Below are 57,671 nucleotides of genomic sequence, written 5' to 3'. Positions count from 1 at the left end.
ATGGGGTTCACCGAGGCAATGGGAGTTTTTTTCGTTGGTGATGTAAACTCGGCCACCCGGTTTGCAAATCCGAAACAACTCGCGCAGAAGGATGTCCGGCCGGTCAAAGATCTGCAGAGAGTGGCGGCAGGTGACAAAATCAAACTGATTGTCGGCCAACAACATCTGAGCGGCATCTCCATAGGTGTATTCAATTGAGGTCAGACCGAATTCTGCGGCGACACGCCTGGCGTAGTCGAGGCTTCTTTTCGAGTGATCCAGCGCAACCAGACGTGCCGGTTCGAATTGACGTTTGATCAAGGTCGCGAAGTCACCGATACCGCAGCATATGTCGGCGATGCTCAGCCCATTTCGCATACCATGCCGCGGCAGAATTTCGCGTTCGTGTCGCCAGGTCATTTTGGTCTGTGTTCGGAGAATAGGAATGAAACTCTCATCCTCGACGAAGGTTTGCCCGGGATAAAAGGCTGAATCGTAAATCTCGACCGACAGGTTAGGTTGGCTGGAGGCAAGCGTTTGGAAAAGCGGTGCGGACCACGCAATGACACTCGATGCAACAACGATGATTTTGCGCTGGATATTTGTCTTGCAGGCCTCTGTTAGTATCTGCTCAAGACAACGAAAAGCGGTCATGTTCAGATGTGTGACCCGTTTTATGTTGAGATAGATGACATTGCCGCTGCTATCGAGACTGCGCCTGATCACGTCAACGACGCCAGCCATCTCACCAGGGGACGAAGGACGTATCCTGCCGCTCAGCACGATTTCCTGATTGATATCGTCGAATTCAGCGGAAAATGATGGCGAGAACTGGCTCATTATGCGCCCTCCTGCAGCATGAAATCTGCAGTCAGGATTACGCGATCGTCGGCGTCTGTCTCAGCTTGTACATTGACCTTGATGGCATCAGCAAGAACCAGCAGATCGTGGTCGGAATGATATTCCTCTCCCCGTGCCGATCGATCAGGGTTTTGCCAGTGTAGCAGGGCCTTTCTGTCCGGGATAAAGCCCACACGGACGCGGACACATGCGTCACCCCTCAGAAGATTAAAATCAATATTGCCGACAGGTTTCGCAGAACGAAAAGCCAATTCCACAATCTCGTTGATAAGCAGCGAACTGAAGTTGGCGTAGCGGGACGGGTCCTCGTGCGACTGGGCAACAATGTCGGCGAGATATTCGGAGATTGTGTCACATAGGCGAAACTCCGACGTGAAAAGGCTGACGTCTAGCACCAATGCTGCCATGTCCTGAAACGTTTCCGGGTTGGGGCTGGCATATGGTCCGGTCATGATCACCTCCAAACACTTCACGTAAGATGTCGAGATATTGCTTACAGACGGGTATATTTGTCAGGAGTAATCGATCGTCGGGGGACTGTTTCCGGCAGTGACACTGAACCGGCCATAAAACTATTTATTGCCGATGGTGGCATCGGCTTGCTGATGGCATAACCCTGCAGACGGTCACATCCAAGACCACGCAGCCAGGTAACCTGTTCGGTGGTTTCAACGCCTTCCGCCGCAACCTCCATGCCCAGATCGTGGGCGAGCACTATCACAGATCGAACAATGGCTTGGCTTTTGGCATTTGTTTCCAGGTCGGACACAAAATACTTGTCGATTTTCAGGGTGTCGAAGGGAAAATTCTTCAGGTAGCTCAACGACGAGTACTGTGTTCCGAAATCGTCCAACGCAATTCGGATCCCGAGCACACTCAGAGTATTGAGCGTGTCGAGATTGTTGACGGTGCGTTCCAGCAGCACACCCTCGGTAATCTCCAGTTCAAGACGGTCGGAAGCAAGGCCCACGGTATCGAGTATCTGTGAAATCCGGTCGGTCAACCCGCTGACCAGAAACTCCGCTGGCGAAAGGTTCACGGCAACGATGTAGTCCTCAGGCCAATTCAAGGCTTCGCGGCAAGCGTTCTCCAGAACCCATTGTCCTATTTCACTCATCAGGCCGTCTGTTTCTGCCATCGGAATGAAAACGGCAGGGGGAATCTCGCCCAGCAGCGGGTGTTGCCACCGCAGCAAAGCTTCAAAGCCGAATATCCTGTTGCCTTCGGCAATCGGCTGATACTCAATGGAAAACTGGTCTTTTTCCAAGGCTATGCGAAGGCTTCTCCGCAGCAGTTCGCGCTGTTCGATGATTTGCAGCATCGCGACATCAAAGGCGCTAGCGCGGCCACGACCTTCCTTTTTGGCTGCATAAAGCGCGATATCGGAGGCTTTCATCAGGGTCTCGGGATCGCTGCCATCACCAGGCGCAATCGAAATGCCAACGCTAAGGCCGACGAATACCGAAATTCCATCGATTGTGAAGGATCGCTTGAAGGCGTGAACCAGGGCATCCCCCAATTCACTGGTACGCTGGCGCTGGTCCCGGCCGGAGGTGATGACGGCAAACTCATCCCCTGCCAAACGGTAGGCGGATTCCTTGCCGACAAGACATTCCTTGATCCTGTCTGCAGCCAGTTGCAGCAGCTTGTCGCCAGCGGGATGCCCCAGTGTGTCGTTGACAGGTTTAAAGTCATCAAGGTCAAGCTGCATCAGTGAAACACTGTTGCCATCAGACGAAATGGCGGTAAGTGCCGCCGATAAATCTCTCGCGAACTGGCGGCGGTTTGGCAGTCCGGTCAGCGGGTCATGGGTTGCCTGATAGAGCAGGGCCATGCGTTCAGTTTCATCTGCCGTTCGATGGGTCTGGACGACGCCGTAAAAATCACCGATCGCGTGAATTGCAAGTTCGCGAAATGCGCCAGCACCGAGGTCACGGCTGAGACGGAGTGGTTGATCCGGTGTCGCACCAAAGTGGTTCAAGACACTCGCCCTGTCCAACTCTGGATAGATCTCCCAAAGGGACACATCGCTTTCACGCGAAACGGATGCTTGCGCAGTTGCCGTGACATCAACGAGTTTGAACTGACGATCGAAGATCGTCAACTTGTCAGCACAATCACTGGTGCCGCCGGAAGACCGTTGCCAACTCGATTGCGCTTTGCTCATCTCTGAGAGATTCTCCCTCATCACAGGCTGCTAGAAGGTCTTTTCTTGGCTCAATATTAAGGCATATTAGCGTCGACTACTTAAAAGTCGATCAATAAAGTTGGTCGCATCAGAGATTTGCTTTTCCAAGCCATTCGGCCAAAGTGTCTGCATATCCATCTGATAGTGCTTGCAATTTGAAATTTAGACGACGCAATTCTTGGTCTCGTCAATCAACATGTCAGGCGCAGGACGACAAAGGTTGTTTGCGCAATCAAACGTCACCGGCTCCTGCAAGTTGCTTTTGCAGTTGCAACAGAACGCGCCACGCTCTAACGCCTTGTACCACAACATCGGGCGGATAGCGTCACGATTAAGAGCATTGAGATAATGACCACAGCTCCCGACAGCAGAACTCTTCTTGGAATTGCCCTTGCATCTGGCGGCTACGCCTGTTTTGCCTTACAGGACGCCCTGGTCAAATGGCTGGTGGATACCTATGAAGTGCCGCAAATCCTGTTCATGCGAAGTCTGGTCATCGTATTGATCACCGGCACGCTTGCAGCGCATTTTCGCCACCCGTCGATTTTCAAGAGTAAATATCGTGGGACGCTGGTGCTTCGCGCGGCTTTGATGTTGTTTGCCTGGTTGCTTTTTTATAATTCCGCCAAGGTCATGGGGCTGGCGGAGCTGACGACGCTCTATTTTTCCGCGCCGATCATGGTTGTGTTCCTGTCGATCCCGATCTTGAAGGAAAAGGTAGGCATTGGTCGCTGGATTGCCTGTTTTGGCGGGTTTGCCGGCATGGTGATCGCGGCAAATCCAACCCATTCACCCCACGTCATTCCGGCGCTGATGTGTATCCTTGCCGGTTTTTTCTGGGCTTGCAGCACCATTCTCATTCGCCTTGTCAGCAAGACGGAAACGACGCTCACCCAGATGTGGGCGACAAGCCTGCTGTTCGGTCTTGCTTGCGCCGTGACATTTCCGTGGATCTGGAAAACACCTGACATGCTCGGTTGGTCCTTGATGATCGGCCTCGGTCTTGTCGCGACAATAGGTCAGTACCTGCTTTACGAAGGGTTCCGCCATGCGCCGGCGTCTGCCTTGGCGCCGGTGGAGTATACAGGTCTCATCTGGGCTTTCGTGTACGGCTATCTGATCTGGGCCGAAATCCCCGCGACCAATGTTTTTGTCGGTGCCTTTGTAATCGTTGCCTCAAGCCTTGTTCTTGTCGCATGGGAACGGCGGTCCATTCGTTTGGCGGAAGGCCGCGCTGCGGTTTAATGGCAGGGCCTGTGTGTCCGCTGACCTCTGCATCCGGATATGAAAAAGGCGGGAATGATCTCCATTCCCGCCTTTGCTTGTTCAACGTTTTAGGCGTTCAGATCAGAACTCTTCCCAGCTGTCGGTCGCTGCCGCCGTTGCTGCACCAGAACGACCGCTGAAAGCCTGAGCGATCTTGCCAACCATACCACGTGCAGGCGAGGGGGTAGGGGCTGAACGCGGCGAGGCAGCCATCACGCCTGCCGTCTTGCGGAGTGCCGCGGTCTGGTTGCTCGTGCCGCCAACGCCACCATGTCCAAGCTGGAACTGGCTGATCAATTCGCGCAGACGACCGGCTTCGGTGGCAAGCGTAGCGCCGGCGGCATTGGCTTCTTCCACCATTGCCGCGTTCTGCTGTGTTACCTGGTCCATTTGGTTGACGGCCGTGTTGACTTCCGCCAATCCAACAGACTGTTCGCGCGACGATGTCGCAATCGAATCCATATGCTGATTGATGGTGACGATGTAGGATTCGATCGTGCGAAGGGCTTCTCCGGTTTCACTGACCAGTTTGACACCGCTGCCAACCTCGACAGACGACTTGCTGATCAGTTCCTTGATTTCCTTGGCAGCCTGCGCTGAGCGCTGCGCCAGTTCCCGCACTTCCTGTGCAACGACCGCAAAGCCCTTGCCAGCCTCGCCTGCTCTGGCGGCTTCAACGCCGGCATTAAGGGCGAGAAGGTTGGTCTGGAAGGCAATTTCATCGATGACACCGATGATACTGGAAATCTGGCCAGAGGACTCCTCGATTCGTCCCATCGCCAGTACGGCGTTGGCAACCACGGCCCCGGAAAGGCGTGCGCTCTCGTTTGCCTGGATTGCGACCGTACGAGCCTCGTCGGCGCGTTTGGAGGAGTTGGTGACATTGACCGTGATCTGGTCGAGAGCCGCTGCGGTCTCTTCCAGTGATGCCGCCTGCTGTTCAGTTCGCTTCGACAGGTCGTCGGCACTCTGGCTGATTTCGCGCGAGCCGCTATCGATAGAGCTGGTCGAGTGCGCAACAGATTGAAGCGTGTTGCGTAGCTGTTCGGCCGTTGCGTTGAAGTCTGCACGCAGGTTTTCGAAGTCTGCCGCAAACGGACGATCAAGCTGATAGGTCAGGTCGCCGGATGACAGATGTTTAAGGCCAGCAGCAAGGCCGTTGGTGGCTTCAGCCATCGCCTCGGCGCGTTGACGCTCTTCCTCGGCATTTTTGCGACGCTGCTCTTCGGTCAGATTGCGCTGCTCGTCGGCCTGACGTTCAAGTTCCTGTGTCTTGAGGGCATTGTCCTTGAAGACCTGAACGGCGCGCGCCATGGCACCGGTCTCGTCAGAGCGGCCTTCGCCTTCGATGGTAACCGAGAGTTCGCCAGCCGCAAGACGTGACATAGTCCCGGTCAGGCGACCGATTGCATCACCAAGTGATTTTGCAAACATAAAGAACGCCGCAAGTGCAAGCAGCGACGTCAAAATGGTCACGCCGATCATGGTCCACAATGCGGTGCGGGCCTGCGCCAGCATATCCGTTGCATCGGTGCCAATTTCAAAGACGCCGATCTTTTCCCCAGAGAAGGAATTGAAAGGTACTGCCTTGACCAGTATGTCGCGACCGTCGAGCACCAACGGTTCGAAGATGGCTTTACCATCAAATGCAGCCTGCACCGTTTCCATAGGCAGGAGTGTCTTGCCGTCTTCGGTCGATGACTGGTTGACCAGCTTTCCTTCGGACATGACGTTGACGGCGATCTCTGCGCCAAGTCTTTGGGCAAGCGGTGTGAAATAGGCGTTGGAAAGTTCGGTTCCGATATCAACGACACCGACAACCTTGCCGTCGACAAGAACAGGTGCGACGGCATAAATGCCAATGCCGGTTCGACCGGGTTCGATACCGGCGGAAACCTTGCCGGTGGAAATCGTCGACGCGACTGTCTTGCGGCGGTTCAGATAGTTGTCACCGAATTTTTCAGGCGCATGGGCGCGCGCAATGACGTTACCCTTGGCGTCGGCAACGGTAAAGTTCTGCAACCCGCCGACCTGTGCGATTTCTTTGATGTTCTTGGAAAATTTGTCCAGAAGTTGCTGGCGGTCATTTGCCTGCACCAGGCCTGCAATATCAGGTTCACCCGCAAAGGCCAAAGCCATCGCCGAAGCAGAGCGTTGAATGGCTGCCATATCGGTCTGGATAATTTGAAGGTCACTCGCTGCCTTGCTGGCAAGCGCCTTGTCATTCATATCCGCCTGACGATACCAAGCCAGTCCACCGATTGCAGCACTAGCAAAAAGCACGGCGGCAAAGCCGTAGCCCGTGATTTTGATCCAAAGTGGTTTTGTTACGGCTTTCGCATTCATTTCGGTCCCCCTCCGCGAAATATCTCTTCTCGGGACCATGTGCCTAAAGGTTCAATTTTTAATAAAAATCATGATGATTTATTATTATTTTTTTTGATACCGCTTGGCATTTCGGGGGAGGTGTGGGGTGTTTTGCTTCGTCAGCTAAGTTTCGATTTCAGACGCGTATGCCTGCACTTTCGCGGTTACTTTCCTTTTGGCCGAAACTCGACCAGCAGTGACTTGAGCTCTACTTCACGGACACGGCGCGCGGCTTCGTCGGGAGAAAACCATGCGACCTCGCGCTGGCCTCGTTCCTTGAAGTCGGCGACTGCATCGGTGGCCTCGACTTGAAAAACCTCAACCACGCAGGGTGCGACATCCCCGTCATCCAGCCATTTGAGGTATGTGTATCGACCAACTGGTTTCTTTCTGGCACGGCCACGAATGCCCGCTTCTTCCCAGGCCTCGATTTCTGCAGCCTGATAGGGCTTTTTCTTTTTCATCGGCCAGCCCTTGGGAATGACCCATCGCCCCGTGCCTCTCGTTGTGACCAGCAGGATCTGAATGTCATCTTGCTCGGCTAACCGCCGAAAACATAACGCGCCATATTGCGTTCGAAACCCGCCAGTGAACAGCTTGTCCGGCATCGATGCTAATTGTTGCAGCAAACTGCTTGATTTGGGAGGCGACCTCTTACGGTCCGGTTTTGGGGCTTTCATCCAAAGATAAATCGCTGATTTTTAGCCAAGCTTCAATCGTCCAGTTGCATTTATGACAGTTTTATGACAGCGCAACAGCGATCAGCCTGAAGGCAAGGAATAGAAGTCATGATGAGTATCTTCCGGAAAATGATGCCGCGCGAAGACAAGTTCTTCGATATGTTCAATGAACATGCGCGAACGGTCGTGGAGGCTGCAGAAGCCTTGCGGAATCTTCTGAATGGCATAGACCTCGAAGCTAATTGCGAACGTATCGTTGAGCTTGAAGATCGCGCCGACAATATCACCCGTGACGTTCTCCTTGCGGTTCGTCGCAGCTTCATCACACCCTTTGACCGTGGTGACATCAAGGATCTCATCCAGTCGATGGATGATGCGATCGACATGATGCACAAAACGGTAAAGACCATCCGCCTGTTTGAGCAGAGAAGCTTCGATCCGCTGATGCGCCAGATGGGTGAAGAGATTGTGCGGGCTGCACATCTTGTCGCAGCGGCCATTCCACTTCTCGACAAGGTTGGCGCCAATGCCCAGCGACTCAGCGCAATTGCAGAGGACGTTACGCGTGTCGAAGGTCGTTCGGATGACCTGCACGATCAGGGTCTGAAAGACCTGTTCCTGCGCCACGGCGCGACTGGCAACGCGATGGCCTACATGATTGGCAGCGAGATCTATGGCGAACTGGAAAAGGTTGTCGACAGGTTCGAAGATGTCGCTAATGAAGTCAGCGGCATTGTGATTGAGAACGTCTGATGGACGCGACACTCGCTTTTCCGCTTTTGGCGGCCCTGATCGGCATCGCGCTGTTTTTTGACTTTCTCAACGGGCTGCATGACGCGGCCAATTCGATCGCAACGATCGTCTCGACGCGCGTTTTGCGCCCGCAATATGCGGTAGCCTGGGCTGCATTTTTCAACTTCATTGCCTTTCTGTTCTTTGGCCTGCATGTGGCTGAAACACTTGGAACCGGTATCATCGACCCCGGTATCGTGTCGCCTGCGGTGATCTTCGCCGCATTGATCGGGGCGATCGTCTGGAACATCATTACCTGGATTTTTGGCATTCCATCCAGCTCGTCGCACGCTCTGGTCGGTGGCTTGATCGGTGCTGGCATTGCTAAGGTCGGCGTTTCCTCAATCGTCTGGAGCGGCTTCCTGAAAACCGCTGGCGCGATTTTTATGTCGCCGGCAATCGGCTTCTTTCTGGCGCTGGTTCTGGTGCTGGCGGTGTCCTGGATCTTCGTGCGCCAAACGCCGTTTGCGGTCGACCGTACGTTCCGTATCATGCAGTTCATTTCGGCATCGCTTTATTCACTCGGTCACGGTGGTAACGATGCTCAAAAGACCATGGGTATCATCGCTGTCCTTCTGTTCAGCCAGGGCTATCTCGGCTCTGAGTTTTACGTTCCATTTTGGGTCGTGATTACCTGCCAGTCCGCGATGGCGCTTGGCACATTGTTTGGTGGCTGGCGCATCGTTCACACGATGGGATCGAAGATCACTCGTCTTAACCCAATGCAGGGTTTCTGCGCGGAAACCGGAGGCGCATTGACGCTGTTTGCCGCGACGTGGCTTGGCATTCCAGTTTCGACCACCCACACGATCACTGGCGCTATCATCGGTGTTGGTGCAGCCCGTCGTATGTCGGCGGTGCGCTGGGGATTGGCGGGCAATATCGTCATTGCTTGGATTGTTACCATGCCGGCCGCGGCGCTGATTTCCTACGCGACCTTCAAGCTGGTTTCGCTGTTTGGATAAAATAATCGCTCCGGCTTGATTGTTAGCCGGAGTTTCCTCTTATTGTTGGCTCGTCCGACCTAATGGTGTCAGATGACCTTTGTAACGATTTTGGAGCGGCGATATTCTCGCCAGACCGTGAACAGGCCGGCTCCCACTACAATCAATGCGCCAATCACCATGTTCAATGTGATGGTTTCACCAAAGAACAGGGAGGCGACTGCGACGCTGAGCACCAGCTGGAAATAGGTCAGCGGTTGCACCTCGACTGCAGTCAGCAGTGAATATGCCTTGATCAGGAAATAGTGGCTTAACGCTCCGCAGATGCAGAGAGCGGCCATCGGCAGCCAATCGCTTGGCGCGATCGGTGTCCAGTAGAATGGGCCGATAATTGAAGCTGCAATTGCTCCAACTACGCCCGCGTAAAAAACACTCGTCGTCGCGCTGTCCTCATGTCCGACAGCACGGGTCGCAACGTTATAGAAGGCGTATAATACGCTGGCGGCGAGCGGAATGAGCAGTCGAACGTCAAAATCGACATTCACAGGGTTCAGAATAACGAGAACGCCGATCAAACCGACGAGTACAGCCAAACCTCTTCTCCAGCCAACCTGCTCACCAAGCAGCGGAATGGACAGAACCGTGACGATGAGGGGAGTGGATTGCATGATCGCCTGGCTCATGGCGAGGCCTGCAGTCGTAAAGGCAATAACAACAACAACCACTTCGCCAACCAACAGCAGGCCACGAATGATCTGCAGGAAGGGTTTTTGGGTGGTGAGGGATGCTCGCAGACCGCCGGGCGCGGCTGCCGCCAGAATTGTCACAAAAACGGCGAATGCCCAGAACCGGATCATGGTCACCATGATTGGCGGGTATTTTTCTCCAAGCAGCTTCGAAAAAGCATCCTGACCGGCGAATATCGTGACGGCGAGCAATACGTAGACGTAGCCCGATGCTTTACTGTTCATTTCTGCTGCCTTGAGCCTGTTCTCGTGGTGGAAAGCATATCTTCTATACCCGAAAACAAGACATTGCTTGAAAATTATGATGGCAAATGTTGGTGCCCTGCAAGACGAGGAGTTTTGGTGTTGCCTGATACTATACCGTTGGTACGCAGGCTGATTTTGTGCAGATTTCAGGCGTCAATTCAGACACAGAAACGCCCGGACAACCAACGGCTGATCCGGGCGCTTAAAGTGGTTATTGTGGGGTGGTTTGCAGCCGTTGTTTCAAAAGCCAGTCCCATAGTTCGGGATCGTTCAAGGCAGCCAGCTCAACGCCTGAGTGATCGACACCTTCAAACACCGTCAGTTTGGCGTCCCGTTTCAAAGTCTTGAGACGTTCATACAGGATGACGGAATCCGACAATGGGATCACGTCATCACTTGTGCCGTGAAAGACCCAGAACGCCGCTTTTTCATTGGTTCTGTTGAGATAGTGGCGGTTGCCACCGCCAGCTATTGGGGCAAATGCCGCAAACGTCTCGGGATATTGTTCCGCCAATGCCCAGGCTCCGAAACCGCCCCTACTGTACCCGACAACATAGATGCGGGAAGGGTCGACGCGATGTTTTGAAACAACCTCATCCAGCGCCGATTTCACTTTTTCGATAGGATAGAGCAGTTCTTCGCTGGGGTTTTGAGGTGAAAAGACGAGAAACGGAAACTGCTTGCCATCGGCGATGAGCTTGGGAAGTCCTCTTGATCTGACCTTTTCGATATCGCTGCCGCCCTGGTCTCCTCCATGAAGCCAGACAACGAGAGGATAGGTCTCGCTAGAGGTCTCATACCCTTGCGGGGTGTAGATCAGATAGTTGAGGTCATTTTTGACAGGTGCCGATGATGTCATTGCCACCTGTTCAGCATGGGCGATCCCCAGCGCGCATGTCGCCAGTGCTGCGCCCAGAACCGCAGCCAAAAGTTTCTGCTTCATCCGTCTATCTCCTCTTTAACGGTCGTTCAGCCCGGACATGGTCATGCACTGGGACTGACAAATCAAGTTTTCTCCTTGTTGTAATGAGGTGAAAGCCGGGGGACATGGACGGTTTGGGGGAACTCAACGAGGCTTCAAACGTTTTCTTATGACACATCGGAGCGGTACGCTCAGTGACTTGGACTTCCCCGGCGTTTTGACCGGATAGCGATTGTCGGGCGTACTGCGTGATGTCTCCCTCTCCCATCCATCACATTGACCTGCGGCGTCACGATCAGCACGGTTACGGGGCGACGCGATAGCGTTGGCTGATTTCCAACGCTACGTCCGCGGTTCTTCCGGGCTTCTCCCTTTACCGATCACCCAGTCTGAAGCGAGCCACCTTACCGTTGTGGCAGCTCGTTCCAGCTCTCGAGCGCCTGGCTCAACACCGAGATGTCGTCGCCATGCAGGTTTGCCGCGGCAAACAGATGGTCAGAGAACATCGCCGGGCCGAGGTCTGTTCGCCGGTCACTGACGTGATCGAGGATCGTGCCGGTGTGCAGGTCGATGCGCATGGTATCGGAGATGACACCATCTGCTGAGTTACCATAGATGCGCAAATCGATCGATGGCAGACCTGCTGGCGGACGTCCGATAACAAGGCCCTGACGAGTCGGTTTCAGCCAGTCCGGCAATGGCTTGCCATCGGCAAGCGTCACGCCAAAATTGGCATTTTCCACGTTCCCGGCCGAGGACGGCATGATGTAGAGATAATCCTTGTAGAACATTGTATCGACCTGGAACCAGGTGCTTTCGTTACCTTCTCCTGAAAGATGGATGTTGGAACCGCCCTTGAAGAAACCGGCGGCGATTTCATCAATGATCCGGTCACTTGCCTGCCAGTCGCCGATCTGGCGGACCGCGTGCAAGATGGCGCCCTGGTCTGGCAGCGATCCGATACCGTTGAGAGAGCGGATCGAATTGACGACATTTAGGATCGGACCCTGCGCTGTCAGATCAGCAATGCCATTCAAGTCCTCCATGATGGAATCTGTCAGGGCAGAACCAGACGGGATGCTTTCCGACACAGATGGCGGCTGCCATGGGTCGGTTGGCTCTGCCGAAATTGGGGCAGGCGGATCAACTTCGAGCGGTGGACGTGGTCCTCCCGCCTCAAGGACGTTCACCGTCACGGTATAGGTTACGGTATTGACGCCATCGCTAATCGTGAAGGTAAAGCTGTCGGCGCCGTTGTAACCACTGGCCGGTGTATAGCTGTAGGTACCATCCGCGTTGATCGTAACCGTGCCGTGCTGTGGACCGGAACCAAGACCGTAGGTAATTGGCTGGCCTTCAGGATCGGTGGCCGCAGGCAGGTTGCCCGATATGACCGTTCCCTCGGTAACCGAGATGGAGGTATCAGAGGAAACCGGTGGTTCATTGGGCGTATTGACCAGGACTGTAACGGTGTATGTCCGTTCCAGCTGACCATCGCTCACCGTGTAGGTAAATGTGTCGGTGCCATTGAAGTTTTCATTTGGAGTGTAGGTGTAGGTGCCATCGGGATTGATGGTGACAAAACCGTTGTTTGCCTGGCTACCAAGGCCGTAGAATACAGTGTCGCCATCCGGATCGGTCGCGGTTGGCAGCCGGCCATTGTAGATTGCGTTTTCATTGACGGAAACGAGATCGTCACGACCGATCGGCGCATCATTTACCGCACTGACGGTGACACTGACCGTGTAGGTGTTGGTCGCATCGCCATCGGACACGGTGTAGGTGAAGCTATCCGTGCCGTTGAAGTTTGCATTTGGCGTGTAGGTATAGCTGCCATCGGCATTGATGATGACGGATCCGTGCGCTGGTCTGATATCGCCAAGGCCATAGATAACGGTTTGGCCCTCTGGATCAATGGCGCGCGGCAGCATGCCGCTGGCTGGAATATCTTCCGTGACTGCGATGCTGGTGTCCGAGCCGACCGGTGCATCATTCACTTCCGCGACATTGATGGTGATCGTGCGAACGGACGATGCCGTGCCGTCGCTTGCAATATAGGTGAAGCTATCAGTGCCGTAGAAGTTCGGGTTTGGTGTGTAGGTGTAGGTGCCGTCCCGGTTGACGATAACCGAACCGTTCAGCGCATCACGGCCGAGCGAATAGGTGACGGTGCCACCTTCGGGGTCGATTGCGATAGGCAATCTGCCTGATAGCGGCTGGTCTTCGTTGGTCGCCACTGTGGCATCGACTGCGACAGGTGGCTGGTTGGCTGCACCAACGGTCACCGTGACCGTGTAGACTGAGGAGATCGAGCCATCGCTCACCGAGTAGGTAAAGGTATCGGTGCCGCTAAAGCCCGGCGCTGGCGTGTAGCTATAGGTGCCATCCTCGTTGACGATCACCGTGGCGCCAGGCGTGAAACCATCCAGCGCATAGGTAACATCGGAACCTTCCGGATCTATCGCTGGCGGCAGACTGCCGGTTGCTGTTGCGCCATTGGCCACCAAAATCTGCAGATCGGAACCGACAGGCGCATCATTGACCGCCGTAATGGTGATCGAGATCATATAGGTGCTTGTCGCGACACCGTCACTCACTGTGTAGGTGAAGCTGTCATTGCCATTGTAGTTGCTGGCAGGGCGGTAGCTGTAGCTGCCATCGGGATTGATGGTCAGTGTACCGTGCATTGGCGGTGTGCCGACGGCATAAAGGACAGCCTGACCTTCGGGATCGATGGCTTCCGGCAACTGGCCGTTGAACACGATGTCTTCGGTGACGGTGACCGCACCGTCAGAACCGACAGGTGCATCATTGATCGGTGCGACACTGACGGTTACCGTTGCCGTTGCTGTGCCGCCATGACCATCACTCACAGTGACGACAAACACATCTGTGCCATTGAAGTTGGTGGCTGGCGTGTAGAGGTACCGGCCCATCGCATCAATCGTGACACGGCCATTCGCTGGCTGGGTTGAGATCGTATAGGTCAGCGCGTCACCGTCGACATCAGATGCGACTATTGTGCCGGCAACCGGCGTATCCTCAGGGGTCGTGACCAGCTGATCGACGGCGACAGGAGCGTCATTGACCGGGTCGATGATGATAGTTGCGGTACTGGTTGCTGTCAGCGCACCACCTGCACCGGTGTTGCCACCATCATTCGTTGTCATGGTCAGCGTGACCGATGCACTGCTGTTGGTCACAGGGCGATAAACAGGCGCGTTTGGACCGGAAAGCCAGGCATTGATGTTGTTGACCGTACCGGTGAGGGTAAGGACAGGGAAACCGTTACCGGTGACGGTAACGCCATTGGCCGAAACGCCAAGCAGTGCGCCGGAATTGACGGTCAGAGTGACGGTGATGGGAGCATTGCCCGCATCGACGTCAGTGACAGCAATGCCCGTCAAAGGCAAATTGGTGTCTTCCGTGCCTGTAAAGCTGCCGGGCAGGGTGTTGACTGGGGCATCATTGATGGCCCGCACGGTGCCGGATACCGTTCCATCACGGCTGACGGTGCCGTCAGTGACGGTGTAGCTGAAGGACGGGCTGCCATTGTAGTTTGGCGTCGCGGTGAATGTCAGCGTGCCATTGGCATTGAGCGTGACGGTGCCGCCGGTGACCGAAACCGTATTGCCTGCTGTAATCGCCTGCCCGTTAATGGCAGTGATCGTCAGCGGGTCATTGTCCGGGTCGCTGTCATTGGCAAGGACGTCAATGGTGACACTGCCATCTTCATCAATGGCAAATGTGTCGTTGTTGACGACTGGCGCATCATTGACTGCGGCAATCTGGATGGTGACGGTTGCCGTGTCAAACCCGCTATTTCCATCGGCAACACGGTAGGTGAAGCTGTCGGAACCATTAAAGAATGCATTGGGCTGATAGGTAAAGCTGCCATCGCTGTTTAGTGTCAGCGTGCCGTTGGCCGGATTGTTGACCACGGATACTGTCAGCACATCGTCGTCGGTGTCTGCACCGTTTCCATTGTTGGCCAGAACATTTCCGGTCAGCGTTTGGCCTTCATTGATGGAGAACGCATCATCCTGCGCCTGCGGAATTGGGTTGGTTACGGTCCAGATGAAGTTGCGCTGGACGGTTCCACCGTTGCCGTCATTTGCCGTGACGGTAACCGAGAAGGCACGCGTGCCGGTTGGGCCGGAAGCGGACGGTGATATCGTGCCAGTGATTACAGCCGTTGCCTGATTGTAGATCAGGCCGGTCGGCAGGCCGCCAATCGTATACGTCAAGGTGTCGCCATCGACATCGGAGAACAGGCTGCCAAGATCAAGGTTGATCACTGTGCCGTCGAGATTGGCACGCGGTGGCAGTGCTGGTGCGACTGGTGCGTCATTGACGCCCGTAACCGTTATCGTCAGCGTCGCGGTCGCTGTGCCGCCATTGCCGTCCGAGATCGTGTAGCTGATCGAGGTTGCGCGGCTTTCACCGGCTTGCAGGTCCTGGAAGGCTGCGCCCGGATCAAAACGGTACGAACCATCGGCGAGAATGACGAAACTGCCACCATTGCTGCCGGTGAGTGTCGCGCCCACACCATTGGGGCCGGTGCCAACACTGATAACCGTCAACGTGTCGCCATCGGGATCGCTGTCACTACCGATGATGACATTACCGCCAATTGGCGTGTTTTCGTCAGTTTGTGCCACATCATCGACGGCAATCGGCGAGTCATTGATTGCGTTGACCTGGCCGGTAACAGTGGCTGTCGCCGTGGTGGTGCCATCCGACACCGTATAGGTGAAGGTCAGCGGGCCGTTGAAGTTTGCGGCACCTGTAAAGGTCAGCGTGCCATTTGCATTCAGCCGGATCGTGCCGCCAGTAACGGTGACACTACCGCCCTGAACAATGGGTTTGCCGTCGATAGCGGTGATGGTCAGCGTATCGCCGTCGGCATCGCTGTCGTTGGCAAGCACATCGACTGTGACAGTGCCATCCTCATCAACGGTGAAACTGTCATTGCCAAGGGTCGGGGCATCATTGATCGCACAGACATTGACGACCACGGTATATTGCACCGTCGCGGTGCCGTCGCTCACCGTGTAGATGAAGCTGTCGCCACCCGCGAAATTCGGATTGGGCGTATAGGTGTAAGTGCCATCGATATTGACGACAAGACGGCCGTTGGTTGGCCCAGTGCCTACCGCGTAGGTCAGTGTCTGGCCTTCCGCATCGAATGCGACAGGCAGAGTGCCGTTGTAAGGCGTATCTTCGACAACACTGATCGTGTCGCCTCGACCAACCGGCGCGTCATTTGTGCCGGTCACGGTCACGGTAAAGGTGGCTGTCGACGTGCCACCCTCACCATCGGATATGGTGTAGGTCACACTTGTCGTGCGGGTTTGGCCAGCGGCCAGATTGTCGAAGTCGGTGCTTGGCGTGAAGGTATAGTTGCCATTGGCTGCAATATTGAAGCTGCCGCCGGCACTACCTGTTACACTGGTTCCAACGCCGGCAGCATTGCCGTTGACGGCTGAAACGGTAATGACATCGCCATCCGGATCACTGTCTGCGCCAAAGCCGTTGTCGGCAAAGACCGAACCGCTCGCTGGCGTATTTTCTTCCGTCGTGATCGCATCGTTACGGGCAATCGGCGCCGGGTTTGAAACAGTGATGGTGAAGTCGCGGGTGATCTCTTGCTGGCCGTCACTCACAGTGACGGTAATCACGTAGACGCCGCCATCCACTTGCGACGCATTTCGCGTAAGTATGCCGGTGATAACACCTTCAGCGCTCATTTCCAGTCCGGCGGGCAGGCCGATTTCATTGAAGCTCAGTGTGTCGCCATCCGCATCCGTGAAGAACTGCGAGATATCCAGCGTCACACGGTCGGCATCGTTGAAGGACTGGTTGGGGATTTCACCTGTCGGTGGGTCTTCCACATTGGCGACATTGACAGTCACCGTGAAGGTCACGGTCGTTTTGCCGTCATTGACGGTGTAGGTGAAGGAATCCGGGCCTGAGAAATTGGCTTTAGGAACAAAGGTGTAACGGCCATCTACCCCGATCGTTACCGTACCGTTGGCAGGCTGGGCGAGCACGGCATAGATCAGATTGTCGTCGTCGACATCAGTTACCGGCAGGAAGCCGCTCGAAGTCTGATCCTCGATGGCATTCAAGGTGAAGCTGCCGCCGGACGGTGCATCATTTTCACCCGTTACGGTGATGGTCAGTGTTGCCGTGGCAGTACCACCTGCTCCGTCGGAGATTGTGTAGCTGACACTTGTCGTGCGTGTCTGGCCTTCCTGCAGATCATCAAAGTCGGTGTTGGGATTGAAGCTATAGGTACCGTCAGCATTGATGACGAAGGTACCGCCAGCCGAACCGGTGATCGGCTGGCCTGCGTTGCCGGAGCCCACCGCGATCACGGTCAATGTTGCGCCTTCGGCATCACTGTCGTTGGCAAGCACACTTGTGCCATTGGTGATTGCGGTGTTTTCACCCGTGATGGCTGTGTCATCGACAGCGACCGGTGGGTTGTTGATGGCACCCACGCTGACCGTGACGCTGGCTGCACTGGTTTCGCCGCCGTTGTCGGTAATGGAGATCGTCAGGGTGCGGTCGCCAGCGGTCAGATTGGCGTTGCGGTTTTCATACTGCAAAGCGCGCAGCAGGGCACTTGCGGCCGCATTCGGCATGGGAACAGACGCACCGGCCGCATTTTCGAAATGCACCGAATTGGCACCATCATACTGATAGACAAATGTCGTGCCGCCAAACGCAATCATGCCGCTGGACGCCGTGCCAAAAATGATGTCGGCAGAGCCGTTCAGATGGATGATTTCAGTGCCCGAATTGAGGAAGCCGGAGAGGCTGACATCAAGCGAAACAATGCCATTTTCGACATCGGAAACAATAGCATCCGGCGAAACAAGACGGACCGGGCCATCGCCTTCGGTGAAGGTGACCGAATTGTCGCTGCCGCTGCTGCCGGGACCATTCAGGTCGATGATCGGCGTGTCATTGACTGCGGCAATATTCAGCGTCACCGAGGCATCGGAGAAGCCGCCATTGCCGTCACTGATCCGGTAGGTAAATCCAACCGTGCCATTGAAATTCAATGTTGGCGTGAAGGTAAGATTACCAAGGGCATCGTTCAGTCTGACACTACCGCCTGCAACAATAACGGTTTGGCCAACGGTGATGGATTGCCCGTTGATCTGGGTAATGGTCAGCGGGTCGCCATCGGGGTCGCTATCAATTCCATCGGCACCACTCAACGTACCGGCTCCCGTAATCGGGTTGAAATTGGCTACTGTGTCTTCCAATGTGTTGACCACATCATTGGCTGCATTCGGGGCAGGGTTGGTCACCGTCAGGGTAAAGGTGCTGCTGGCCTGCGCAATGCCGTCACTTGCCCTGACCGTGATGGTATAGGGACTGTCCTTCGACGCGTCAGCATCAAGTCTGCCGGTGATGAGACCGGTGGCAGGATCGAAGGTAAGCTCAGGCGGAAGACCAGAAACCGTGATGGTCAATACCTGGCCATCGACGTCGGTGAAATAGGGGCGCACATCCAGGCTGAAATCGGAGCTGTCGACCTGTGTCCGGTCAGGAATAGGCGTTGCCACCGGTGGGTCATTGACCGGGTTGACGGTGACGGTCACGGTTGCGGTATCGCTACCACCATTGCGGTCGCTGATTGTGTAGGTAAAGGACTCCGTTCCGTTGAAGTTGGGGTTCGGGGTAAAGCGCAGTACTTCTTTTCCGCTGGCGTTGAGAACGAGCTGGACTGAGCCATTGCTGGTCATCACGGCGGGTCCGCCAACCGTCAGGTTCACACCTTCAACGAGAATAACCGTATCGGTGTCTCCATCGGGATCGGTATCATTGGCGAGAATGTCGATCTCGACTGGTGTGTCTTCATCCGTGGTGACCTGATCGTTCTCGGCGTTCGGAGCGACATTCTTGATGGTATAGGTGAAGTCGACAGAAGCGCTGCCGCCATCCGGATCTGTGGCTGTGACCCGCACGACATAGTCGCGCAGACCTGTCGGGCCAGATGCATCGGCGTCGATAGTGCCCGAAATGATGCCTGTGGTCGCGTTGATTGAGAGGCCGGGTGGCAGACCTGTCGCAGTGTAGCTTAGTGGCTGGCCCTCTGGATCAACAAAATTACCCGAAACGTTGAAGCTGATCGCTTCACCATCGTTACGCGACATATCGGCGATTGGTGAGGCAATCGGTGGGTCATTTTCCGCGTCAACGAACACGGTAATGATGCCGGTGCTGAAGCCGCCCTGTCCGTCGGTAATACGATAAACAATCGTGTCGGAGCCGTTGTAGTTGGCGTTTGGCGTGTAGGTCAGCGTGCCGTTTGGATTGACGACAACGGTGCCGTTACCCGCAACGGGCGGGAAGGCGGGATCGATGATGATCGTATCGCCATCTGGGTCGAAATCAATGCCATCGTCACCACTGGTCGTACCGGCACCGGTGATTGGATTGAAGGTAACGGGTTGATCTTCGCCTGTGACAACGGTGTCATTTTCGGCAATCGGTGCCGGATTTGTGGCGGTAAAGGTGAAGGTCTGGCTGATAGTGCCGCCCTTACCGTCGTTGGCCGTGACAACAACGGTGTAAATACCATCACCGTTCGGACCGCCCTGGCTTGCATCACTCGACAGGATACCGGTGATCGTGCCGTCTGTTGCCATCGTCAACGTATCGGGCAAACCCGTCTGGCTGAATGTCAGCGTGTCATTGGCGTCGATGTCCTGGAAAAATGCGCCCAGATGCAAGGGATGGTCGGTCAGCGACTGGCCATCGGCACGAGTATAGTCCGGGATGATGTTTGCCGTCGGGTCGTTGTTGACACCGTTGACGGTGACCGTAATCGTTGCGGTATCGACATTCGTGCCGTCGGTCACGCGGTAGGTTATGGAGGTGAAGCGTGGTGCGTCACCTTCCGACATGTCCGCGAAGTCTGTGCCGGGGTCAAATGTATAGGTGCCATCGGCATTGATGGTGAAGGTGCCGCCATTGGAACCGGCAACTGCGACGCCGACATTGGCACTGGATCCTTCCACCTGATCGACGGTCAGGTCATCGCCGTCCGGGTCAAGATCGTTGTCCAGCACATTGCCGCCACCGGAGGTGTTTTCGTCGACGATCAGCGTGTCATGGAAGGCCTGAGGAGGCAGGTTGGTAACGATCCACGTCACGGTGCGGGTCGTTGTTCCGCCATTGCCATCTGATGCGGTGATTACCGCCTGATAGGGGCCGGTGTCAGACGCATTCGGGGCCAATCGTCCGGTAATCCGGCCAGCTGCATCCATGGTGAGGCCTGGAGGAAGATTTGTTGCCGTGAATGTCAGCGTATCACCGTCAACATCGCTGAAATAATGGCTGACATCGTAGTCGACAAACTGGCTGTCGCTATCATACTGGTCCGGGATCGGGCTGGAGGTTGGGTCATCATTGACAGCATTGACAGTAACACGAACTGTCGCTGTCGAGACGCCGCCATTGCCATCGGAAATGGTATAGGAAATGGTGTCCACACCATTAAAGTTGAGGGCTGGCACATAGGTCAGCGTGCCGTTGGGATTGATAGTGACGGTGCCAACACCGGCACGGGCAGTAACAATCGTCAGCGGGTCGCCGTCAGGGTCGCTATCATTGGCAAGCGGTTCGATGACGACCGGGGTGTCTTCATTGGTGGAAATGACATCATTATTGGCTGTTGGAGCCGGATTGGTGACGGTCAGTTCGAATGTCTGAGCCGGAATGGATGTCGTGCCATCATTGGCAATAATCGAAATGATGTACACACCATTGTTGTTTGGGCCGCCCTGGCTGGCATTCTTGTCGATGACACCTGAGATCAACCCGGTCGCCGGGTTATATTGCAGGCCTACCGGCAGGCCGGAAATTGTGAAGGACAGAGGGTCGCCATCCGGGTCGGTGAAGAAATCCGAGACGTTATAGGTGAAGCTCTGGCCGTCAGCGCGCACGCGATCGGGAATTGGTTGGGTTGGCGTCGGCGGGTCATTGACCGCAACCACAGTGACTGTGACGGTTGCCGTGGAAACACCACCATTGCCGTCGGAGATGGAGTAGCTGAAGCTTTCGCGTCCGTTATAATTGGGACTGGGCGTGAAGCGCAGGAACTGGCTGCCGTCAGGGTTTTCAATCAGTTGGACAAAGCCATTGGTGGTGGCGACTGAAGCGCCGTTTGGTTGCAGAACGACATTGTTGACGCGAATGACTTCGGTCAGGTCGCCGTCTGGATCGCTATCATTGGCCAGAACATTGATGTCGACCGACGTGTCTTCGTTGGTGGTGACGGTGTCGTCTCTGGCGATAGGTGGAATATTCAGGACCGTATAAGTGAATTCAACAACGGTTGATCCCCCATCCGGATCGCTTGCAATGACCCGAATACGATAGCTTTTTTCACCGGTTGGACCAGAGGCGTCGGATGAGATCTGGCCGCTGATGACGGAGCCACTCAACAACAGGCCGGGCGGCAGCGGGAAATCCGGATCAATCTGATAGGTCAGAACGCCGCCTTCCGGATCGGAGAAGAAAGCCGACAGATCAAGGCTATCCGTTGCACCGTCATTGCGGGTGCGATCGGCAATCGGAGTGCCAACCGGATCGTCGTTGACCGGAGTGATGGTGACTGTGACCGTTGCAGTCGCGGTCCCGCCATTACCATCCGAAATCGTGTAGGTAATGATGTCTGTGCCGTTGTAATTGGCTGATGGCAGATAGGAAATTTCACCGTCTGCAAGAATGGTCACTGTGCCATGCGCAGCGGTTGCAGAGATGACGGAAAGCGGATCGCCATCTGGGTCGCTATCATTGGCCAGCACGTTGATGATGATGGCAGTATCTTCAAGCGTCGTCGCGACATCATTGACGGCGATAGGTGCCGGGTTCGATACGGCAATCGAAAATGTCTGTTGTGCCGTGCCACCATTGCCGTCCGACACGCTGATGGTCACGGTATAGACGCCGTTATTGACGCCCTGGCTGGCATTCCGGTCGATCGTGCCGGTAATGAGGCCCGCAGCACTGATGCTGAGGCCGGATGGCAGGCCCGTCTGCGAATAGGTCAGCGTATCGCCGTCGACATCTGAGAAGAAGGTTGAGACGTCAAAATTGACCACTGCGCCGTCATTGGCCGACCGGTTTGGTATTGGTGTGCCGACCGGGTTGTCGTTGACGTCAGTAACCGTGATTGTGACGGTGTATTCGTTGCGCGCACCGCTTGGGTCGGTCACAACAAAACTGAACCGGTCGGTGCCGTTATAATTGGCCGATGGTGTGTAGATATAGGTGCCATTGGCGTTGATGGTGACAGTGCCGTGGGCCGGTGTGGTCGTGCCCAGCGAGAAGGTAACGGCGTCGCCGTCGACATCGGTTGCGACCAGCGTGCCGTTAAAAGGCGTGTCTTCCTGTGTGGAAATGCTGATGTCGGATGAGGTCGGTGCATCGTTGACCGGTGTCACTGTGCCGCTGACTGTTGCGTTTGCAAAGGCCGTTCCGTCTGACACGGTGTAGGTGAAATTGATCGGCCCGTGATAATTGGCATTCGGGGTGAAGCTCAGACGACCGTCGGCATCGAGCCGCACCGTACCCCCGGTGATTGCCACCGACTGACCGGTTGTAATGGCGGTGCCATTAATGGCTGTTACCGTCAGCGCATCGCCATCCGCATCACTGTCATTGCTGCGAACATCGAATGTAATTGCGGTGTCTTCAGGCGTTGTGAATGTATCGTTGACGGCAACAGGCGCGTCGTTGATCGGGGTTACTGTGCCATTAACAGTTGCGGTGGCTGTGCCACCATTGCCGTCCGAGATGGTGTAGGTAAAGCTTGGATTGCCGTTGTAATTGGGTGTAGGCGTAAAGGTTAGCGTGCCATTGGCATTCAGCGTGACGGTGCCGCCAGTGACCGAAACGGTTGCGCCAGTGACAATGGCCGTCCCATTGATTTGGGTGATGGTCAGTGCGTCACCATCGACGTCGCTGTCATTGCCACGAACATTGATGGTGGTTGCGGTGTCTTCAAGGGTTGTGAAAGTGTCGTCTACGGCGACAGGTGCGTCATTGACCGGAGTGATGGTGCCATTGACGGTGGCCGTCGCCGTGCCGCCCTGCCCATCGGAGATCGTGTAGGTGAAGCTGGTGCTGCCATTATAATTGGCGGTCGGATTGAAGGTCAGCGTGCCATTGGCATTGAGTGTGATGGTACCACCGGTCACTGCGACGGTTGCGCCGCTGGAAATCGCTGTGCCGTTGATTTGGATGATGGTGAGTGGGTCACCATCCGGATCGCTGTCATTGGCCAAGACCGCGATCGTCGTTGGCGTATCCTCCAGCGTGGTGAATGTATCGCCCGTCGCAATTGGTGGGTCCTGCACTGGCGTGACTGTGCCGTTGACGGTGGCTGTTGCCGTGCCGCCCTGACCATCTGATATCGTATAGGTGAAGCTTGGATTGCCGTTGTAGTTGGCCGTCGGGTTGAAGGTCAGCGTGCCATTGGTATTGAGGGTTACCGTGCCACCGGTCACGGCGACGGAACCACCCGTTACAATCGCCAGACCGTTAATCTGGGTGATGGTCAGCGGGTCGCCATCGACATCATAGTCATTGGCACGAACATTGATGGTGACGGCTGTGTCTTCAAGGGAGGTGAAGGTGTCATCGACAGCAACTGGCGGATCCTGAACGGCGTTGACCGTGCCGTTGACGGTTGCTGTGGTTGAACCGCCCTGACCATCGGATACGGTGTAGGTAAAGCTCGGCGTGCCGTTGTAGTCAGCGGTTGGTGTGAAGGTCAGTGTGCCGTTGGCATTCAGTGTAACCCTGCCACCCGTCACGTTGACAGAATTGCCAGCCGAGACAACCGTATCGTTGATGGCGGTGATGGTGAGCGTGCCGCCATCAATATCGGAATCGTTGGCAAGCACATTGATGATGACGGGCGTGTCTTCATTTGTGGTGAAGCTATCGTTTCCGGCAATCGGTGCATCGTTTTCGCCCGTTACCGTCACTGTCACGGTTGCGGTGGCCGTGCCACCCTGACCATCTGATATCGTGTAGGTGACCGACGTTACACGCGTCTGGCCTGCGGCCAGATTGTCGAAGCTCGTACCGGGGTTGAAGGCATAAGTGCCATCGGCATTGATGATGAAGGTGCCGCCATTCGAACCATTGACCGCCGCACCGACCGCGGCACTGTTGCCGCCGACTGCAGAAACACTGATCGGATCGCCGTCCGGATCGCTGTCATTGGTGAAGACCGAGCCGCTGATGGCGGCGTTTTCCGTGGTGGCGAAATTGTCATCTCCGGCAATAGGGGCCGGATTGGCAACTGCCCATGTGAAGCTGCGGGTTGCCTGCGCACCGGCGCGGTCAGTGGCGGTGATCGTCACCGAATAGGGGCCGTTGACGCTGGCACTGCGGTTGATGGTGCCCGTGATGACGCCTGCCGCACTGATCGTCAGGCCGGGAGGCAGGCCGGTCGCGGTAAAGGTCAGGCTGTCACCAGCATCCGGATCGCTGAAATTGCCCGACACATTGAGCGATATCACCTGCGTATCATTTGAGCTCTGATTGGCAATCGGGGTAGAAACCGGTGCATCATTGATGCCGGTAACGGTAACGGTGAATGTCGCCGTCGCCGTGCCGCCATTGCCATCAGAAACCTGATAGGTGACGGAGCTCGTGCGGGTCTGTCCGGCGGCGAGATCGACAAAGGCACTTCCAGGATTGAAGATTGCTGCGCCGTTGGCACCGATGGTGAAAGTGCCGCCATTGGAACCAGCAACAGCCATGCCGACATTGCCGACGACACCGTTGACCTGAGAAACAATCAATGTGTCGCCATCAACGTCGGTGTCATTGGTCAGTACGTTGGTCGAGACATTGCTGTTGGCAAGCGTCTGGGCAGTATCATTGATGGCCACCGGTGCGTCATTGACCGCGTTGACGGTGACCGTGACGGTATATTCGACCGACACCGTTCCATCACTGACGCGATATCTGAATGTGTCCGTGCCGTTGAAGTTGGCGGCGGGCGTATAGATGTAGGTACCGTTGCTGTTGATGGTGACAACACCATGGGCAGGCGCAAGCGAACCCGCTGAGTAACTCAGCGTATCGCCATCGACATCGGTCGCGACGGGCAGGGTGCCCGAAAATACCGTGTCTTCGTTGAGGCTGATGGCGGCGTCAGCACCAACCGGCGCATCATTGACGGTGGCGATGAAGATCGTTGCTGTGTCGGTATCCGACAACGGCCCACCAATGCCGGTATTGCCATTGTCGTTGGTGACCATGGTCAAGGTCACCGAGCCATTGGCATTGGCGACTGGCGTGTAAAGCGGACGCGACGTTCCTGCGAGGAAGGTATTGATGTTGGTCACGGTGCCGGTGAGCGTAATGGTTCCGGTGCCCGATCCAGTCACTGTGACGCTGCCGCCAGTGGCGGCAGACAGTGTGCCGGAACCAACCGACAAAGTGACAGTGACATTGCTATTGCCGGCATCCACATCCGATATGGCAAGTCCGGTCAGTGTAAGCGCTATATCTTCATTGGTCGCAAAACTGCCGGGCAGGGTGTTGACCGGCGCATCGTTGACCGCTGTGACGTTGAAGGTGATCGTGTTCGGTGTCGGGTCCGTATCGACGCCACCATTGGCGGTACCGCCATTATCCCGCACCTGGAAGGTGAAGGACGCAAGCGCTGCGCCATTGGCATTGGCGGTTGGGGTGAATGTCAGGCTGCCGATATTGGCCGCACTGATGACCTGACCAGCGGTAACAGGCACGCCGCCGAGGGATAGAACGCCATTGCTTGGCAGAGTGCTGATGATCACTGCTGAGAGTGTGTTGGCGGGTGAATCGTTCGGATCCGTGAAGCCAAAATCGGCAGCGGCAAAGGTGTAGCTGCCGTCTTCCAGCAAGGTGATTGTCTTGTCGCCACCGGATGGGGCATCGTTGACCGGAGTGATCGAGATCGTCGACGTGTCGATATCTGTCAGGGCAGGGCCACCAGTGTTGCCCATGTCGTTGGTTGTCATGGTCAGCGTGACGGCTGCGACCGAGTTTGCGACGGGTGTGAAGCTGGGGCGAGACGCGCCCGAGAGATTGGCGTTGATGGCCGTGATGGTGCCGGACAGCACAATCTCGCCACTGCCACTGTTTTGAACGGTAACCCCGCCAGTGTTGGATGCGGTGAGAATGCCGCTGTTGACAGAAAGCGTCACCGTTACAATGCCATTGCCGGCATCGGCATCAGCGATCGACAGACCAGTCAAGCCGAGTGCTGTGTCTTCCAGCGTGGTGTAGGTGCTCGGGATGGTATTGATGGGTGGCGTGTTGACCGACGCGACAGCAACAGTCACCGTCGCGGTTTCCGTCACGCCACCGGATGTGACAGTGTAGGTAAAGGTGGTCACGCCATTATAGTCGAGGGTTGGTGTGAAAATCAGCTGCCCGCCGGATGTCAGCTGCACCGTTCCATTGCTGACGGCGACCGTTCCTCCTGTGGTAATGGCCGTGCCATTGATCGCGGTAATCGCGCGACCGGGATTGTCGAAAGTATCATTGGCAAGAACCGCGATTGTTACCGGCATATCCTCGTCAGTTGAGACGGAATCATTGGCAATATCGGCAACTGCGGTGATCGTTACATTGATGGTATCCACATCCGACAATGAGCCGTCCGATGTGGTGAGCGTGATCTGCGCCGAACCATTATAGTCCCGGGTCGGCACATAGGTAGCCCCGGCCAGTGCCGCATTGATGGCAGCGGTGGTCCCACTGAAGGTCATCGTGGCGTCGGAGGTGCCATCACCCGCAGTGAAGGTCAGTCCGCTGATGCCGGATAGCGAGAAGGTACCGTTGGTGACGGTGAGCGTGACAGTCAGTGTGCCGTTGTCGACATCGGCAACCGAAATCGCGTTACCGCCCGCGACGGAGAAAGTGATCGTGCCATCTTCCGCAATCGTCTGGGTACCGGGGACTGTGTTTACGGGCGCATCATTGACCGCCGTGACGTTGACGGTGACTGTCGCGGTTTCAGTGACCCCGCCCGACGTCACGGTGTAGGTAAAGCTGGTCTGGCCGTTATAGTTTGCGGTTGGAGTGAAGGTGATCGTGCCGTTGGCATTCAGGCGCGCAGTACCATTGGCGACGGTAACCGTGCCGTTGACGGCAACTGCCGTACCATTGATCGCTGTGATGGTGTGCCCAGAGTTCTCGAAGGTGTCATTGGCGTTGACATCTATCGTGATTGCCGTGTCTTCATTGGTGGTCACCACGTCATTGGCGATATCGGCAACCGGCGTAACGGTAATTGCAATGCTATCCGTATCTGTCAGCGTGCCGTCAGAAGTGACGACTGTCAGCTGCGCCGCGCCATTATAGTCGGCGGTTGGCGTGTAGGAGAGGCCTGCAAGTGCAGCATTGATCTGCGCGGCTGTGCCGGCAATCGTCACCGCGCCTGTGCCGTTGTTGCTAATCGTGGAACCACCACCTGCGGTGACGGACAGCGAACCATTGGTGACACTCACAGTGGTGGTGAGCGTATCACCATCGACGTCACTGACGTTGACGCCACCGATGGCCAAAGGTGAATCTTCTGCCGTCGTCTGGGCACCCGGTACGGTGTTGACCGGAGCATCATTGACCGGCGTGACCGTGACAACAACGTTTGCAGTCTCGGTGACGCCGCCTGATGTGACGGTGTAGGTGAAGGAGGTCTGGCCGTTATAATTTGCGGTCGGAATAAAGGTCAGCGTGCCATTCGCATTGAGCCGCACGCTGCCATTTGCCACAGTCACCACGCCATTGGCGACGATCGACGTGCCATTGATGGCGGTGATCTGATGGGCGGCATTCTCGAAGTTGTCGTTGGCATTGACGTCGATCGTTGCTGCGGTGTCTTCATTGGTGGTGACCGCATCGTCAAATATATCGACGACCGGGGTGACGGTGATCGTGCGGCTGTCGGTATCCGTCAGCGAACCGTCACTGCTGGTCATGGTCAGCGTCACGGTGCCGTTAAAATCCGCAACCGGCGAGTAAACCGGCTGGCTGGCACCCGCCTGGAGATAGGCATTGATGCTCGAAAGCGTACCGGTCAGCGTAATGGTTCCGGTGCCGGAACCGGACACGGTGACACCGCCTGCACTTGTAGCGGCGATGCTGCCGGAGTTGACGCTGAGTGTCACGGTCATTGTCGATGTACCGGCATCGGGATCGAGAACCGACAGGCCACTCAGGGAAAGTGTGCCATCTTCCAGCATCGTATAGCTGCCCGGAAGGGTGTTTACCGGTGGGTCATTGACAGGAGTGACCGAGACGGTTGCAAGCGCGACATTCGAATTCACCGTGCCGTCATTGACGGAAATGTTGATGATACGCGCAGTTGAGCCGGGATCGTCTGACGTTGAGGAATAACGGATTTGCTGCAGGGCTGTCTGGTAGTCGGCCTTGGTTGCGAAACCCGTCAACGTCAGGGTCGCGGTGGCCGCGTTGTAGCTGAACGTGATACCCGACGGCAAAGTGCCAGCAATAGACAAAGTGTCGCCCGCAACAGCGTTGGTGATAATGATCGTCGCCGAAGCCATATTGGTATTGTCGACATCGACAATTAGGACGTCGGTATCAACAATCGCAATGCCCGCGCCATTTTCGGTATAGCTTGTGGTAAAGCCGGTGCCGGCACCGGAGGCGTCGAGATCCAGGATCGGTGCGTCATTGACCGGAGTGACGGTGATGATTGATGTATCGACATCGGTCAGGGCTCCGCCAGCGCCCGTATTGCCACCGTCATTGGTAGTCATGGTCAACGTGACATTGCCGTTGAAATCAGCAACTGGAGTAAAGCTTGGCCGGGAAGCGCTGGCCAGGAAGGCGTTGATATTGGCAAGAGTGCCACTTAGGATAATCGTGCCGGTGCCGGAACCCGAGACGGTAACGCCACCTGCGGCACTAGCGGTCAGGATGCCGGAATTGACGCCAAGCGTCACAGTCATCGTACCATTTCCGGCATCGACATCACTGATCTGTATATCTGTCAGGCCTAGCGGCGTGTCTTCAGGGATTGTATAGCTGGCAGGCAGCGTATTGACCGGGGCGTCGTTGACAGCATTGATGGTGATCGGCCGCGTGTCGATGTCGGTCAGCGGGCCGCCGGATCCGGTGTTGCCGCCATCATTCGTGGTCATGGTCAGCGTCACGCTGCCATTGGCGTTGGCAACCGGCACGTAGATCGGCGCGGCCGAAGAGGCGAGATAGGCGTTGATACTGGCGAGAGTACCAGTCAGCGTGATTGTGCTGCCTGAACCTGAAATGACCACGCCATTGCCCGATGTTGCCGTCAGGGTGCCTGACGTCACAGACAGCTGCACGGTTATCGCACCCGTACCAGCATCAACGTCGGCAACCGACAGGCCCGTCAGGGCAACATTTGTATCTTCATTCGTGGTCCAGCCAGAGGCGGGCAATGTGTTGACCGGCGCGTCATTGACGGCGGCCACATTGACGGTGACCGTTGCTACTTCGGTCACACCACCTGATGTGACTGTGTAGGTGAACGTGGTCTGGCCGTTGAAATTGGCGGTCGGTGTATAGGTAATCGTGCCATCGGCACTGAAGGTGACACTACCCTGGCCAGCCGGTGGTTGGGTGACCGAGGTGATTGCACGGTTGGGGTTTTCGAAGTTATCGGCAGACGCGCCGTTGGTGCCGGTTATCACGTTGAAGGTGATAGGCGTGTCTTCGTTGGTGGTCACTGTATCATCAACGATGTCTGCGACTGGCGTGACCGAGATGGCAAGCGTGTCTGTGTCGGTCAGCGAGCCATCCGATGTCACCATCGTTAGCGTATCAGAGCCGTAATAGTCGGGATTGCCTTGATAGCGCAGCGATGCGAGTACGCTGTTGACCTGCGCCTGCGTACCGGAAATGGTTACCGTGTTGGTACCAACGCCCGTCACCGTTCCTGCAATGGTCGATGGCGAAAGAATGCCATTCGTCACGGTGAGCGTCACGGTCAGATTGGTTGAATCTGCGTCTGTGACGGAAAGGCCGGTGATGGCAGTCAGCACATCTTCCTGCAGCGTAACAGGACCAGTGGGCAGCGTGTTGACCGGTGCATCGTTGACGGCGATGACATTGACGGTCGCTACGGCGGTATTGGAGTTGGCGGCACCATCATTGGTTACGACGTTGATCGTGCGGCCAATGGTGGAGGGGTTGTCCGATGTCGTGGAGTAACGGACGGCCTGCAATGCCGTCTGGTAATCGGCCTTGGTTGCCGAACCGGTCAGTGTCAGCGTGAAGGTGGCGGCGTTGTAGCTGGCTGTGATGCCAGGAATGGTGCTGCTCAAGGCCAGCAAGTCGCCCGCTTGGCCATTGGTAATCACCACCGTCAACGAACTCATATTGGTATTGTCGACATCGGTGATCAGGGCCGATGCGCCGGTAATGGCTACACTGGCGCCCTTTTCCGTGTAGGTGGTCGAATACCCAGTGCCGGTGCTGCCAGTATCAAGGTCAAGGATCGGCGGATCGTTGACGGGAATAATGGTGATCGTGCGGATATCGATATCGGTCAACGCACCACCGGTACCGGTGTTGCCGTTGTCATTGGTCGTCATCGTCAAGGTGATGGCGCCATTTGCATCCGGCACAGGCACATAGATTGGTGCGGAGGCGGATGCCAGATAGGCGTTTATATTGGTCAGCGTGCCGGACAGTGTCAGCGTTGCGGTTCCAGATCCCGACACTGTGACACTGCAGCCTGAGGTCGCGGTGATCGTGCCCGAGGATACACCAAGCGTGACGGTCATCGTGCCATTTACGGCATCAAGGTCGAGGATCGAAAGTCCGCTCAGCGCGACATTCGTATCTTCATTGGTGGTCCAGCCAGATGCTGGCAGCGTGTTGACCGGCGCATCGTTGACGGCAGTGACAGCGACCGTCGTGATGGCGGTGTTGGAGGCAAGTGCGCCGTCATTGACGGTAACGCTGATCGTGCGTCCGGTTGCCGTTCCGCCGATCGTTGGATTGTCGGAACTGGAGGAGTAAAGGATTTGCGCCAGTGCCGCCTGATAGGCCGCTTTGGTAGCAGAACCGGTCAATGTCAGTGTGAAGGTCGTGGCATTGTAGCTGGCTGTAATACCAGTCGGCAATGTGCCTGTGGCGGCCAGAATGTCGCCTGCCTGGCCATTGGTAATCACGATCGTGGCGGATGCCATATTGGCATTGTCGACGTCGATGACCGAGTTGTTATTGGCGGCAATGGCAACGCCGCTGCCGTTTTCCGTGTAACCGATAGAATAACCCGTACCGGCTGAGGAACCATCAAGATCAAGCACTGGCGCATCATTGACAGGGATGATGGTGATGGTGCGGACATCGATGTCGGTCAGAGCGCCACCAGTGCCGGTGTTGCCATTGTCGTTGGTGGTCATCGTCAAAGTGACGGCGCCATTGGCATCAGCGACTGGAACGTAAACGGGTGCTGCCGCAGACGCGAGATAGGCGTTGATATTGGCAAGAGTACCGGTCAAGGTAATCGTTGTTGTGCCGGAACCGGTAACTGTCACGCTTCCGCCTGAAATTGCAGTGATAGCACCGGTCGCTACGTTCAGTGTTACTGTCATGTTGCCTGTGCCAGCATCCACATCGGCAATGGACAGGCCAGACAGAGCGAAACTGGTATCCTCATTCGTCGTCCAGCCGGACGCTGGTAACGTGTTTACGGGGGCGTCATTAACTGCAATGACGTTAATTGTTGACACGGCAACGGCTGATGACAGGCCACCATCATTGACCGTGACATTGATGACGCGCGCAGTTGTACCAGGATTATCGCCGCTGTTGGAAAAGGTGATGGCACGGATTGCCGCGGCATAGTTTGCCTTTGTTGCAGTTCCCGTCAGATTGACGGTGATCTGGCCAGCAACCGTTGTATCGATAGACCCGGTAATGCCGGAGGGCAGGGTGCCGACACTCAGGAGATCACCCGCCTGCGCATTGGTCAGAACGATGGTGGCCGAGCGCATGGTGGTGCTGTCGAAGTCACGCACATCGGCAAGGACGCCAGCTGTGGTGGATGCAATCGAAACACCGGCGCCATTTTCAGTATAGGTCGTGGTGTAATTGACGCCAGCAACCGTATCGACGTTTCTGAACGCGCTGACATTGTCGATGAAAATGTCGTCCGTGCTTGGGGTCAGCAAACCGCCGGCGGCGGAGTAACTGAAGACCAGATCACCGGTTGCCGCGACAGTGGATGGCAGGTTGATGGTAACACCGGTGCGGGTCCAGGCTGTGGTTCCGGCGGCGGAGGCGGCAACCGTGGACGGTGAACCGCTCGCACCATTAAAGTAAGTGATGGTCGCCGTATTTGGCGTGCCATTCAATGTGCCTGTGGTTACTCGGGCGTAGAGCACGCCGCCAATGGTGACATCCAGTGTCGCTGGCGTGTTGTTGTCATTGGAAATCCCAAGAAGGAGATTGTTGCTCCAGCCAACATCAAATGTCAGCTGCGCGGCACCGGAAGGCGCCAATCCATCGCGCCAACCGGTAATGTTGGCCTGCGTCAGGGTGCCGGTACCGCCATTAAGGGTCCAGGCATAGCCGTCATTGGCAATGCCGCCGGCAGTTCCGGTCACCGTCCAGCCGGTCGTGCCGGGCGTGCCACCGTTGGTGATGATCTGCGTTGGCGTCGTGCCGGAATTGAGGTCGACAACAGGCGCCTGTGCATCATAACCGAAATCGGCAGCAAGGTTGGCGCCGCCAATCAATGTCAGTGCTGCGGATTGGGTGATTGCTTTGGTTGCAACAGCCCCGCCGAGTACACCAGCCGTATCGGTAACACGCACGACATATTGGCCGGGCAGAACCCCGGTGAACAGGTATCTTCCGTCAGCGCCCGTGGTGTCGGTGGCAAGAACACGTTCACCGGCATCCGCGACACCGTTGCCATTGACGTCATCGATCAGTTGTACGGTAACATTGGCAATGCCAACGTCACCGCTGTCGAATGTGCCGTTGAGGTTGTTGTCATCATAGACCTGATCACCAATCGTGCCGGTCGGCGGCACCCAGCGTGCACCATCGGAAATGGTGCCGATTGGCGTTGTGCCATTGGTGGTGATTGCTATGGCAGAGCCAATAGCCGCACCGGTCGTGACGTTGATTTGCTGCAGCGATGCGCCGACCAGATAGGTATTGCCATTGATGTCGCCGCCACCCTGAACCAGAGTGGTGCCACTGGGGTTGGCGTAGGAACCGACAATCGCACCGGTTGCGAGGTTGTAACGCGTGATGGTCGCTGCTGCACCATTGAGGCTGAGCAGATAATTGTTGGTCGTATCAATGGCAAAATCACCCCAGTCATTGCTGGTGGTGATCGCTGCGCCGAAGGTTGATGCCGAGGCTATGGTGCGGCCGTTGCCGCTGAAGGTGATCCGCCAGATCTGGTCGTCACCATTGGCGTTGATGTTCTCGATGCCAAGATAAAGTGAACCATTATAGAAGGTTGCAGCACCGCTACCAACACCTCGTTCACCCACCACGATGCTCAGGCCGGTGCCGTTATTGGTCAGATCATTGTCGATCAGGATGTGGGTATTGTTGATGAAGTCATAGGCGAACAAAGCGCGGTTGGCGTTTGCGGAGGCACTGTCGGTGTAATAGATGAGGCCATTGGCCTGATCGACCGCCAGCGAATTCAGCGTGTCGCTCAAGCTGACTCCGCCAATCGTGGCAGGTGCCGTCGTGATGGCTGTCGCTTTGCCGGTCACAACATCGACGCTGTAGAGTGTGCGACCGGAGACAACGAGAAGTGCACCATTACCAACACTGGCCTGCACGTTCAGCAGTTCAGCATATTCGCGCTGCGCGTCCATGGTGGGCAACACGCTCGCGGTGATTTCACCGGTGCGATATTCGAGATCCCAGTCGCCACCGAGTGCGGCATTGCCCGTCGCATCCGTCGATGCGGCAATATCGGCACCGGTCAGGTAGCCCATCATGCGGGCAGCATTCTGACCGAGCTCACCACGTGCGAAATCGCAACCATAAATCAGGATATCGGCGTCATCGGTCAGATAGGACTTCAGGCTTTGCAACTCGTCTGCATAATCGCCAGCCATCGATTCAATCGTCAGTTCCGCTGAGCCGAGATAAAGTCGACCTTCGTCACCATGGGAAATGATGTGGACTGTTTCCACATCCTTCATGTGGGAGAGTGCTTCTGCCAGCTGTTTGACGCCATCGCGGCCAGCTTCGAGAACCACAACCTCGAAGTCGCCGTCTATTCCCTGCAGCAGGGTTACGGAACTGTCGACGAAAACTACCTGTTTGGACGCCGCTTCCATCGGCGGTATCTCAGTGATCGCGGCTTCGGTCGAACCTGCGAGCGCCTTTTCCAGCGCATGCTGATCGCTATCCGTGGCATCAGAACTCTGTTGATGATCGGTTCCGTCACTATCTTGGGCGGGGTGCTGGTCTTGAGCCTGGTCGATTGTAACAGCGCCTGCTGCGTCAAATGCAATGCGCTGTTCAAGCTCCATAAGCATGGAACTCAGCCTGTCCTGCTTGCCTTTTTTCGAGGCGGGTTTCTTCTTGTTATCTTTGGACGACTGCTGCCGACGAGTGAAATGCTCGTTCATTACATGTCTCCCGCTTCCAGACCCCAGACAAACCGGGCGGATGGGTGCCCGATCTTATGACAGTGAATCGGGCAACGGCTGTCAGATTAACGAGTTCCAAAATAGACGTTGGGTGGGTTTACAAAATCTTAATTTTTGCCGCCAATTTTTAGCAAGTAAGAATATACACATAAACCCAATAGCGCAGGGGTTTTCCTGATATTTGTCAAGAAACAATACATCAGTTCCAGGCGCGCAGATTTTGCCTGTAATTACAGGGACTGCTAATTTAAGTACCTGTTAACCATATCCGTCAATCATTTGCCCACCCCTAGGTTTCGCACAAGGCGTTTCGTCTGTTTGAAGCGTTGAAACCGCGCGTACCCCTGTATTGCTTTTCGCAAGGGTTCCGTCGAGTTGACTTGCGAGGTGACGCAGTGAAATTTCCATTCATCTGGACTGTGCCTGTCGTTCTGCTTGCTGCCAGTTGTACTGTGCACACAGAACCGCTGACGCCTGAGGCCAATGCAGTTTTCGGGCATGAAAAGCTAACCAGGGCAACAGCCAATCAGGAGCCGATTACCGGTTCTATTGACCTTTATGACGCGATGGCGCGGGCGCTCAAATACAATCTCGATACCAAAGTCGAGATCATGCAGGCGGCGCTGAAAACGCGTGAAGCCGATCTTGTCAGCTACAGCGCCTTGCCAAAGGTTGTGGCCGGGGTGGGTTATGCGGGCCGTAACGAGGCTGATGCCTCAACGCCTTCGACGCGCGACGAGAACATTAGATCAGCTGATTTGACGTTTTCGTGGAATATCCTTGATTTCGGATTGTCTTATGTGCGCGCCAAACAGGCCGCAGATCAGGCTTTGATCCAGGAAGAAATGAAACGGCGCATCGTCAACAAGGTGATCGAGGATGTACGCACCGCCTATTGGCGCGCAGTCAGCTATCAGAGCCTAGTCGGTCGTATGCGGGCGCTTGAAGGCCGCGTTGCACGCGCATTGCGCGACACACGTGGCCTCTCTTCAAGCGGTGAAAGCTCACCACTGGTAGCGCTGACCTATGAGCGCGAACTGATCGAGGTAAAGCGTGAAGTGGAAATGCTGGAAGGCGAACTGAAAGTTGCCAAAAGCCAGCTTGCAGCACTCATGAACGTTACGCCGGGAACCCAGTTTACGCTGGCAGTACCAAAGCGCTCCAGAACCAAGCTGTCTGTTCCCGACAATATGCCGGAAATGTTCCGTATAGCTGTCGAAAATCGGCCGGAAATGCGTGAAGTTGCTTACAGAACTCGGATTAACGAAAAAGAAGTTAATGCGGCGCTTCTGGAGATTCTGCCGGGCTTTAACGTCTATGCAGGTGCCAATTATGACTCAAATGAGTTCATAGCCACGAATGACTGGCTGTCATGGGGCGCCAAGGTCAGCTTCAACGCGATGAAGCTGGTCAGCATGCCAGCGGTCAATAAGAGAATTGACGCCGAAAAAGAGGTTCTTGACGCACGCGCTCTCTCGGTTGCCATGGCAATCATGACGCAAGTGCATATCAGCCGCACGCGTTATGCCCATCTCAACAAGTCTTATTCGACGGCGAGTGCATTGTCGAATGTCTCGCACCGTATTCTCAAACAGGTGCGTGACGAAACAAATGCGCAAAAGACCAGCGAACAGATTCTCATCCGTGAGGAAATGAACGCCCTCCTTGCCGATGCCAAACGCGACATGGCCTATGCCGACCTACAGAATGCATATGCCAATATCTATGCCTCGCTTGGTGTGGATCCGTTCCCGGTCGGTCTTTCCGCCAGTTCCAGCATTGACCAGATCGCAGCACAGTTGAGGACAATGTGGACCCATAGTGGCGGCCCGGCAAAGATCGAGGTGGCTGCCAAGTAAGCGTAGTACCGATTATGACGTCAGGGAGTTGAGACGTGCAGATATCGAGAGTAGCGGGCCTTTTTCTGGCTATCATGGCCGCGTCGTCGGGAGGTTATCCGCTGCATGCGCAAGATGACGGCACGACGTTGCGTGGCATCGTCAAACCCGTCAATCAGGCAATGATCGGCACGGACCTCAGTCTTCCGATTATTTCATTGCCGTTTCGTGAGGGGCAGGATTTTTCCAAAGGCGACATTCTGGCCGCCTTTGATTGCCGTGATCTCGAAGCGCAGGTGAAGTCCGCTGAGGCTGTGCTGCGTGCCGAAACGATTACGCATGAAAACAATGTCCGTTTGGCGCGTTCAAAAGCTGTCGGCGCCTTCGAGGTCGATCTTTCAAAAGCAAAGACCGATCAGGTGGCGGCGGAACTGGAGGCCTTCCAAAGCAAGATGGCCCGCTGCGTCATTCGAGCGCCCTATGATGGCCGTATTGCCTTCGTGCGGGCGCACGAGCATGAGATACCCGAACCCAACCAGCCGCTGATGCAGATTGTCAGCAAGGGTGAGCTGGAAATTGAAGCGCTGTTGCCATCTCTCTGGTTGCGATGGCTGAAAGCTGGAACGCCCTTCACCATCATGATTGATGAAACTGGTGAGAAAAAACAGGCAGAAGTTTCCCGCATCGCAGCCACGGTTGATCCGGTCAGCCAAACGGTGAAGATCACGGGACGTTTTTCCGATGATGCAAGAGGCATTTTGCCGGGAATGAGTGGGCCAACCACCTTCAATCCCACACCCGGAGAGTAGCGGATGGAACCCGAGATAAAAACAACGGTTACGTCGACGCAACGCATTTCAACCGATGCTGGGCAAGCCGCCTCCCGAGGATATGAATTGCTGTTACGTGTCGAGGCGGAAGCGCGACATGTGGAAACCGTTGGTGAACTGGGATTTCTGATTGCCAATGAAACCGTGAACATCGCCAAATGCCGTCAGGTGTTTGTACTGGCGGGATTTGAGAAAACCCTGGCAGTCAAGGCAGCGACTTCGGTCGGCGGTATCGACCGCAACTCACCACGTATACGCTGGATTGAAGCAATCATCAGCAATCTTCGCAGCGAAAGAGGTCTTGGCGAGCCTTGTGATTTTGCGCTGCCTGCGTTTTGCCCGCTCGATGATGAAGAGCATAAGACATATCCAAGCCGGTTCATGGCGTGGCTACCGTTTCAGCTTCGCGACGGTACGGTGTTCGGCGGCATGCTGGTGACGCGTGAAATCCCATGGAATAAACAGGATCTGGTCATTCTGCGGCGGCTGGCCGCAACCTATTCTCATGCATGGTCAGCACTGACGGGAGAGCGACGCCTGAAGCGGCGAGTGAAATTGAAGCCGTTAATTGCTGCGGCTCTGGTCACCGTCACTGCGCTTGGCTTTTATCCGGTTCCGCTGACCATTCTCGCGCCGGTTGAGGTGGCGCCAATTTCGCCGCGTATTATCGCAGCTCCCCTGGACGGGGTGATTGAGAGCATTGCCGTCAATCCTGACCAAGCCGTGCAGCAGGGCGAACCTTTGCTCAAAATGTCCGATGTCATGTTGCGTAATGAACTAGCGGTCGCCGAACAGGATGTGCGCGTTGCTGAAGCCAAGCTGATGCAAGTGACGCAAGGTGCTGTGGCTGATCCGAAATTGCGAGCCGACCTTGCCATCACAAGAAGTGAACTAACCGTTGCTGCGGCAAAACGGAACTATGCGCGCGACATGTTGCAGCGATCGGATGTTCGTTCTCCCGCTGATGGTATTGCCATTTATACCGACCGTAGAGATTGGGTGGGTCGGCCTGTCACGACAGGTGAGCGCATCATGGAAGTGGCCGATCCAACCCGGATGCAACTTCGCATTGACGTGCCAGTGGCCGATGCCATTGCAGTGTCCAAGGGGGCAAAGGTTCGGGCGTTCCTCGATTCCGATCCGCTGCGACCGGCAAATGCGAAGGTCGAGGCGGTGTCATTTGAGGCGCGCATGGTCGAGGGTGACGTCCTTGCCTATCGCATCTACGCAAGTCTGGATGGCGAAAAGCCCGGCATGCGACTTGGCATTCGCGGAACTGCGCAGATCAGCGGTGATAAGGTAGCGCTCGCCTATTATCTTTTCCGCAAACCGATCTCGGTTATCCGCCAGCGGTTTGGTCTATGATCACAGCCCAACCCACCGATGTACCGCTACCGATGCTGCGTGAGGATCTGCAGATTGTACGGGTGGGTGCCAGCTATTCCGGGGCGCCGACTTGGGTGATTTTCGATCCGATCCGTAACCGGTTTTTTCGCATCACCTACGAGATGTTCGAGGTACTGCGGCATTGGAATATCAGCCACACGGTGAGTAATCTGCTCAAGGCGGTGAACAACCGTTTCATCGAACGCATGTCGGAAGATGATATCGGCACGATCGCACGCATGCTGGAACATAATTTGCTGCTGGTTCAACCAACGCGTGGCGGATGGAGGGCTTTGCACCAGATAGCACAGCCGCGACATTCGTGGTTCATGCGGCTCATCCACAACTACCTGTTTTTCAAGATTCCTCTGGTCAGGCCGGAGCGGTTTATCCGCGCGACATGGCCCTATGTCCAGTTTCTGTTCAGTCGTGTTTTCTGGTGGGTTTCGGCCATTGCAGGGCTGCTCGGCATTTATCTGGTTTCGCGCCAGTGGGATGCATTTACCGGCACATTCCCGTTCGTTTTCTCGCTTGAAGGCGCCGTCATCTCTATCCTGTCGGTGATTTTCATCAAATGCCTGCATGAGCTTGGGCATGCCTATGTGGCGCATCGGTTCGGGTGTCGTATACCGACGATGGGTGTTGCCTTCATGGTCATGGTGCCGCTGCTTTACACCGATGTAAGCGATGCCTGGAAACTGAAGTCGCGCTGGCAACGACTGCGGATCGATTCCGCTGGCATGCTGGTGGAATTGACGGTTGCAGCCTATGCGCTGCTTGGCTGGGTTTTTGTGCCCGACGGGCCGCTGCGCAGTGCGCTGTTTGTGCTGGCCGCGACCGGTGTGGTGTTGAGCCTGCTCGTCAATCTCAACCCGTTCATGCGTTTTGACGGATATTACATCTTGGCTGATCTGCTTGGTGTGGAAAATCTGCAACCACGCAGCTTCCGCCACATGCGCTGGCGGTTGCGCGAGTTGCTGTTCAAACCGGGTCATGAGGCGCCGGAACCCTTTCCACCACGGCTTGATGCCACGCTGACGTTGTATGCAATTGCCACGGCAATCTATCGGTTGGTTCTTTATCTCGGCATTGCCGTGCTGGTTTATCACTTCACGATCAAACTCGTCGGCATTGTGTTGTTTGTCGTCGAGATCATGTTTTTCATCATTCGCCCCGTTTTCATGGAAATGAAGGAGTGGTGGGCCATGCGCAGCGATATTGTCCGCAGCCGTCGTACATATCTCACCGGTGCAATTGTCGGGATTGCAGTGATCCTTGCCTTCTTGCCTCTTTCGACAAGGATCACCGCACCGGCGGTGATTTATCCGCAGCAGTTCCTGCGTCTTTTCCCGCAGGAACCGGGACGTATTGAAAGCCTCGGAATTTCGGTCGGACAGAGCGTAAAGGCGGGCGACACGTTGTTCGTGATCGATGCACCACAGATCAATGAGGAACTGCGGATTGCCGAGGTCGAGATTGAGCTTGCCCGCTCCCGTCTGGCCCGCATCGGTGCCAATGCTGATGATCTTGCGCAGAGAAGCATTATCGAAAGTGAATTGGGCAGCTCTCTGGCCCGCAAACGCGGGCTTGAAGAGCGCCGCACAGCACTGGTCGTCAGGGCACCCTTCGATGGTACGGTGACTGACATGAACCCGGAAATTTTGCCGGGACAATGGGTCGGGCGTGCTGAACAGATTGCTTTTGTCTCATCTGGGCAGGGCTCCGTGGCGCGCGGTTATGTTGCCGGTGACGACAGCGGTCGTCTTGCAGCCAACGCTGCCGGGTGGTTTATTCCCAATGATGTGTCGCAGCCAAAATTACCGGTGACGCTGGCGGGCATAGCGCAAGCGGGAGCACGTGAAATCGACGTGCCTCAATTGTCCTCGCAACATCACGGTGCCATTGCGGTTCACGTTGCAAGCGAAGGAAAAAGGCACAGGCTGGTTCCGGTTTCTGCTCAATATGCAGTCGTTGCAACCATTGATGATGCGAGTTTTGTGCCATCCAGGTCGGTGCAGGGCGTGATGCTGCTGCATGGCGAAGGCGTCAGTTTTGCCGAACGTGTCTGGCGCCGTGTGCTGATGATTCTTTTCCGCGAGGCGGGATTTTGATCACCTGTTTTCGTCCGTTGGCAAGTCATATTTCACGTCGCACTCACATCTTAGACATTTGCCATTCGCTGTCTTGAATTATCAAACCTGACTCCTACATCGCGTTGCGTTGTGGAGGTCACATTGTAATGCCATCGTTTTTTGAAACCACCTTTGGACCTATTGAACTAAAAATTATTGATACTGCTTTACATGAGTGGCGCAGCCATCACGCGTTGAAAAAAGATGATCCGGATGTCAGCATTGCAGCTGAGATTTGCATCAATCTTTTCCGGGAAGGCCACAGAACTGTGCCAGATCTGCAGGATGCCATGGCCCGCCATAAGGCTCTCAATGATATGACAGCCCACCACTAAAGCATCTAATTCAGGCGGTTTTCTCCGTCCTGAGTAAAACGTTGTGTCGCAAATCAGAATATCGAAATTGTCTTATTGGGACATGTGTCAGTGTTAGGTTTGCGGCACCAAAACGCCGACAGCAAACTCCCCGGTCGGCGCGCCCTGTCTCAGATGCGTTTTTCTAAATTCGCTTGGGCTCATTCCACGCTCGGCCCGCAAAAGCCTGGTCAGGTGTGGGGCATCGCAAAAACCACTCGCCAGCGCAATTTGCGTGACGGTTTCGTCCGTCGTGCGCAGCAGCGAGAGCGCTCTCTCAAGGCGAATTTCCAGATAAATCTTTGATGGCGTCGCGCCCAGATCACTGAAAAACCGCCGTTCCAGACTGCGCCGTCCAACGCCAAGATCCTCGGCGATCTCCGCGATTGTCTTTGGGGTCTCGATATTTTGTTGCATGCGAAGGATGGACTTTTTGACAAGCGGATCATTGGCCCGCCTTGAGCTTTGTTGCCCAGGTTGAGGTTTTTCACCGCTCAGCGCGTTGTCGATCATCATGATGTTGAGGCTTTTGATCGCCGCCGACTGACCGATATGCCGCTCGACCAAAAAGGCTGCCAGATGCGCGGCACTGTGACCGCCGGAACAAGTCAGGCGGTTGCGATCCACCACAAAGATCTGATCTGCAACCAGTTGTTCGGTATCGAAGCGGTCCAGAAAATCCTGATGGTGAAACCAGCTTACACAGCAGCGATAACCATTCAGTAGACCTGCCTCATGCAAGATAAAAACACCTGTACACAGACCAACAACAGGGAGGCCGGCTGTTGCTCGCGACTGGAGAAAACGCAGCGTTTCCGAATCCAACGCACTCTGGTCACCAATCAACCCGCCCACGACGACGATATAATCATAATCTTTCGCCTGGGTGAGACGGGTATCGGGCTGCACCTTTACGCCGCAACTTGACCGCACGCTGTCCATGGTAGCCGACAGTACCGACCATTCGCACAAGATAGGCCGGGAACGGTCTGCTTCATCGGCAGCCAAGCGCAAAACATCCACAAAATTTGCAAATGCCGACAGCGTAAAGCGGTCGGCAAGCAGGAAGGCGACACTGAGACGTTTCTTGGGGTGTTGTAGAGCCATGGCGCAAATATTCATGCAAAGGGACGCAATTGTCCAGCTGGGTCCAAATAAATCTCCGTAGATTTTTCATCACGAGATGTTCTAACCAGCAGGTCCGCTCATGACGCGCTTTAATGCCTTTAACCTATTGCGGAACGCCCTTACCGGCCACAAGAACTGGGATGAGCAATGGCCCGACAGCGCGCCAAAGGCCGAATATGACGTGATCATCGTCGGCGCTGGCGGTCATGGTCTGGGTGCCGCCTATTATCTGGCGAGCCAGCACGGCATTACCAATGTCGCTGTCATCGACAAGGGTTGGCTTGGCGGTGGAAATACCGGCCGCAACACCACGATCATCCGTTCCAATTACCTCTATGATGAAAGTGCGCGGCTTTACGACCACGCTGTCGACCTGTGGGAAAATCTCAGCCAGGAACTGAACTACAACGTCATGTATTCGCGGCGCGGTGTTCTGATGCTGGCCCATACGGTGCATGATGTTCAGAGCTTCAAGCGTCATATTCATTCCAACCGTCTCAACGGCGTCGATAATCGTTGGCTGAGCGCTGAGGAATGCAAGGAATATTGCCCTCCGCTAAGCATTTCGCCCAATGCTCGTTATCCTGTCGTGGGCGGTGCGTTGCAGGAGCGTGCAGGCACGGCACGTCATGATGCGGTCGCCTGGGGTTATGCCCGCGGTGCAGCAGCACGTGGTGTCGACATCATCCAGAATTGCCCGGTTACGGCCATTCGCCGTAATGCTGACGGTTCCGTTGCCGGCGTCGAAACCGCAAGAGGTTTCATCAAGGCCAAGAAGGTCGCTGTTTCCGCCGCAGGCCATACATCGGTTGTCATGGAAACCGCAGGCGTTCGCCTGCCGCTGGAAAGTTATCCGTTGCAGGCACTGGTCTCTGAGCCGATCAAGCCGATTTTCCCTTGCGTCGTGATGTCGAATGCCGTTCACGCCTATATCAGCCAGTCTGATAAGGGTGAACTGGTGATCGGTTCGGGTACCGACCAGTATACATCCTACTCGCAGCGGGGCGGTTTGCCGCTGATCGAACACACGATTGCAGCGATTACGGAAATCTTCCCGATTTTCAACCGCATGCGGATGTTGCGCAAATGGGGCGGCATTGTCGATGTGACACCGGACCGCTCGGCCATTCTCGGCAAAACGCCGGTTGAAGGTCTCTACGTCAATTGCGGCTGGGGCACCGGCGGGTTCAAGGCCACACCGGGCGCTGCGCACACCTTTGCATGGACCATTGCGAAAAACGAACCGCATCCCATCAATGCACCTTTCACACTGGAGCGCTTCCGCTCCGGCCGCCTGATCGACGAGGCCGCTGCCGCGGCTGTGGCTCATTGAGGAGCTTAAGATATGTTGCTGATCAATTGCCCCTATTGCAACGAAACGCTGCCAGAAGCCGAATTCACCTATGCCGGTCAGGCCCATGTCATTCGCCCAGCTGATCCCTCGTCACAGACGGACGAGCAGTGGGAAGAATTTCTGTTCATCCGTGAAAACGCCAAAGGCCCGCATTTTGAAAGATGGCGTCATCTGCATGGCTGTGGCCGTTTCTTCAATGCCGTGCGTGACACAGTCAGCGACCGCTTCCTGACCACCTACCGTGCGGGCGAGCCACGTCCTGATCTTGCTTCTTTGCCGGGTATTCCTGCCGGCTCGCCAGTCCGCTCCGAGGTGTCGAAATGAACTCATACCGCGTTTCCGGCCGTGGCCGGGTCGATACCAGCAAGCCTGTAAGTTTCACCTTTGACGGCAAGACCTATCGCGGCGCCAAGGGTGACACGGTTGCGTCAGCACTGCTTGCCAATGGCGTGCACCTGATGGGCCGCTCCTTCAAATATCACCGGCCACGTGGTCCGGTCGCCGCCGGTTCCGAGGAGCCGAACGCGCTGATCGGTACACGACGGGGTGCAGGACGGTTCGAGCCGAATACCCGCGCCACCGTGCAGGAAATCTGGAGCGGTCTGGAGACCACATCCCAAAACAAATATCCAAGCCTGAAGTTTGACGTCGGCGCCATCAACGACATGGCCTATATGCTGTTTTCGGCTGGCTTCTACTACAAGACCTTCATGTGGCCGAAGAGCTTCTGGAACAAGGTCTATGAACCTTTCATCCGGGCCGCGGCCGGACTTGGTGTTTCCCCGGCTGAAGAAGACCCCGACCATTATGCCTCGCGCAACCTTCACTGCGATGTGCTGATCGTCGGTGCTGGTCCAGCCGGTCTGGCTGCTGCGCGCGCTGCCGCCGTTGATGGTCTGAAAGTCGTTGTCGTCGATGAAAATGCCGAGGCTGGCGGTACCTTGCTGTCTGAGCCGCAGGCACAAATCAATGGTCAACCTGCATGGAACTGGTTAGCAAATGAGCTGAAGGCATTGAAGGATTTGGGCGTCCGGGTCATGACCCGGACAACAGCCATTGCCTATTATCACCAGAACATGATCGGTCTATGCGAAAAGCTGACCGACCACCTTGAAACCCTGCCGCAGGATGTGCCGCGTGAACGCCTGTGGCGGGTACGGGCGCGCCAAGTGGTGCTGGCGCAGGGTGCGCTGGAAAAGCCATTGGTGTTTCATGGCAATGATCGTCCGGGGGTAATGCTGGCCGGTTCTGCCCAGACCTATCTCAACCGTTACGGCGTTAAGGTCGGCAACAGACCAGTGGTGGTCACCAGCCATGACAGTGCGTGGTATGCCGCTTTTGATCTTCATGGTGCTGGTGCTCGCGTTCAGGCAATCATCGATACACGGCCTGACGTACGACCAGAGCTGGTGAATGAAGCCCGGACACTCGGCATCCCGGTCCTGATGTCGCATACCGTGACGGCGACGTCGGGACGGCTGCGTGTCAGTTCGGTTCGCGTGAACCCGGTCAATGGTTCTACTGTGGCCGCCGGACAGCCTATCGCCTGCGATGCGGTGCTGATGTCGGGCGGATGGACACCATCTTTGCATCTCTTTTCCCATACCCAAGGCAAGATAGCCTGGGATGATGAACGCACCACTTTCCTGCCTGCTGTAACCAACGAAGATTGCCTGATTGCCGGTGCAGGGCGGGGACTTTGGGGCATTGAAGCTGCGCTGAAGGACGGTGCAGAACGAGGCTGTGAAGTTGCAGAAGCGCTTGGCAAGACAAGTGCTACCTCCGGCTATCTGGTGGATCATGACCGGATAGGCACAGGCGTCTCGCATACAGAACTGCCAAGCGACCGTAATCCCGGAAAGGCAAAAGCCTTTGTCGACTACCAGAATGACGTGACTGCCAAGGACTTGCGACTGGCGGTTCGTGAAGGCATGCGCTCGATCGAACATGTCAAACGTTACACCACCAATGGCATGGCGACCGATCAGGGCAAGATGTCCAACATCAACGGCCTGAATATTGCGGCCGAAGCCCTGGGGAAACGCCAGCCGGAAGTCGGTCTGACCACATTCCGTCCGCCTTACACTCCGACGACCTTCGGCGCCTTTGCAGGGTATCACCGTGGCGGACATTTTGAGGTAACACGCAAGACACAGATTGATGGCTGGGCCGAAGAGCACGGCGCTGCCTACGAGCCTGTCGGCCAATGGCGCCGCGCCTGGTATTTCCCAAAACCCGGCGAAGACATGGATGCAGCGGTTGGCCGCGAATGCCGTGCGGTGCGCGACAGCGTTGGTATCTTCGATGCCTCGACACTTGGTAAGATCGAAGTCGTCGGTCCCGATGCCGTTGAATTCATGAACCGGATGTACACCAATCCGTGGACCAAACTGGCATCAGGTCGTTGCCGTTACGGCTTGTTGCTGGGTGACGATGGTTTCATTCGTGATGACGGTGTGATTGGCCGCATGACGGAGGATCGTTTCCACGTGACCACCACCACCGGCGGCGCGGCGCGGGTTCTGAACATGATGGAGGATTACCTCCAGACCGAATGGCCTGACCTTAATGTCTGGCTGACCTCGACCACCGAACAGTGGTCAACCATCGCCCTGAACGGTCCAAATGCGGCGAAGCTGCTTGCACCGCTGGTCGAGGGTGTCGAGCTGACGGAAGAGGCTTTCCCGCACATGTCCTGTGTGGAGTGCACGGTGGCCGGAATGCCGGCGCGACTGTTCCGGGTCAGCTTTACCGGTGAGATCGGTTTTGAGGTCAATGTGCCAGCACCGCTTGGCCGCAAGCTTTGGGAAAGTCTCTGGGAAGCCGGCCAGCAGTATGGCATTACCGCCTATGGCACGGAAACCATGCACGTGTTGCGCGCCGAAAAGGGTTACATCATCGTCGGTCAGGACACGGACGGCACCGTCACGCCTTACGACGCAGCGATGGGCTGGGCGGTTGGCAAGAACAAACCTGACTTCGTTGGTAAACGTGGCCTTGCGCGCCCTGACCTCACCGCCAAGGGGCGCAAACACCTTGTCGGCCTTCTGACCGAAGACCGTTCGAAGCTGGAAGAGGGTGCCCAGATTGTCTTTGATCCAAACCAGCCGATCCCGATGAAAATGGTGGGTCACGTGACCTCCGCTTACCACTCGGACGCGGTTGGCCAGCCAATTGCACTGGCTCTGGTGGAGGGTGGTCATGAGAGGACCGGTGAGACGGTATACATCCCGATGCCGGACCGCACCATTGCCGCAAAAATTACCGGCATGGTGTTTGTCGATCCCGAAAACTCCCGCCTGAAGATCTGATCTGGAGATGACCATGAATATGCGCGTTTCTTTTCCCTCCTCAGGTATGCTGGCCGAAAGCAAAGCTGCGCGGGTCAGCCTTTCCTCGGCCAATGGGCGCTTGTCGCTGCGGGCGCGTGGTGACCTGTCACCGCTGAACAATACTCTTGGTCTTGTTTTGCCAAACAGGATCGGTGCGCGTGTTTCCTCAGGCGCAGTCGAGGTGGTTCACCTCGGTCCGGATGAGTGGACGATCCATTGCCCGGTGGATGACGTTGCGGGTCTGGTTGCTGCCTGTGCAAACATCTATGCGGCTCATCCGCATAGTCTTGTCGATATCTCCGGCCGCGAGGTGACGGTGGTGATCGAGGGGCCGCAGGCCAACGAACTGCTGACACTTGGCTGCGCCCGCGACATCGATACCATTCCTGTTGGTGAGGCGCGTCGGACAAATTTCGACGGTGTAACCGTGGTGCTGCGGCGTGATGCGGTAGATCGGTTCCGCATGGATATCTGGAACAGTTTTGCGCCGCATCTTGGCCATCTGCTCGAAACCGGCTGCAAGGAACTTGCTGCAGAAATCGTCTGAAACATCGTGCAGCAGCGAAATTGAAAACTGTGAAAGCGGATTTTACCCTGGTGATAGGGTTGAGCGGGAGAGCAGGTTAGTATGGCATACATCATGAAAGTCTCGTGCCCCGCACGAAGCGGTATCGTTGCCGCCGTGTCCGGTTATCTGGCCGACTGCGGATGCAACATCAACGACAGTTCACAATTCACCGACCAGGAAAATGACCGATTTTTCATGCGGTTAAGTTTTGTTTCGGAGAAGGGAACGGACCGGGACGCCCTGGCCGATGGCTTTGCATCCATCGCAAAAGATTTTGACATGAGATACGAATTCCACGACCAGTCCCGCAAAGCCAAGGTGGTGATCATGGTGTCGCGCTTTGGCCATTGCCTGAATGATCTTCTGTACCGTTCTCGCATAGGGGCGCTGCCGGTGGAGATCGTTGCGGTGATTTCCAATCATCTCGACTATCAAAAGCAGGTGGTAAATGAGGACATTCCTTTTCACCACATCCGCGTCACGCCGGAGACCAAGCCCGAGGCCGAAGCGGAGATCCTGCAGGTTGTCCATGATACCAATGCGGAACTTGTTGTGCTGGCTCGCTACATGCAGGTTCTGTCGGACCAACTGTGTCAGGAAATGTCCGGCCGGATCATCAATATTCACCACTCTTTCCTGCCATCTTTCAAAGGCGCCAACCCTTACAAACAGGCCTATGAGCGGGGTGTGCGGCTGATTGGTGCGACGGCGCATTACGTCACCGCAGATCTCGATGAAGGGCCGATCATCGAGCAGGACACCACGCGCGTAACCCATGCGCAAAGTGCGATGGACTATGTGAGCCTTGGCCGTGACGTTGAAAGCCAAGTGTTGGCGCGCGCCATTCATGCGCATATTCATCACCGCGTCTTCATGAATGGAAACAAGACCGTGGTATTTCCAGCATCGCCGGGCGAATATGTTTCTGAACGTATGGGATAGTGCGAGCAAGGCATCTCACTACTTACCGCTCAAAAATCTAGCGTAAAAATCCGTCGCGGTCGAAATCTTCCCATCCTGACAGGTTGGTCTCATCGGAGTTGGGTTTTGCTTTTGTTTTGTCCTTGCTGGCTTTTTTCAACGAGCGCGTAAGTTTGGCCTGATAGGCTGCTCGCCGTCTGTTTTCAAGCTTGGCGGCGGCATCTTCTTCACGCCATTCATCAACCGTTCCCCGGTCCAGCAGATCTTCGACAACCTTCGGCTCGAAGACGTGGAAGGTGATCTTTTTCGCACGTCCTCGCAGTTTCACCGTGCGCGTCCCGGCACTGAGCAATCGGCCATCATTCAGCCACCGATGGCGTTCCGTTGTCGAGATGGTCAGGATGTCTTCGATTTCCCGGGGTATTACCGGCAGGCTGGCAATATTGGCGAGCACTTCGGAAACCGTTGCTGATGCGGCACGAAAAGTCGTTCTCGACGTTTCCGGTAATGCCAGCGTGAGTATGCCGACATCAAGGTCGATCGACTTGCGAATGGTTATCGGAAGCCGTGCCTGAACTTCCTGCAGAATGCCTTTGGCGCGTACAGCCGATCCGAGCGTTGCCGAGGTTGGCAACTCCCACGTTTTGACCAGCTCAGGGCCATCATCTTCTGTCGGCTTTTTCTTCGGCATGTCAGTTAAAGATGGAGGTCGGACCTTGCAAAGTCAACGCCTACAGGTCGTTGGCGCCCCGGCAGTCTCGCGGTACGACTGCCGGGCATGTATTGTGAGTGACGGACCGAACTCACGCCTCGAGAGAGGTCATTTCCAGCTCTGTGAGGTGTTTTTTAATTCTCACCTTGTTGATGTTGCGGCCATCAAGCGCCACCACTTCGAAGACTAGACCGTTAAATACGACCGTTTCACCCTGACGCGGAAGGTGGCCAAGACGCCACAGGATGAGGCCTGCCAGCGTGGAGTAACGGTCGGCATCATCCACCAGATCGGCATCAACGATCTTTGACACGTGACGGATGTCGGTACGACCATCGACCAGCAGGACATCATCTGCCTCGCGCTCGAGAGTGAACGGCTCGTCATCATCCAGGAACTCGCCGGCAATGGCCTCCAGCAAATCGGTTGGTGTGACCATACCTTCCATCGAACCATATTCATCGAGGACAATAGCAACCTGAAGAGGCGACTGACGAAGCTGCTCCAGAAGGCGCAGGGCGCTGACGCTTTCATGCACGACAAGAGGCTGGCGCAGGGAGCGATCGAAATCGATCTTACCGGTTTCCAGAAGGTCGCGGAGCAAGTCCTTCGCGAACGCGACGCCGACGAAGTCATCCAGGCTGCCACGACCGATCGGGAAACGGGAATGGCCCGTTTCGATGATCTGCTTTCTCAACTCTTCTTCGCTGTCGTCGATATCAAGCCACTCGACATCACGGCGTGGGGTCATGATGGATTTTGCCGGACGGTCAGCAAGCGACAGTACACTTTCGATCATGTCATGCTCGACCGGGGTGAAGAGTTCGTTCTCCGTTGCCCGGTCGGCAATCACGTCGGCTGCTTCGCCAAGCGACGTCTCGCTCTTGCGGCTGCCAAGTAGCGACAGAACCGCATTGGCCGTACGCTCTCTCAGGTCACCCGTGCTCATGAACCGCTCTCGATTGCGGCGACCGACCTGGTTGAAGGCTTCGATCAGGATCGAGAAGCCGATAGCGGCATAGAGGTAACCCTTCGGAATATGAAAGCCGAGACCTTCAACGACCAGCGAGAAACCGATCATCATCAGGAAGCCAAGGCAAAGGATGACGACGGTTGGATGTTTGGACACAAATGCCATCAGTGGCTTGGATGCCATCATCATGACGGCCATTGCAACGATAACACCGATCATCATGACCGACAGTTCTTTCACCATGCCAACGGCGGTGATGACGCTGTCGAGCGAGAAGACTGCATCAAGCACAACGATCTGGACAAGAACCTGCCAGAAAATGGCGTGGTGGATCTTGCCTTCCTTGTGTTTGGTATGTCCTTCTAGCCGTTCGTGCAGTTCCATCGTTCCCTTGAACAACAGGAAGACGCCACCAAGAATAAGGATCAGGTCACGACCGGATATCTCCATGCCTGCAACGGTAAATAATGGTGCTGTCAGGGTAACGATCCAGGCGATCGAAGCCAGCAGGATGAGGCGCATGACCAGCGCCATACTAAGGCCAATCAGGCGGGCCTTTTCGCGCTGGTGTTCCGGGAGCTTGTCCGCCAGAATGGCAATGAAGACAAGATTGTCGATACCGAGAACAATTTCGAGAACGATAAGGGTGGCGAGACCCGCCCAGGCGGCCGGGTCGGACATCCATTCGAAAATCATATATTGTAGAGACCGCCCATCAGGGTGAGGCCAATCCTTCTGTTGTTGAAATTAGGAAACGCGTAAAGCCGCCCCGTTGCCGGCGCGGTTGATGCAAAAGCTTTGATTTCATGAAAAAGCGACGCCGCGTCCAAGCGGGTCGCGGTCATTCGGTATCCGTCAGTACTGTCGCCGTCTTCGGCTTCGTCTGGCATTTTTGGTTTCCTCTGGGGCAGAGAGGTATAACAAGACCACGCTCCAAAGCTAGAGCCAATTTGCAATTTTTGGCGTTCCCATCGGGTAGGCATAAAACTTATGGCTGCGTTTTGGCCGGTGAGAGGGATGACAAGACACCGATCTACGCCGGGGAAAAAGACGCTGATTGGCACCAGCGCCCGTTTTGATCAGAGCGAGGGCAATGCTGTTGAAAACCGCTGGTTCGAGGACCGGATAGCCCGATCCTCGATGTTTTTCAGCCGATTGCCTTGGTTTAACCGCAACGTCCATCGAAATTCGTGCTGTCGATCGCCGTGCCGTTAAGCAGCAGCACTGAGCCCGGATCCTGCGAAATCGAGCCGCTCAGTCCGCCCATCCACGACGCATCGGATTTGCAATCGCGCGGTGTGTTGATAACGCGAACGTTACCTGTGAGATTTTCACTTGGCCCCATGAAATAGAGCCCAGCCAACGTTGCGTCATCGATGACGACATTGTCGAAACTGATGTCTTTGATGGGTCCGCCGAGGAAACCCCATTCATCGCCATACAGGAACATACCGTAAGTACCGGCATTCTTGATGGTCACATTGCTGAGGCTGATGTCGGTCACTGGATTGAAGAATATCCCGGCATTGTTGGTATATTCGATCGACAGTCCGTTTACACGCACATTGGTTGTCTTTGCCTCATCAGGCAATGTGCTGGCGGATATCAACATCAGACCGTTGACGCCTCCCTTCAGCGTCATGTCCGTTATCGCCACATTCGAAGTCCCCTGCAGAACAACTAGATCCATGTCACGGCCTTGCTGAGAGTTATCGATCGTAACCTCATTCATGTTGACGGTGTCTGCTGCAACAAGAAGAATACCTTCCCGACGGGAGCGGGAAATCGTCACATTGTCGAGTGTGATGTTGCTGGCCAGGTCCGTGATTACGGGCGGCCATCCACTGTCATCGATCGCACTGCCTGCAAAGATACCGTATGTTACGCTATCGATTGTCGTGTCCTTGACCGTGAGGTTTCGGGTACCGTGCGCGCTGATGGCGGCATAGGGCGCGACATTCGGACTTCCGACGGCAAATTCACACGCAGTATTGTTTTCGCAAATGAACAGATTGTGGATACGGCTATTCCGGATGACTGCTCCATCCACCTGCGTCAATCGAATGCCGTCATGTGCAGTGTTGGTTACATCAATGCTGTCAATGAACAGGTTGGATGTACTGGTACTGCCGATACCCGCCAACCCACCAGAGATCGAAAGCGAGGATACAACACTGTTTGACGCCATGGTGATGACGTCTTGCGATGGGTCATAACCCGTCAACACGCCAGCAGCATTCCGGTTGACATAATTTCCCCTGGCGCCACTCGAGGCACCGCGCAGTGCCAGATTGCCACCGCCGCCGAGCAGCGTCTGTCCGCTTGCCAGTGATAAGGATTGGTCGAGCCCGATGCTGCCATCGACCATGATCACGGCGCCAGTGCCCGCCGATGCGATACGCGCATTTATGGCCGATGTGTTGCCGCTTGCCGATGAAATAGAGACAACCTGTCCAGCCATCTGGCCATTCAGGTCGATAATAGCATCTTCGAGATCGCCTGTTGCCCCAACATGTGTGCGAATTGCAGAATTACGCTCGACGCGCTGCGTCCACGGATCAAAGGGCTCTGCGTTTTCTGTTTCGGTAACACCGAACGGTATTCTGAGACGTGCCATCAGGGCGCCGTCAAATCGGTCCTCATTGTCATAGGTTCCTGTCAGCCCGATATGCGCGGTCGATCCTGCGGGTAACACCGGAAGATTTGCAAAGGCCAGCTCTGCTCGCAATTTTGCGCCGAACATGTCGTCCATGTTCTTGCCACCATACCAGTAGCTACCGGCAAACAGCTTGAGTTCCGCGTTGCCAGTGGACGATATTCCGGGAACCTTGATGCCGATTTCAGCATCGATGCCTGGTCTTGCTCTTTCCATGCCTTCGCGGAATTTCAAGGTTCCACCATCAATCACCCCGGCACCTGCGCCGTCGACGGACTTTCCCGCACCAATCGGCAGGTAGATGTTGGCTCTTGTTTCATAGATCTGGCCGATTGCTTCAGCACCGAAGGACATCTGGTGGAAACTGTTGTCCAGTCCGCTGTTGAGATAATCGTAATAACCATAAAGGCCACCGACCCAACTGCCCGCCGAAAATCGATAGCCGCCGCCGAATGAGGCTTTTTGCACATCACCTTCCTGGATGGCGGCTCCGATATCGAAAAACAGTGCAGTGCTGTTATCCAGCATGAACGGCAACATCAGCGCAAGGTTTGCCGTGGACTGCTGACTTTGCCAGCGTCCTTCAAATTCAGTGAAAGCCTTCAGTTGCTGGGCATTTGCAGGCACAGCAAAGACTGCCGCTGCCACCACTGGCGCGGTTAAAACTCTCAAAAATGTCATAAAATCTCCCATGCAAAAAGCCGGTAACGGCTTCAGGAGGTGGCTCTATAATACATGATAAATTTAGTCAACAAAAGTAATTCACGATACATGTACTGTTCACATATGCGGCTATTGAACAGAGCTTATTGCAAGACAGCATCGACAAACATGCCCGATCCGCCCTATACCCAAGGGACCGTTCACAAACCAAAGCATATGCCGCATGTCATTCTTAGAGCGCTCTCATTCTTCTTGTCCACAACGAGTTTCATTCGCAAACCTGGGGACGACGCTAAAGCGTCTCACGGGAAAAATGCTAACAAGCATGTTGCTCAGCGCTTCTTTCCTGGCGAGTTCAGCTGCAAATGCGACGCCTGTACTTGTTGTTGATGTTGCAAGCCGTGGCGTGCTTTATCAGGAAGATGCAGGCGTGCTGTGGTATCCTGCTTCAACAACCAAGTTGATGACGGCCCTGCTGACTTTCGAAGCTCTTCGTGCAAATGCCGTGACCCTGACGACGCCAGTCGTGATGACGCGCAATGCAACGAAGCAGGCATTTCTGGAATCGGGGCTGACGTTTGGGCGTGCCATGACGCTTGAAGATGCGCTTTACGCGACGATCACGGCGTCCGCCAATGACGTTGCCGTTGCCCTTGCGGAAACCGTGGCTGCCAGCGAGCCAGCATTCGTTGCGCGCATGAATGAAAGGGCTGCTTCGCTTGGTATGACCGGCACGCATTTTGCCAGCCCAAACGGTCTGTTCAGCCGACAGAATTATTCCACGGCCCGCGATCTTGCGATCCTTGGAATGGAAATCGACCGGCTGTTTCCGCAGTATCGGCATTTCTTTGAAGCAACGGCGGTCACCATCGATGGTAAGGAAATTAAGTCCAATAATTTGTTGCTGACCCGCTTCAGCGGCACGGTTGGCATGAAGACTGGTTTCCTGTGTGCCTCTGGCAGAAACTACGTCGGGCTTACCGAGCGTAACGGCAAACAGGTGATGGTGGTTGTTCTCGGTGCAACCACTGAACGCGAACGCAATGAGCGTTCAGCGCAGTATCTGACGCAGGCCTTTGACGGACGTCTTACCGCAAATGCAGGCCGCGTGGATGATATCCGTAACCGACCTGATGTCGCGCCTGAGGATATGCGTGTTCGCCTTTGCACAAACCAGAGCGTTGCCTATGAGAACAGCCGTGAGGCTTTGTACCCGATGGGACTGCCGGGCCATGCCAGCTATCTAGAGAGTGAAATGCCAGGTCGTCCGCACGCTATCCGGACATGGGCGAGCGAAAATGTGGTGAATGTACCAATACCGACACCGCGTCCGGCCAATCTTTAATGATGACATGAAGCTCGGTCTGCCACCGTGGCAGACCGATTGTAGCAGCTTAAGCCTGTCAAGGTCACCGTTGGCTCTACCCTGCATTGCTGCGGTGCACGAATTTCAATTAACTAACCATTAACCATGCTCATTTAGCTTTGGCTTATAAAGCCGGATTGTATCGGCGTATCACAGGCCATTTCTTTGTTCTGCGTACTGGCAAGTTGCTCATTCTTCTCGTTTGAAGGTGGAACGTTGTATGCAGTCTCACTGGCTTCCCGCCCTTCTTTGCACTATTGCCGTTGGTGTCTTGGCGACCGGTTGCGCAAACGGTTCCCGTATCCAGAAACAACAGGTCAACTCAGCAGTTACGGGAGATGCCGGTGCTCAGGCGCGCGCATCGCAGGGTGATGATCTGCCGGGTGTCACTGGTCCGACAACCGGCTCAATCAAGCCGGTGAATTTTGAAAAGGCCGAACACAAGGGGCCTTTGTCGCTTGAAACGGCGGTACGAAAAGCCGTTGATTGGCACCCCGCAGTCACGGAGACGGTTGGCCGCCTGCGCCAACAAACAGAGTCCGTTAACGAAGCGCGTTCAGGCTATCTGCCTAATGTCAGCTGGGGTGTGGATTCGGCCTACAATACCAATCGATCGGATCGTTACAGCCCGGACCTTAACCTCAATGTCTCGCAGATGCTGTATGACTTTGGCAAGGTCGACAACAAGGTGAAGATTGCCACGGCCGGTATTTCTGGCCGCAAGTCGCAGGTTTTGATGGCAGTCGACGACCTCGCGCGCGAGACGTCATATGCGGTGATTGAAATTCAGCGCAATCGTGCTCTGCGCGTTGTGGCGAGTGACCAGATCAAGGATACCAAAGCAATTCTGGGATTGGTCAGTTCCCGGACGGACAAGGGTGCAAGCACCCGTTCCGACCTGCTTCAGGCGGAGGCACGTGTCCAGGCTGCTGAAGCCACATTGCTGGAGATCGAGGGGGAACTGGCCCGCTGGCAAGCGGTGCTCTCGAATCTGAGCGGTATTGCCGGACGGATTGATGTTTCTGACGCGATGCCAGCCTGGCTGGCGAAAGCCTGTGGCTCGACAAATCTGGACTGGTCGCAGGTACCGGCAGTGATGCAGGCAGATGCGGACCGCAAGGCTGCCGCAGCGCAGGTTGATCTTGCCAGGGCTGAAGGGCTTCCAACCCTGTCGCTTGATGCAGGCATCGGCGTCGATCCCACGGATATTGGTTCACATAAACCGGACTATAGCGTTGGCTTGCGGGTAACCGGCAGCCTCTACAATGGCGGCGCAACAAGTGCCCGGCGTAACATGGCAACGCAGGCGCTTGGTGCATCGCAGGCGGCAGAGGCACGCGCGCGGGTCGATATCTTGCGGAACCTGACGGAGGCCAGCAGCCAGATTTCGAGCAAGGAAAGCCTGTATCGCTCTCTTTCGGTCCGCCAAACCACCATGCGGCAGACCCGCGACCTCTACCAGACGCAATATATTGAACTGGGCACGAGAAGCCTGCTGGATTTGCTCAATGCTGATCAGGAGTTGCATGCCGCGAGGTTTGATATCAGCAATATTAAATATGATCTGCATCGGTTGAATATTGACTGTACGTTCAGTGCGGGACAAATGCGCAAGGCTTTTGCGCTTGACGGTCAAACCGTTCAAGGCGTGTCATTGTAGGTGGTTGCCAACCCAACCATCTTGAGGCCGATAAATAATTGATTTTTATCATTTTATCGAAAATATTCCAGTCTTTTCATGTTGTGTGTGTAGGTTCCTCAACCCTTGCCGGTTCTTCTAATTAAGATTTTACCGCCCGCTGGCGTGGCACAAATCGGAACGGTACTGTCTACAAGCGATACGAATGATCGCTCGAGAACAAAAATAAAGCAGATTTTTTACTGGAGACCACCTCCGTAACGGCACAGGTGGTTCTTAGCGCCGGACATTAATTCCCTGCTTTTTGTTCTGGGAAATTGCCGTTCGTTTTCGAAGAATTAACTAAAGTAGACTTTACTAATACTATTGCTGGTTGTTTTTCTTGCAACGCCCAGCTTCTATGCAATTATGAGAATGGGAGAGGCCCTTCAGAGGTAAATTTCCTTAAGGCCAAAAATCAGAGCTGATGGTTCAGCTCTACACCTCGCGGCGGTTCGCCGTTCGCAAAAATCCGGTTTCTTGAAAGTTGCTTGGTGTTCCGAGTGGCAGTGAATTTCTGTCACCGCTTGTTGCCGCGTTGCAGGAGAACAATTTCATGGTTGCGATAGTCACAGATAAGTCAGAGGGAAGTTCTCGATCGGTGTCACTCTATGATCTGAATGTAGATAGACCCAGTATCGTACAGATTAATGCGTCGCCCAATGACGTTGCCAATTTCGTTCGTGATGGCGACGATCTGCTGATGCGCATGCGATCAGGTGAGACGATCCGGATAGGCAACTTCTATCATGAGGTTGACGGCGAACACAGCCAGCTGGTGCTGGAAGACGAGAACGGAAATCTCTGGCTTGGCGAACATGGTGATGGCTTGGCGGATTTCCAGTTCTCGCAAATTGAAGGTGTAGACCAGCTGGTCGGTGCCACAACAGGCGATGGTTCTATTCTTGGTCTGGCGGCACTCGGCCTGCTGGCCGGCGGAGCGGCTCTCGCTCTTGGTGGCGGATCCTCTGGAGACGACAGTGATGCCGATGCTGATGCCGATGCTGATGCCGATGCTGATGCCGATGCTGATGCCGATGCTGATGCCGATGCTGATGCCGATGCTGATGCCGATGCTGATGCCGATGCTGATGCCGATGCTGATG

The 57,671-nt window shown here is 55.5% G+C and carries 29 protein-coding genes (1 of these 29 running past the window's edge); 16 read left to right on the top strand and 13 right to left on the bottom strand.

Annotated features, from left to right (window positions below; all coding sequences use genetic code 11):
- The 3 genes in view from IB237_RS12090 to IB237_RS12080 are tightly spaced (at most 41 nt apart) and all read right to left on the bottom strand, a layout consistent with a single transcriptional unit that may run on beyond the window.
- Window positions 1-819, bottom strand: the 5' portion of a protein-coding gene (locus IB237_RS12090; RefSeq protein WP_192488933.1) for a class I SAM-dependent methyltransferase. The gene continues 354 nt to the left of window position 1, outside the view; 819 of the gene's 1,173 nt are visible here — the first part of the coding sequence; the start codon lies at window positions 817-819; its stop codon lies off the left edge, out of view.
- A complete protein-coding gene (locus IB237_RS12085; protein WP_192488932.1) occupies window positions 819-1,292 on the bottom strand; it encodes a hypothetical protein in 474 nt (157 codons plus the stop codon). Before IB237_RS12085 ends, IB237_RS12090 begins: the two co-directional genes overlap by 1 nt.
- Window positions 1,293-1,333: 41 nt before the next feature.
- Complete coding sequence (locus tag IB237_RS12080) at window positions 1,334-3,007, bottom strand: bifunctional diguanylate cyclase/phosphodiesterase (protein ID WP_192488931.1); 1,674 nt, start codon at window positions 3,005-3,007, stop codon at window positions 1,334-1,336.
- 369 nt (window positions 3,008-3,376) lie between these two features.
- On the opposite strand from IB237_RS12080, the gene IB237_RS12075 reads away from it, so the two are divergent.
- Window positions 3,377-4,273: a DMT family transporter gene (locus tag IB237_RS12075; RefSeq protein WP_192488930.1), complete on the top strand. Its 897-nt coding sequence runs from the start codon at window positions 3,377-3,379 to the stop codon at window positions 4,271-4,273.
- A 102-nt stretch (window positions 4,274-4,375) separates the two neighbouring features.
- Here IB237_RS12075 and IB237_RS12070 read toward each other — a convergent pair whose 3' ends face one another.
- The gene (locus IB237_RS12070) at window positions 4,376-6,640 is read right to left on the bottom strand and encodes a methyl-accepting chemotaxis protein (protein WP_192488929.1); all 2,265 of its coding nucleotides are present in this window, start codon (window positions 6,638-6,640) and stop codon (window positions 4,376-4,378) included.
- Window positions 6,641-6,825: 185 nt separating this feature from the next.
- Window positions 6,826-7,341: an NUDIX hydrolase gene (locus IB237_RS12065; RefSeq protein ID WP_192488928.1), complete on the bottom strand. Its 516-nt coding sequence runs from the start codon at window positions 7,339-7,341 to the stop codon at window positions 6,826-6,828.
- Window positions 7,342-7,449: 108 nt separating this feature from the next.
- Between IB237_RS12065 and IB237_RS12060 the strand changes: the two genes are divergently transcribed.
- Both IB237_RS12060 and IB237_RS12055 read left to right on the top strand, forming a co-directional pair.
- Complete coding sequence (locus tag IB237_RS12060; protein ID WP_192488927.1) at window positions 7,450-8,094, top strand: DUF47 domain-containing protein; 645 nt, start codon at window positions 7,450-7,452, stop codon at window positions 8,092-8,094.
- Complete coding sequence (locus IB237_RS12055; RefSeq protein ID WP_192488926.1) at window positions 8,094-9,098, top strand: inorganic phosphate transporter; 1,005 nt, start codon at window positions 8,094-8,096, stop codon at window positions 9,096-9,098. Before IB237_RS12060 ends, IB237_RS12055 begins: the two co-directional genes overlap by 1 nt.
- Window positions 9,099-9,166: 68 nt before the next feature.
- Here the strand turns inward: IB237_RS12055 and IB237_RS12050 are convergent, their stop codons facing one another.
- The 3 genes from IB237_RS12050 to IB237_RS12040 all read right to left on the bottom strand — a co-directional run bounded on the left by IB237_RS12050 (window position 9,167) and on the right by IB237_RS12040 (window position 34,654).
- Window positions 9,167-10,048, bottom strand: coding sequence for a DMT family transporter (locus IB237_RS12050; protein ID WP_192488925.1), 882 nt, complete (start codon window positions 10,046-10,048; stop codon window positions 9,167-9,169).
- A 232-nt stretch (window positions 10,049-10,280) separates the two neighbouring features.
- Window positions 10,281-10,928 carry a prolyl oligopeptidase family serine peptidase gene (locus IB237_RS12045; RefSeq protein ID WP_246787929.1) on the bottom strand — a complete coding sequence of 216 codons (648 nt, stop codon included), beginning with the start codon at window positions 10,926-10,928 and terminating at the stop codon, window positions 10,281-10,283.
- Window positions 10,929-11,395: 467 nt separating this feature from the next.
- Complete coding sequence (locus IB237_RS12040) at window positions 11,396-34,654, bottom strand: Ig-like domain-containing protein (protein WP_192488923.1); 23,259 nt, start codon at window positions 34,652-34,654, stop codon at window positions 11,396-11,398.
- Window positions 34,655-35,070: 416 nt separating this feature from the next.
- Here IB237_RS12040 and IB237_RS12035 point away from each other — a divergent pair, with 416 nt between their 5' ends.
- From IB237_RS12035 to IB237_RS12015, 5 genes are all read left to right on the top strand, one after another.
- Window positions 35,071-36,534: a TolC family protein gene (locus IB237_RS12035; RefSeq protein WP_192488922.1), complete on the top strand. Its 1,464-nt coding sequence runs from the start codon at window positions 35,071-35,073 to the stop codon at window positions 36,532-36,534.
- A 35-nt stretch (window positions 36,535-36,569) separates the two neighbouring features.
- Window positions 36,570-37,322, top strand: a complete 753-nt coding sequence (locus IB237_RS12030) for an efflux RND transporter periplasmic adaptor subunit (RefSeq protein WP_192488921.1) — start codon at window positions 36,570-36,572, stop codon at window positions 37,320-37,322.
- A gap of 3 nt (window positions 37,323-37,325) precedes the next feature.
- The gene (locus IB237_RS12025) at window positions 37,326-38,708 is read left to right on the top strand and encodes an efflux RND transporter periplasmic adaptor subunit (protein WP_210323926.1); all 1,383 of its coding nucleotides are present in this window, start codon (window positions 37,326-37,328) and stop codon (window positions 38,706-38,708) included.
- Window positions 38,705-40,840: an HlyD family efflux transporter periplasmic adaptor subunit gene (locus IB237_RS12020; protein WP_192488920.1), complete on the top strand. Its 2,136-nt coding sequence runs from the start codon at window positions 38,705-38,707 to the stop codon at window positions 40,838-40,840. Before IB237_RS12025 ends, IB237_RS12020 begins: the two co-directional genes overlap by 4 nt.
- Window positions 40,841-40,968: 128 nt before the next feature.
- Window positions 40,969-41,196 carry a hypothetical protein gene (locus IB237_RS12015; protein WP_192488919.1) on the top strand — a complete coding sequence of 76 codons (228 nt, stop codon included), beginning with the start codon at window positions 40,969-40,971 and terminating at the stop codon, window positions 41,194-41,196.
- Window positions 41,197-41,289: 93 nt separating this feature from the next.
- Here the strand turns inward: IB237_RS12015 and IB237_RS12010 are convergent, their stop codons facing one another.
- Window positions 41,290-42,336: a GlxA family transcriptional regulator gene (locus tag IB237_RS12010; RefSeq protein ID WP_192488918.1), complete on the bottom strand. Its 1,047-nt coding sequence runs from the start codon at window positions 42,334-42,336 to the stop codon at window positions 41,290-41,292.
- 85 nt (window positions 42,337-42,421) lie between these two features.
- Here IB237_RS12010 and IB237_RS12005 point away from each other — a divergent pair, with 85 nt between their 5' ends.
- From IB237_RS12005 to purU, 5 genes are all read left to right on the top strand, one after another.
- Window positions 42,422-43,675, top strand: coding sequence for a sarcosine oxidase subunit beta family protein (locus tag IB237_RS12005; protein WP_192488917.1), 1,254 nt, complete (start codon window positions 42,422-42,424; stop codon window positions 43,673-43,675).
- 12 nt (window positions 43,676-43,687) lie between these two features.
- The gene (locus IB237_RS12000; RefSeq protein ID WP_192488916.1) at window positions 43,688-44,020 is read left to right on the top strand and encodes a sarcosine oxidase subunit delta; all 333 of its coding nucleotides are present in this window, start codon (window positions 43,688-43,690) and stop codon (window positions 44,018-44,020) included.
- A complete protein-coding gene (locus tag IB237_RS11995) occupies window positions 44,017-47,007 on the top strand; it encodes a sarcosine oxidase subunit alpha (protein WP_192488915.1) in 2,991 nt (996 codons plus the stop codon). Before IB237_RS12000 ends, IB237_RS11995 begins: the two co-directional genes overlap by 4 nt.
- Before the next feature lie 13 nt (window positions 47,008-47,020).
- Complete coding sequence (gene soxG / locus IB237_RS11990) at window positions 47,021-47,575, top strand: sarcosine oxidase subunit gamma family protein (RefSeq protein WP_192488914.1); 555 nt, start codon at window positions 47,021-47,023, stop codon at window positions 47,573-47,575.
- A gap of 81 nt (window positions 47,576-47,656) precedes the next feature.
- A complete protein-coding gene (gene purU, locus IB237_RS11985; RefSeq protein WP_192488913.1) occupies window positions 47,657-48,538 on the top strand; it encodes a formyltetrahydrofolate deformylase in 882 nt (293 codons plus the stop codon).
- 37 nt (window positions 48,539-48,575) lie between these two features.
- Here the strand turns inward: purU and IB237_RS11980 are convergent, their stop codons facing one another.
- The 4 genes from IB237_RS11980 to IB237_RS11965 form a co-directional block, all read right to left on the bottom strand.
- The gene (locus tag IB237_RS11980; RefSeq protein WP_192488912.1) at window positions 48,576-49,208 is read right to left on the bottom strand and encodes a hypothetical protein; all 633 of its coding nucleotides are present in this window, start codon (window positions 49,206-49,208) and stop codon (window positions 48,576-48,578) included.
- Window positions 49,209-49,320: 112 nt separating this feature from the next.
- A complete protein-coding gene (locus IB237_RS11975; RefSeq protein WP_192488911.1) occupies window positions 49,321-50,898 on the bottom strand; it encodes a TerC family protein in 1,578 nt (525 codons plus the stop codon).
- On the bottom strand, window positions 50,895-51,092 hold the full coding sequence (locus tag IB237_RS11970; protein WP_192488910.1) for a hypothetical protein: 198 nt from the start codon (window positions 51,090-51,092) through the stop codon (window positions 50,895-50,897). Before IB237_RS11970 ends, IB237_RS11975 begins: the two co-directional genes overlap by 4 nt.
- A 275-nt stretch (window positions 51,093-51,367) precedes the next feature.
- Complete coding sequence (locus IB237_RS11965) at window positions 51,368-53,539, bottom strand: right-handed parallel beta-helix repeat-containing protein (protein WP_192488909.1); 2,172 nt, start codon at window positions 53,537-53,539, stop codon at window positions 51,368-51,370.
- Window positions 53,540-53,846: 307 nt separating this feature from the next.
- Between IB237_RS11965 and IB237_RS11960 the strand changes: the two genes are divergently transcribed.
- The 3 genes from IB237_RS11960 to IB237_RS11950 form a co-directional block, all read left to right on the top strand.
- Window positions 53,847-54,866 carry a D-alanyl-D-alanine carboxypeptidase family protein gene (locus tag IB237_RS11960; protein WP_210323925.1) on the top strand — a complete coding sequence of 340 codons (1,020 nt, stop codon included), beginning with the start codon at window positions 53,847-53,849 and terminating at the stop codon, window positions 54,864-54,866.
- A gap of 241 nt (window positions 54,867-55,107) precedes the next feature.
- Window positions 55,108-56,547: a TolC family outer membrane protein gene (locus IB237_RS11955; protein ID WP_192488907.1), complete on the top strand. Its 1,440-nt coding sequence runs from the start codon at window positions 55,108-55,110 to the stop codon at window positions 56,545-56,547.
- 574 nt (window positions 56,548-57,121) lie between these two features.
- Window positions 57,122-57,671 (top strand): BapA prefix-like domain-containing protein (locus tag IB237_RS11950; protein ID WP_192488906.1); only part of this gene is annotated, 550 nt, incomplete at its 3' end.

This window comes from Agrobacterium sp. AGB01 (assembly GCF_014851585.1).
Taxonomy (GTDB): Bacteria; Pseudomonadota; Alphaproteobacteria; order Rhizobiales; family Rhizobiaceae; genus Agrobacterium.
This window is presented reverse-complemented; position numbering and strand designations above follow the sequence as displayed.

Bases quoted from the DNA above. Each gene is read 5' to 3' on its own strand.
- IB237_RS12045 (WP_246787929.1), bottom strand. From the start codon at position 10,928: ATGACATCATCGGCACCTGTCAAAAATGACCTCAACTATCTGATCTAC.
- IB237_RS11980 (WP_192488912.1), bottom strand. From the start codon at position 49,208: ATGCCGAAGAAAAAGCCGACAGAAGATGATGGCCCTGAGCTGGTCAAA.
- IB237_RS12025 (WP_210323926.1), top strand. From the start codon at position 37,326: ATGGAACCCGAGATAAAAACAACGGTTACGTCGACGCAACGCATTTCA.
- IB237_RS12000 (WP_192488916.1), top strand. From the start codon at position 43,688: ATGTTGCTGATCAATTGCCCCTATTGCAACGAAACGCTGCCAGAAGCC.
- IB237_RS11965 (WP_192488909.1), bottom strand. From the start codon at position 53,539: ATGACATTTTTGAGAGTTTTAACCGCGCCAGTGGTGGCAGCGGCAGTC.
- soxG (WP_192488914.1), top strand. From the start codon at position 47,021: ATGAATATGCGCGTTTCTTTTCCCTCCTCAGGTATGCTGGCCGAAAGC.
- IB237_RS12060 (WP_192488927.1), top strand. From the start codon at position 7,450: ATGATGAGTATCTTCCGGAAAATGATGCCGCGCGAAGACAAGTTCTTC.
- IB237_RS12015 (WP_192488919.1), top strand. From the start codon at position 40,969: ATGCCATCGTTTTTTGAAACCACCTTTGGACCTATTGAACTAAAAATT.
- IB237_RS11960 (WP_210323925.1), top strand. From the start codon at position 53,847: ATGTTGCTCAGCGCTTCTTTCCTGGCGAGTTCAGCTGCAAATGCGACG.
- IB237_RS11955 (WP_192488907.1), top strand. From the start codon at position 55,108: ATGCAGTCTCACTGGCTTCCCGCCCTTCTTTGCACTATTGCCGTTGGT.
- IB237_RS12065 (WP_192488928.1), bottom strand. From the start codon at position 7,341: ATGAAAGCCCCAAAACCGGACCGTAAGAGGTCGCCTCCCAAATCAAGC.
- IB237_RS11975 (WP_192488911.1), bottom strand. From the start codon at position 50,898: ATGATTTTCGAATGGATGTCCGACCCGGCCGCCTGGGCGGGTCTCGCC.
- IB237_RS12040 (WP_192488923.1), bottom strand. From the start codon at position 34,654: ATGAACGAGCATTTCACTCGTCGGCAGCAGTCGTCCAAAGATAACAAG.
- IB237_RS12075 (WP_192488930.1), top strand. From the start codon at position 3,377: ATGACCACAGCTCCCGACAGCAGAACTCTTCTTGGAATTGCCCTTGCA.
- IB237_RS12020 (WP_192488920.1), top strand. From the start codon at position 38,705: ATGATCACAGCCCAACCCACCGATGTACCGCTACCGATGCTGCGTGAG.
- IB237_RS12070 (WP_192488929.1), bottom strand. From the start codon at position 6,640: ATGAATGCGAAAGCCGTAACAAAACCACTTTGGATCAAAATCACGGGC.
- IB237_RS12055 (WP_192488926.1), top strand. From the start codon at position 8,094: ATGGACGCGACACTCGCTTTTCCGCTTTTGGCGGCCCTGATCGGCATC.
- IB237_RS12050 (WP_192488925.1), bottom strand. From the start codon at position 10,048: ATGAACAGTAAAGCATCGGGCTACGTCTACGTATTGCTCGCCGTCACG.
- IB237_RS12080 (WP_192488931.1), bottom strand. From the start codon at position 3,007: ATGAGCAAAGCGCAATCGAGTTGGCAACGGTCTTCCGGCGGCACCAGT.
- IB237_RS12010 (WP_192488918.1), bottom strand. From the start codon at position 42,336: ATGAATATTTGCGCCATGGCTCTACAACACCCCAAGAAACGTCTCAGT.
- purU (WP_192488913.1), top strand. From the start codon at position 47,657: ATGGCATACATCATGAAAGTCTCGTGCCCCGCACGAAGCGGTATCGTT.
- IB237_RS12005 (WP_192488917.1), top strand. From the start codon at position 42,422: ATGACGCGCTTTAATGCCTTTAACCTATTGCGGAACGCCCTTACCGGC.
- IB237_RS11970 (WP_192488910.1), bottom strand. From the start codon at position 51,092: ATGCCAGACGAAGCCGAAGACGGCGACAGTACTGACGGATACCGAATG.
- IB237_RS12085 (WP_192488932.1), bottom strand. From the start codon at position 1,292: ATGACCGGACCATATGCCAGCCCCAACCCGGAAACGTTTCAGGACATG.
- IB237_RS11995 (WP_192488915.1), top strand. From the start codon at position 44,017: ATGAACTCATACCGCGTTTCCGGCCGTGGCCGGGTCGATACCAGCAAG.